Below are 57671 nucleotides of genomic sequence, written 5' to 3'. Positions count from 1 at the left end.
TGAAATACAACAAGACCACAAACGCCAACAGAAACATCGCGCCCCGCAATCGAAAATCGGGATAGCGTAAGTTTTGAATGGCAATATAGAGCAGATAGAAATTACCTAAGAACGCCACCACGGTGAAAACCTGGCCTTTGGGGCGATCTTGAATATTAAAATACCCTAGCATTCGATTTAAAATATCTAGAAAACTAAGCATTGGCTATTCCCCCGAACTGGAATCCACAGCACTGGATTCACTACTTGAACTACTACTTTCAGGTTCTGAGCTACTCGATTTAGATTCAGCGGTGCTGCTACTGCTGCTGGCCGGTTTGGTACTGCTGGAACTCTCCGGTGTGCTTGTGCTTTCCTCTGAGGTCGAACTTGATGAAACACTTGAACTTGAAGGCTGTTCACTTGAACTGCTACTTGGTTGGGATTCATTTTTACTATTGGATTGTTTATTAATAGAAGAAACCAGTGAACTTTGATCCTCGGAGGACTTAGGTTGGTTGACTGGATTCAAGGTGTTAATGACGTTATAGGCACTAATAAAGATAATCAATGAAACAATTGCTGCTGGTGGCAACAATGGTGGTGTCCGATAAGCCATGTTGGCCCTCCTTTCGTAACACATATGAATATTGTACCGCAGTTAGGGCTGTGGCGTCGTGCTAAGCCACGCAAAAACAGCCGGACTGATTCTGCCTAGAATCAGTCACGACTGTTTTTGTACGAGTTTATTTAGTTTGCGTTAACTTTTCGGTGCATTCCGCGCATAACCCGTAGAGTTCAAATCGATGGCCGGTGATGGTAGCACCAGGCAACTGTTCCTCGAAGAAATCTAGCGGACACATCTCGAGCTCTTGAACGCGATGGCAGTTTGAACAAATAAAGTGATGATGATGGGGATGTTGAAAATCACATTGGAATTTGACCGTTGTTTGGTCATTTTCTTGATGGGCTTCTACAATACCCAGTTCTTCAAATGATTTGATGTTGCGGTAGATGGTATCATGTGACAAACCCGGATAGAGATCACGCATATAGCGATCAATCTGTGTAATTGGCACATATTCATCTTGGTACTGACTCAAGTAGTGCACCAAATCTGAGCGCTGCTTAGTCAAGCGCATGCCCTGCTGTTTCAACTTATCTAATGCAATTGCTGTGTCAGTCATTTAAGCCTCCTGAGCGCTTGACGCTTACTCAAAGTAAGTATATAATAAAACGTATTGATTACGATTAATACTTGTAGTCTAGCATATCTAAAATCTAAAAACAATTTACCTAAGGAGATCTGATTATGGCTGAAAAGACTGATTACGCAAGTGCATTACGCCGGTTAAAGAGCAAGAATGGTCGGACCCGTTCTCGGGCATTACGCATCATTAAAGCGAATAAAAAGGTAACTAAGTAGTGTTACAATCAAGATATCGACTTGGTCGGTATCTTTTTTATTTTATAAGGGAGTGAAGTCATGTACAAGCTTGTCGGCATTGTGGGGAATAACTGGTCAGGCTCGCGCAATCGCTTGTTGCTGCAATATATGCAAACGCGATATGCCAATCAATTTGAATTAAATCTTTTAGAAACAGGCACCTTGCCAATGTATTCGCAAGATGACGAAAATAATCCAACGCCAGCAGTAGTCGCCTTTCGCGCAGCCATTGCCGAGGCCGATGGCGTCATTATTGCCACTGCGGAGCATAATCACAGTGTGCCCACAGCATTGAAGAATGCCCTCGACTGGTGCTCACGCGTTGAACACCCAATGGTCGGCAAACCGGTGATGATTGTTGGCGCATCATTAGGCCCGATGGGAACTGTCCGGGCGCAAGGCCATCTGCGCCAGATTCTGGATTCACCTGGGATTGGCGCACATATCCTGCCCGGCAATGAATTCCTCATTACCGATAGCTCCCATCAATTTGATGAGACCGGCCAACTGAATCAACCAGCAACAATTGCATTTCTCGATCAAAGTGTCACTGCCTTTGCCGATTTTCTCGGCCATGAAATACCCTAGAGATAACAAAGCCTCATCAGCCAAGCCGGCCGATGAGGCTTTTTGCGTTATAAGGGTTTCTGATAACTGATGACGCTCACTTGCGATGAACCTGCTTGCGCGACAGCAGCCCCAGTCGCTGTGAAACCCTGTTGTGTCCAAAAATGTTGAGCGCGGGGATTATTACGGAGGACTGCCAGGCCAATTTGCTGATAACCGCTGGCTTTGAGTCGCGTTTCAAGTTCTACCAAAATCCGGCCACCGATCCCCCGCCCTTTATCAGCAACCAATAAGAGCCCGATGTAGGCCGTCTCTGCGCCGGGGTAACCGGTTACCACATCTAACACTGCCAGTGGCCGGCCTTGCTGGGCAATCACCCCGAAATGCTTCTGCGAAATTTGGACACCCGCAGGCAAAGCCACTAAGTCATCTTCAATGGTCTTGACGCTCACTGCGGTTTCTAGCAAATCATAATAAGCTCGATTGGCCTCATAAATAGGTAAAGCTAAGCTCAAATTTCTGACAGTTAAGGGAATGAATTCAATGTCATCCATAGTTTCCTCCACAAAAAAAGACTGCAACGAAACGATAAGGTTAGGTTACAGTCCATGATTATTGATGCGTCTTAACGCAATTGATCAGTCGAATTGAGTTGATTAACGGTGGATGTAAGTAAATGCCTTAGCATTACCGATAGTCTGGGTGTTTGGACCCGTTGGGTTACTGAAGCCCATGCCACCTTGGGTAATGGTAATGGTGTTGTTCCAAGCGTTGTATGACTTGACATAAGCCACGTGACCGTATGTGTAATCGGCACGCCAGTTACCAACTAATTGACCAGCTGCGAAACTAACAACGGCGCCAGCTGCTGGTGTGTTGTTAACAGTGTAACCTTCGCGCTTAGCTGAAGCACCCCATTGGTTACCATTACCCCAATATGAGCCAACCCATGGTGCAACCATTTTGACATAGTAAGTGCATTGGCCCCAAGGATAAGCGTTAGCTTGGTTTGAGTGATCAGGTGCACTAGGTGCTTGAGACACTTGGCCATCAACGGTGTACTTGCCGTCGATCCATTGATCGCCGCCCAAGTTGTACCATGTGTTACCGTTAACTGTCTTAACATCGAATACTTTCCAGGCAGTCCCGTGACCTAATGTCCGGCCTAAGAAGGTGTGGTCTGCTTGTGGTGAGTTCCACAAGGCAATCCCATAACCAGGCACATAGTTAACTGTCACCACTTCACCTGCTTGTGCAGCTGAAACTGATTGACTCTGTGTGCTGAAACCTAAACCTGCTAAACCAAGTAATGCTGCGGCCAAAATGGCACTTAAATGTTTTTTTGATTGCTTCAAGATCCGAATCCTCCGAATGTTTTTTGATTAGTGGTGAGGTAACTTAACTCACGAGAATCATCATACCGCTTACTTGTTACGAAAACGTTACAAACAGAGCATAGAATGATTACGATTTCAACGCAGTCATATTGCAACGTTAAAGCCGTTAACAATTAAATTGCCCGCAATGATAACGGCTATTGCCGCGATCAAGGCAACCATAGGTCATTATTATCGAAAAATAAGGTCTAATGATGCCAGGCAACTTGTAACAATTGCCAACCAATGACACAGAAAAAGGCCTCCGAATTTTCGGAGGCCTTCATTAATTGACGTTAAATTACAGAACGCGAACACCAAATGATGGTGTGAAACTGGAGAGGCTTTGAATCTTAACACCTTGACCAGGAGCTGGAGCGTGTAAGTATTGGCCATTACCAATGTACAAGCCAACGTGGTAGGTTGCACCACGGCTACCCCAGAATACTAAGTCACCAGGCTTCAAGCTGTTAATTGACACTTGCTTGCCGGCACTTTCTTGAGGCACGGTGTAACCACCAATATTCTTACCAGTCGCATTCTTAAAGACGTAGTACATCAAACCTGAGCAATCAAAAGCGCTAGGACCCTTGCCGCCCCAAACATAAGGCTTGCCCAATTGTTGCTTAGCTAACTTGATGACAGAGTCAACAGCTGAAGGGGCTTGGGAAACTTGACCATCAACGGTATAAGTAGCGTCGATCCATTGGTTCCCGCCCAAGTTGTACCATGTCTTACCATTGACAACTTGCTTGCCAAAGACCTTCCAAGCAGTACCATGATTGAGCTTACGGCCCAAGTAATTATGGTTAGCTTGTGGAGAATCCCAAATCGCAATCCCATAACCTGGGGTGTAGTTGACAGTGATTACGCCACCAACTTCGGCAGCAGAAACGGTGTTATTGCTTTGTGAACCCAATGCAATCCCGGTTAACCCAATGAAACCAACTGTAGCAGCTGCAACAAAATGCTTTTTCAGATTCTTCAAAATATGTCTCCTCCAACGTCTTACTTCAAATTTTTTTAAGGTTTATTTATCGATTTCTTAACTTACGAGAATCATCATACCCAACGACTGTTACAGCCATGTTACACAACGACCATATAAACATTACGAATGATGACAAAAAAAGACACAAACGCACATTTTATCACTGTGTGTTCGTGTCTTCTGGTTCTGGGCCTAGTGTTCAGGCATCGTTTCGTTTGCAACATTAGAATCAAGTCCAGCTGCCTTCAGCGCCAAATGCTTCATAAAAGCATCAATTTGGACTTGAGCTGCCGGCCAGGAATCGTTATTAATGACTGTGGCGAATGGTTTGAGTTCATCTGGCAAGCTAAGATCGCGTGTATACTCGGGGCTTTGGAGCCGGGCTTCAACCATTTTTGGCTCGTCCCCTCGCCCTAAAAGCCGCTGGCGGAGCACGTTGGGATCGTCAATAGTCAGATACAAGACCACGATGTCGCTAGGAATATTACGGGCGTATGTAATCGCACCAGCTGTATCCAGCACGATACTCACAAATGGGGCCTTAGCCCACGCTTTATTGAGTGATTCATGAGAACTGCCATACTGATAGCCAGCGTAAGTGACAGCTTCAATGTAGTGTTTGGTGGCAAATGATTCTGGCGTCTCAAAATAATAGTCCACGCCGTTCTCTTCACCAACGCGCATTGGGCGAGTCGTGTGTGTCATCACCCGCTTAATGTGATAGTTCTCCGTTAAATACCGGCTGACCGTGGTCTTCCCAGTGCCCGTTGCGCCAGTAATAATGATTAATTTATGCGCTGTTTCCATGCTGTTCCGCCTTCAATTTAATCGTGTTCTGCGTCCAACGTTGGTAACACTTCCAGATGCAATTGATATGATTCTTTGCTGTTCATGACCGCTAAAACAAAATGTTCATCATCAAACCAACTCACTGATAACAAATCGTCAGTGGCATTGTCCAAGTCATTCAAATCGTCGACCGTGCTGACTTTGACGGCCTGCACTTGGGTCAACAAGTCTTTGATTTCAGGTAACGTACTCGTGCCTAATTCAGCTTCTAACATGGCAATCGCTTCACTCAATGCTGCTTCGTAGGTGTCTAGCACCTGACCATCCAGGCCCGCATAGAAAACTGATAATGACTTTTGATGATATGACGCGCCGATGACGGTGTACCGCATAACTTGTCCCTCCCGTGTCAGGAGCTTAACGAAAAGTTAACTGCATCCCTGACTTTTCTTCATAATTGGTCGTTACTATGAGTATAGCATCTCAAATCAATAGCGCGATATGTGAACTTGAAGGTTCTGATATTCGCCGTGACAGATGCCACAACAATTGAATATAAACTTACTTAACTTCTTGCTTCACAGCATACTAAAAAAGGCAGTCCATGTACAATATGGACTGCCTTTTTTGCTTGGTAAAAACTACCCTTGAACGCGCGCTAAGAAATACTTTTTCTTCCCGCGGCGGACGATGACGAACTTGCCGTCAAAATGGGCACTTGGGTCAATTTCAAAATCCAAATCAGTTTGTTTGGTCCCATTAATGGTGATGGCACCATTTTGAATGTCTTCACGAGCTTGCCGGCGAGAAGATTCAATCTTGGCAGTGTCGACCAACCAGGTGACAATGTTTTCTGGGGTGTTTGGCACCTCCACACTTGGGAATTGCTTGAAGCCTTGTTCAATGGCGTCAGCTGACAAATCGGCCACATCGCCAGAGAACAGGGCCGCTGAAATGGCTTCGGCTTGGTCAACGGCAGCTTGGCTGTGAACAAAACGAGTCACTTCTTGGGCCAAGCGGCGTTGGGCTTCCCGCTTTTCAGGATGGGTCTTAGTGGATTCCACGAGCTCAGCGATTTCTTCTTGAGACAAGAAGGTAAAGAACTTCAAGAACTTCTCCACATCGGCGTCATCTTGATTAAACCAGAATTGATAGAACTCATATGGTGAGGTCTTTTCTGGGTCCAACCAGATGGCGCCCCCAGCGGACTTCCCGAACTTGGTACCGTCAGACTTCAGCATCAATGGATTGGTCAGGCCATAGGCTTTGGCTTCTTGGCCCTTAAGGCGATGAATCAAGTCAATCCCAGCGGTGATATTCCCCCACTGATCAGCCCCGCCCAATTGGACTTGCACGTCTTCTTGGGTGAACAAGGTCAAGAAATCCACTGCCTGCAGAATTTGGTAGGTAAATTCGGTGTACGAAATACCAGCCTCTAAACGACTGGCCACCACGTCTTTTGCCAACATCGTATTTACACTGAATAACTTCCCATAATCACGTAAGAAATCAAGCAAGGAAATCTTACTCAACCAATCATAGTTGTTCACAATCCGGAAATCTTTGGTTCCAAACAAATGCACCATCTGGTCGGTCAGCTTCTTCTGATTGGCTTGGACCTGATCCATACTTTGCAGCACCCGTTCTGAATTACGCCCAGAAGGATCACCAATGGAGCCAGTCCCACCGCCAATCACGATGACAGGATGGTGGCCCATCAGTTGGAATCGTTTGAGCATCATGAACGGAATCAAATGTCCAACGTGCAAACTGTCCCCGGTGGGATCGGTACCGACGTATATGCCGACGGACTTTTCGCTCACGAGTGCGCGTAAGCCTTCTTCATCGGTTAATTGGTTCAATGCCCCGCGCCAAGCGAGTTCGTCAATAATATTATCTGCCATGTTATCCTCCTATTTTTGACCAAAAAAATACCCCAATCACAAATAAATGTGATTAGGGACGAAATCTTCCGCGGTACCACCCATATTATGGCCGTGCAGCCATCTGCTCTTCGTGGATAAAGGCACGACCCAGCCAGGGTGTAATTCGTCGTATGGCCAAGCTTGGTTTGCAGCAACCACCAAGTTTCTTCATCTTGTCCATACCACTACTGCGATTCTCTGGTCTTATTGTGCATTCAGTGTAGCATATCTGCATATTGACCTCAACGGCTAATCAGTTGCATTGTGCACAATTTTTCGCTACAGTACCCAAAAAGGAGGTCGAAATCATGCAAACAGAAACTTGGTACCAATTACCTAGCGGTGACTATCGTTATGTCGTGACGACCACACCCGAAACAGTGACCTTCCTGACGACGACTAATTTCCAAAATAACGATCACATCCACACACAAACGGCTCCCCAGGAAGCCTTTGCCAAGGCGCAACCCGTCACTTTCGATCAGGTAAAACGCCAACTCATTGAATCTTGTGTCTTCATCCCTAATCAAGACTAAGCCGATGGATTGGCTTTTTTTGTTGTGGCTGGCTTGATTAGCAAGTACGCCGCATACAGTAATACCACTAGAATAATCCAATTAATGACGGTCAGTTGAAGTTGGCCAACGATGAAAATAGCGACCAGTACCCCCACTACACCAAAAATTGACGTCCAAGCCACGACGCTGCGGTTGTATTGCCCAGCTTTGATGAATACCATACTGCCAACGGGAATAGAGAATACAGCCGCCCCCATCATAATGGGAAACGCCAATAACGGGCTTAATCCCATTAATGAAACGGTGATTAACGTTGGCGCAAACGAACCAATCCCAACATTATTCAATGCACCGTAGATAAACAGCAGCGTCGCTAGCAAGCCGGTTTTGGCTGGAGACAAGCTGGTGGCGGTGCCGGTGGTATGGAGCCAATGTACTTGCCCGCTAAACAACAAAAGCGCCGAAATCAACAAGCCAATACCCACGACCCGCCGAATTAACGCATCCGGCAAGCGCATCACCAGCCGTGGTCCCACAAACGCCCCCAGCACTTGAGCGGCAATACACAAGGTCAGCAGCCACCAACTCATTTGAATGCGGCTAATATACGCGACAGCCATGACCACCAAGGGAATGACACACTGCGCGTTCACCGTCCCCGGCAGATTGCGGATATCAACCCACTTGAGCCGGGTGTAGATAGCCGTACTAATCGCAAAATCTGACGCCCCAAAGGTCGACAAGAAAAAGATCAGCATGGCAGTCAACGGCAAGAGCCGGCGATTCGCTGGTTCTGCTTGCATCTCGGGTCGATGGCGCATTAAATCCTTACCCAATACCCACAGATAACTGATTGTCATCAGGCCTATCAACCCGAACAAAATGCCAACCACAGTCTTCACCAGCCTTTTTCATAATTTATCCAGTGTACATCCAAGAAGCATCAACAACAATATCAACCATCGCATCAGCAGTTATAGCAATCAAAAGGAGTCAAACCATGACGTTAAATTATCAAGCCATTCAAGCAGCGGTGAACCAAGAGGGTAATGCCAGTGGATTTGCCCGCTTAATGCAGGCGTTCAAAGCCCTCGGCGTCACCCACTATGATTACTTAGTCGCTGAAGGCGTTTATCGCTATTATGACGTTAACTCGTCAATTGACTTGCCGATGAACGGTGTGCCAAAACCAGTTACGGCGGTCAGTGATGCGGCAAAAATTAAAGCTGCCGTCCGTGGCGCCCAAGCCGGGCAATTTGACTTTGAACGTTTCTGTGAACTAGCCGGCGAAGCGGGGGTGCCAATGTGGGAAACCAACTTAGTTAACAAGACCGTCACCTATTTTGATGGGTTGCATCAACCTTTATTGGTCGAGCCCATCCCTGGGCTGTAACCAGCCCCCAAAAAGCCCCACCGCAAACTGAAGTGAGTTTGTGGTGGGGCTTTTGCGTTATGTTCCCAATTTAAATTAGCCTTGGAATTCGTTTAGACAGTGCCGGCATTTATTCGTTTAAGGTGTCAGCATACTTCTTCACAGCCATGGCAATCCCGCCGCTAACTGTGCCTAATAGCAAGGTCCACTTGAGTACTTTTTTAAATACTTTCATCGCATAGTCCTCCTTAGACTTAACGGAACATCGTCTTTGCGGCTTTGAGCATCACTTTTGGATCTTTGTCATAGTGATGCATTGGGGTCATTTCAGTCAGTGGGATGCCTAAGAACGTGTAGACAGCCCGTTGTGCCGCCCGAATTGAGTACTGTTCCGTAAAGACCATGTCGTAAGGTTGTTCCGCAAATTGGCTAATGAAAGCCAAGTTGTGGCTGTGTTCAGGGACAACTTGTGGCCGATCTCCCAATGCCCGTTGATTAAACAGTGCCGAAGCATAGGGCATGAACGCTGGGATAACATTAACCACACTCTGCATAATTTCTTCATGATGATTAGCCAGATTGTCGTTGCTCTTATCAGCCTTAGCCAAGTGACCGAGTAACTCTTCGAGCATTTCTTCCCCTGTCATTTCCATCACGGGCTTTTGTACGAAGTCACCGTTGCGGCGTGGGTACAGGAAGTACCCCCAGAAGACAGTTTCGTTTGGTTTTTGTGCCTTAAAATGCGGTTGATGATGAACCACAATGGATAACAGGGCTGAGCTATCAATGAATGTATTCAATGCATTGCCTGGTTGTTGTTGGGTAATGCGCGTAATTTGATCCAACAAATAATGATTATCTGTCGTCACTGTGAAACTCATCCATTCGCTTTGCGTCCGATCACCAAAGAACTTATCTGGATGGCCCAAGCTATAGAAGTGTTCGGCCGCTTGCTTCCAGAGCAAGGCACTCGGTGCATATTCCATGTTTTCTTTGACTGGCGTGGTGAAGTCCCCTAGTGAAGAGGAGTCAGTGATAGCCCCGTTCGTATCGAAGACCAGATCATCTTCCTTGACCGGGATTTCGCCGACTTCACCAGTTTCAACATTCTCAAATTGCAGGCCTGTCACAATGATGTCGTCTTGGAGCGGTGTATCTTTGAAATTAAACGCGGTGATTTTCCTGTCATTAATAAATTCTGCTCCGCGGTCTTCCAAATACTTTCGCATTGGCAGAATCAAGCTTTCATATTGATTGTATGGTGTCCGGGTTACGCCTTCAAGCGTGTTAATCCGGGTGAATTCTAGAATCATACGAATCATATAACGCCGCAATTCCATCGCACTGCTTGTCGTCTTAAAAGCAAAAGTGGTTTCCCACATATACCAGAAATTGGTCTCGAAAATGTGAGGACTGTTCTTAAACCACTCAGTGATACTAATGTCGTTGAGCGTCTGTTCGTCCTTCTCTGGCAGCATAATCAGTTTGGTCAGCAAGGCTCGATCCTTATTATTAAATTGCATGTGGTTGTAATTGTTCTTATTTGGTCCAATTCGCAGGCCATCACGGTCAATCAAGCGTGCAACATCATGAGTTGGGTGTGCGTGATCAAAGTTCAAAATATCGTCGGTGACACTTTGGCCAGGATGGTCAAGCGATGGGACCGAGGCCATCAAATCCCAAAGATTTTCATACGTCTCTTCGTTCAGCATCCGGCCACCTTTGGCTAAGAAACCTTTGCTGTTCTTCAGGGCATTGTTGCCATATTCGGCTTGATAGTCGGCAGCCAAAGCACCGTCGTTAGCGCCGTGTTTCTCCAGACCCATTAGCGTGATTTGATTACCTTGCCAGCCACCATCGCGAATCAGATAAATCGCGGCAGCTAAATTACCGATACCTGTACCAATCATATAAGCATGTTGCGTCATGTAATCGCCCTCCTATATTCGCACAATTCGATATTACAAATTAAGCCTACCGCCTTGCCATTACATTTGCAAGCGCTTTAAGAAAATTCATAAACTCTTACCATTTCCGCAACAACTCATTTTCAGACAATTATTTTTACATAGACCAAACTTGTCGGCAGACGCAAAAACGTCTTCGGCTCTGCTCGCCGAAGACGTTTTTTATTGGATTTCTGCCACGAGGGTTGCCCAAGGCTCAAGGCCGCGATTCAAAGGAATATACTGGCGCAAATGAACCGGTACCAGGGTTAAATCCGGATTGACGATGTGTTGCGCCTGTGGCGTCGTATTGACCACTATCAGGAGCCTCTGGTCTTCGCTGCTACGCAAATACCCAACACCACCAACGAAACTAAACGGGAACCAGCTCGCCGCGTTATCTAAAGCCGGCTGGGTATAACGCCGCTGAATAGCTTGCTGGTACATCGCTAAGACCGCTTGGTTCTCATGGCCCCAAGGATAAAATGCCCGATTGTCAGGATCGGGTCCCCCAACTAGGCCCACTTCATCCCCATAATAGATCACTGGGTTTCCCGGCAGCGTGAACAGCAAGGTAATAATGGCTTGGAGCTGCTGAAGATTGCCGTTCAAAGTCGTCAACACGCGGGGGGTGTCATGACTGTCCAGCAAATTGAAGTTGTGATCAAAAATCACCGCGGGATAGTTTTCTTTCAATGTCATCAATTGGCGAATAAACGCTTCAGGCATGAGGCGTTGCCCGATTAAGTCCAGCAACAACTGGCGGAGTGGGTAATTCATCGTGGCCTGCAGCTGATTGTCTTGGAAGTATGTGCGACGCTTGCCATAAGCGATTTTATGCGAGGCGTCTTCCCAAACTTCGCCAATCAGCAAACGGTTGGGAAATTGATTGAGCCGCTGGCGAATTGCGCTGACGAAATCATCCGCCAGCTCATCGACGACATCCAAGCGCCAGCCATCAACACCAAGGGCTGTCCAGTCGTTAACGACACCCTCTGAACCAGCAATAAAATGATGGAAATCTTGATTTTCCTTATTGACTGCCGGCAAATCGCGCACGCCCCACCAACTCGCGTAATCATCAGGAAAATGTTTAAACGTAAACCAGTCTGCGTAGGGGCTATCACGACGATTGGCTGCCCCAATGTTAGGATAGTCGCCAACTGCATTGAAGTAGCGCGAATCCGCTCCCACGTGATTAAAGACCCCATCCAAGATGAGATGCATGCCAGCGTGATGCACGGCCTGAACAAATGCTTTGAACTGGTCCAAATCGCCCAACATGGCGTCGATTTTCTCGTAATCACCTGTATCATACCGGTGATTGCTACGGGCTTCAAAGATTGGGCTTAGATACAGCACAGTCACCCCGCGGGCTTGGAGTAAGGGTAACGCCTGCTGAATTCCCAGCAGATTGCCACCATAAAAGTCCCAGCGCACAATCTCTCCCTGACTGTCACGAATGTAATAAGGGCGGTCCGTCTTTTGTCCATAGATAAAGCTATTTGGTTTCGGCGCTAAAACATGCCCATCAGCATTACCATTGCTAAAACGGTCCACAAAGATGTGGTAAACCAGCGCATTGTGCCACCAATCAGGGATTGTTTCAGTTTGGGCCATCACGGTTATTTGATAACGCTGTAACTGGTTAAAGTCAGCATAGTTCTGGCCTAATCCGCCAAATCCACCATCCACACAGCCATACCAAGTTGTCTGATCGGTTCGACGACTTTCGAATCCGTAGTACCAGAGGCCGGCGTCTGGTAAGGTCGCGCTTGCCTGCCAACCACTTGCTTGGTGGACAAAAGCAATTCTATCGGGCTTATCCCAATAGCCATCACGATACAGAAGCAACCAAATCGCGTCTTCCTCACTGGGCTTTAAGTTCCACGTAATAGTTGTCCCAACTAGGACCGCCCCAAACGGTTGGCGATCGGTAAACGAGTTATAATTCATGCCGATTCACCTGGTTTTCAGGGGTAACATGCCAAATATCGCGCGCATAACCGGCGACCGTCAAATCCGAAGAGAAACGGCCACTAGCGGCGAGATTGGCCACCACCATTTTACCCCAGGCCTCTGGACGTAAGTACAGTTCATCAAGTCGTGCCCCCGCATCCAGATAGGCTTTCAAATCAGCCAAGACAAAGTATTCATCATTATATTGAATCAATGACTGATAAATATCTTGACCTTCAACCTCAATACCTGGAATCGTACCGTCAATCAAAGCTGACACAATGCGATGGATGCGAGGATCGCGTTCAAATAAATCACGCGCGGAGTAATCGAAATTTCGTTGATGCTGCAGGACTTGTTCACTCGAAAGCCCGAAGGTCATCATGTTAGCTGCCCCAACAGCGTCATAAATTTCAATATTGGCGCCATCCATCGTGGCCAAAGTCACTGCGCCTGTGGCCATTAACTTCATGTTGCTGGTCCCGCTGGCTTCTTTACCTGCCAACGAAATCTGTTCAGACACATCGGCTGCCGCAATAATGCGTTCCGCCAAAGACACACTGTAGTTCGGTAGGAAGGCGACCTGTAATTGTTGATTGACCTCTGGATCATGATTAATCAAGTCAGCCGTCGCATTGATAGCTTTAATAATCTCCTTGGCATAGTAATAGCCTGGCGCCGCCTTGGCCGCAAAGATATGCACATACTTCGGGCCACCGGCTAAGCCTGCCTTGAGCGTTTGATACTGGTCGATAATGCGCAACAAGTGAAGCAACTGCCGCTTATACGCATGTAGGCGCTTGATTTGGACATCAAACATGGCATCGGTGGCAATGGACAAACCCACGGTCCGTTTGACGTACGCTGCCAATGATCGCTTATTCTTCAACTTTGCTGCCGCCAATTTATGCAGAAACTTCGGTTGGTCGGCAAAAGGCTGCAATGCTTCAATGGCTAGTGGAGAGCGCCGCCAATCGGAGCCGATTGTTTTATCCAGTAACTTAGCTAATGGACGATTAGCCAACTGAACCCAGCGCCGCAAAGTAATGCCATTTGTTTGATTGCTGAAGCGCTCAGGCACCAATTGGTACCAACCGCTCAAGACACTCTCTTCAAGCAGGCGCGTGTGTAGGGCCGCCACACCGTTTACGGCATGACTCCCCCAAACCGCGAGATAGGCCATCCGCACCATATTGTGGCCCAACGGTGCAATACTGTCGATTAGTGCTGGGTCGGCATCGTGATACGCGCTGCGGAATCGGTGATCGATTTCTTGAATGATTTGATAAATTCGTGGCAAGAGTGGCGCAAACAAATCAATGGACCAGGTTTCCAAGGCCTCCTGCAATAACGTATGGTTGGTGTAACTCATCACCTGCACCGTGATGGCCCAGGCGCTATCCCAATCAAGGCGCACTTCATCGAGCAAGAGGCGCATCAATTCCGGAATCGCCATGGCAGGATGAGTGTCATTGATATGCACTGCCACCGTCTGCGCGAACTGAGTAAAATCTTGATGTGTTTTACGATAATGGCGCACGATACTTTGCAGACCCGCCGAAACCAAAAAGTATTCCTGGCGCAATCGCAACCGCCGCCCAGCTTCAGTCGAGTCATCTGGATAGAGGCTTTGCGAAATGGCACTAATTTCTTCACGTTGTGCCACCGTTAACGGTTGGCCCATAGCTGGCGGCTCCGCTTGCCACAGCCGCATCGTATTGACGTGGCCATTGCGATACCCAATTTGAGGGATGTCGTATGGCACTGCCAGTACATTTTCCGTATGCCGATATTGGGCTAATAAGCGGCCATCCGCGCTAGGCAGCAAATTAACCTCACCGCCAAAGCGCACAACTACCGCTCGTTCAATCTTGCGTGTTTCCCAGACGTAGCCGTTTCGGAGCCAGTCGTCAGGCAGCTCAACTTGGTAGCCATTAAGAAAATCTTGTTTGAATAGCCCAGTCTGATAGCGCAGGCCATTACCATTACCGTTAATCCCAATGGACGCCATCGCATCAAGAAATGATGAAGCCAACCGGCCCAGGCCACCATTGCCCAGACCAGGATCAACCTCCATTCCGAGCACACGTTTGAAGTTCAGCCCCATTTCTTTGAAGGCGCGTTCGACGGTCGTTAGAATTCCCAGATTCAACAAGTTCGTCGCTAACATACGCCCGGGCAAGAACTCAATCGAAAAATAATAGATTTGTTTCTCATTGTTATGGTCAACGGCTTGTTTGGTTTGCGACCAGTCACTGGCGCTATAGCGCTTGACCAGACTTGCGAGCGCCGCAAACTGTTGGTCTAAACTAGCTGTCTGCCACGATTCCGCAAACAACTGCAAGACTTCTTCTTTATAGGCGCGTTCAAATTCACTGACTGTTAAAGCCACCCTACTTCACCTCATATCAACGCGGTATATCCTGCTAAATACTGCTGAGCAGCATGAGTCCAACTGAAATCCTCAGCCATTGCTTGACTTTGCATGCTCAGATACTTGGCTTGATTCTGCGTATAATCTACTGTTGCTTGGTTCATCAATTGACCCAAGACCTCAGGCCGAAAATCCCAAAAAATGTAGCCAGTCCCAATACCAGTCGTCTCATCATAAGCTTTGACGGAATCACGCAGGCCACCCGTCTCGTGGACAATCGGAATAGTGCCATAACGCATTGCCATCATCTGAGACAGCCCACTGGGCTCAAAAGCACTCGGCATCAAGAAAAAGTCTGCGCCGGCATAGATCTTCCGGGCAACATTTTCGTCAAAAGCCAATCGAATTCGCAGCTGGTCCGGAAATTGCGGCTGCAAAGCCAATAACTGGTTCTCTAAATCAGGATCACCGGTCCCCAAAATGATCACTTGTGCATCTAATTGGTGTAACTGACTTTGCAACGCGGCAATGACCAAATCGACCCCTTTTTGGCGGGTGAGCCGGGTTACCATGCCAAAGACTGGCCGGTTGCCCTCCGGCAATTGGAAGAGCCGCTGTAAATCGTGCTTATCAATAACTTTGCCCTGCAAATCCGTTGCAGAATATGACCCAGCCAGGGCTTGATCAGTGGCCGGGTTGTAGAGCGCCGTATCAATTCCATTCAGAATTCCTTGTAACTGCACGCCGCGACTGCGTAACGCCGCATCCAGGCCCTCGCCCCAATAGGGTTGCTGAATTTCTCGAGCGTAACTTGGACTGACTGTTGAGACCACGTCGGCGAAATCAATCCCACCCTTGAGATAATTGACCGCACCATCTTTAGCAAAACCAGTTTCGTTAAAGTAACGTCTCCCAATACCAAAGACCGTATCAAGGACGCTTTCCGGGAACACACCCTGAAACTGCAAATTGTGGATCGTCAGCTGGGTTTTGATTTTGGCATAGGGCGCAATCCAAGCGTATTTCTCTTCCAACAAAACCGGAATCATCGCTGTGTGCCAGTCGTTGGCGTGGATGATATCAGGAATCCAATCAATCACCTGCAGCATCTCAATGAGTGCCAGTTGGAAGAAACCAAATCGCCCGCCATCGTCCCACTCACCATAAAGCTGATCTCGGCCAAAAAATTCTTCATTGTCAATGAAATAGACAGGGACGGCCCCCAATTTCATGGTTTTAATCCCGACATAGACTGCTCGGCCGCCAAAATCGACACTGAAATGGCCCAAGTCGGACACATCGGCGATTAAATGGTCAGGGAAAAGGTGTGAATAGTAGGGCAAAACCACTCGAATATCGACACCCAGTTGTTGCAATGCTTTTGGCAGCGCATAGGCAACATCCCCCAGCCCACCGACCTTGTAGAATGGCGCACCTTCTGCCGCGGCAAAGAGTACTTTCATGCGCGTACCCCCTGGGCTTGGAAGACCCGTTGGTTTTTACTGAAGATTAACGGTTTCTCCGGCGTGCCTTCTAAGGTGAGATTGGGACCGATAACAACACCTTTGTCCAAAATGGCATATCGGACCGTTGACCCAGCGCTAACCTTGCTACCTTGCATGATGATGCTGTGGGACACGACTGCATCGCGATGCACCACAACATTTCGGAAAATCACGCTATGATCAATCTCACCTTCAATATAGCCACCAGTTCCTAACAAGCTCGATTCAATTCGCGAATCACCTGCTAGAAAGGTCGGCACTTCATTCTTGCTCTTCGTTTGGATTGGGCGCGAACTGAACAGGAGTGCCTGATAGTTATTCTCATCAAGCATGGCCATATTCGCGGCAAAGTAGCGCGGAATTGAAGTGATTGGTGACAGGTACCCTGTATATTCAAAAGCATTCGCATTATTTTCCAACACTGCTTCGCGGAGCAACTGTGACAGATGGCGGAAGTTAGGCGCCTCACTGGCACTAACCAACATGTCAATCAAATCTTGGGTTTCTAAGAAGTAGACATCCATAAACAGCGGTAACTTCTCGGTATTAGGATCGCCATGATGATTCTTCGCCAAAACCACGCTACTGGTCGTGCCCAATTCAGACAGTTCCAAGGTCCAGTCATTGGCCTCCACCAGGTTCCGGTTAACCTGCTTATAGACGGTGGTGATGCGACTGTTGCCCAGCCGGTGGTAGGCCATAACGGCATTAATATCAATGTTGGCAACATTGCTTGTGCCCATAATAACCGTGTACTGGGTATCAGATTTGCGCAAGAATTGAATATAGTCATCGTAGTAGCGACTGCGAACAATAGGGCTATCGTAATCTTTCTCGGCAATATACGGAAAAGTGAATACCCCACCTTGTAAGGCATCGAGATTCCAAGCTGCTCCGCTTCGCAAGTGATCTTGAACTGAACGGCCAGAGCGCGGCAGAAACAGGCCGACACTTTTGATACTGGCATTGTCGATTGCTGAAAGTGGAAAATCAATTAGCCGATAGCGCCCGGCAAAAGGCAAAGTGCCAATCGGCCGAAACTCAGTCAACGGCCGCAGTGCTTCGTCAGGTTCATTGAGGTCAATGACCGCTGTAACTACCCCAGTTTTCATTCTTTTTCCTTCCTTCCCAGAATCTCCCCGTAACCAACCACCGCAATGTCATCGGGCTTGCCGATGACTTCTCCGCCGTCACCAACAATTGCATTCTCACCAATGATGGCATGATCAACCACGACATTCTTGCCAATGACCACATTGGGCATTAGCATGCTGTCTTTAATCACTGCACCCTCGCCGATTTTGACGTTTTGACTCAAGATACTGTGCGTTACCGTGCCAGCAATATAGTCGCCATCGACCACCATCGCGCGCCGCACGTGGGCGCTGGCTGTTAGAAACATCGGTGGCAGAGCTGAGACTTGCGAATAAATCCGCCAATTGCGATCCCCAATGTTCAAAGGATTATGGGGTGATAGAAATTCCATATTGGCTTCCCATAAACTTTGAATCGTCCCAACATCTTTCCAATAGCCGTTGAAGGCATACGCAAACGTGGCTTCGTTGTGAGCCAAATAGGTTGGGATGACGTCTTTACCGAAATCCTCCAACTGACTGTCGGTGGCATAGCTAGCAATCAAATACTGGCGCAGGATTTGCCAATCAAAGATATAAATCCCCATCGAGGCCAGATTGCTTTTGGGGGCTTTAGGTTTCTCTTCAAACTGGATAATCCGGTCGGTATCATCGGTATTCATAATCCCAAACCGGCTCGCCTCAGACTTAGCCACCGGCATAACCCCAACGGTCAACGCAGCTTTCTTCTGCTTATGAAAGGCCAACATCCGCCGATAATCCATCTTGTAGATATGGTCGCCAGAGAGCACCAATAGGTAACGTGGCGCGTACGAATCAATATAGGCGATATTTTGGTAAATCGCGTGGGCCGTGCCCTCGAAGAATTTCTCACCTTCGCTTGAAGCGTATGGCTGCAGAATGGTGACCCCGGCATCTTTATCATTAAGGCCCCAGCTAGCACCATTTTGAATGTGGCGATTGAGTTCCAACGGTTGATACTGCGTAATCACCCCAACGGTATTGACTTCAGAGTTGGCTAGATTACTCAAGGTAAAATCAATAATGCGGTAGCGCCCGCCGAAAGGGACTGACGGTTTAGCCGTATTCTTGGTTAACTTTCCCAAACGTGTGCCCTGTCCTCCTGCCAAAATCATCCCTAACATTTCAGTTGCCATAATTCTCCCCCTTGGCCTGCGCCAACTCCAAATCCACATCATCAGTGACATACCCCAAAATCAAAGCGCCTAATGCTGGCAAAAGTACCTCTATTTCATTTTCCGACGCAACATAAGTGGCCTCAGTCTTAGTCCAAGTCCCACCAAACTGGGCACTTTCGGTGTTCACTAAAACCCGGTACCGCCCCGGATATGGGACCTGAATCTTAAAGTGCTGGTGCTCGCCTGGTAGAAAATTGAAGACCACAACCACAGTAGTTGCCGGATCCCGTCCGCGGATAAAACTCAAGCCCACCGGCGAATCCGCCTGCGTAATCGTCATCGCCTCATCGGCGGCCCAGAGACTTGATTCTGTCAAATACAGATGATTTAACGTCCGCGTAAAGTGCTGCATGCCGCGATTCAACAGATCGTCTAAGTCCACCCACTCCAGTCCGCTGTAATCCCGCCATTCTAAGAACTGTCCCCATTCACTACCCATGAAGAGCAGCTTCTTACCAGGAAAAGTCATTAACCACACCATCAGTACCCGCAAGTTGGCAAATTGGTTATAGCGATCCCCAGGCATTTTGTGCATCAATGACTTCTTACCGTGCACCACCTCGTCATGCGACAGCGGTAAGACAAAATGCTCATTAAACATATAGACAAATGAAAACGTCAATTGCTGCAAATGGGCGGCCCTTTCAGCAGGATCCCGCTCAAAAAAGGCTAAGGTATCATTCATCCAACCCATGTTCCACTTATAGTCAAACCCTAAACCGCCTGCTGAGACCGGTGCGGTCACTTGGGGATACGCGGAACTTTCTTCAGCAATCATGAGGCGGTGCTCCGGTAATTGCCCGACAATCGTATTGAGGCGTTTCAAAAATTCCGTGCCTTCTAAGTTTTCGTTCCCCCCGAAAACATTGACATCATTTTCCTTGCCCGCATCGTAATTCATATACAGCATATTCGAGACTGCATCGACGCGTAAGCCATCCAAGTGTGCAACTTTGAGCCAGAACATCGCGCTGCTAATCAAATAGCTTTGGACTTGATTCTTCCCCAAATCAAAGTTCCACGTCCCCCAGCGCACATTCTCTGCCCGATGTGGGTCTTGATACTCAAATGTTGGTGTGCCGTCAAACTGATACAGCACATCAGTATTCTTGATAAAATGCCCCGGCACCCAATCCATAATCACACCTAAACCGGCCACATGCGCCGCGTCCACAAACCGCAGAAAATCTTCCGGTGTCCCAAACCGGCTTGTTGGCGCAAAATAACCAAAGCTTTGATAGCCCCATGACGCATCCAGCAAGTGCTCGGTCAGTGGTAATAACTCAATATGCGTATAGCCCTGACTCACCGCATAGTCGATTAAACTATGCTGCATCTGAGCGTACGTTTGATATTGGCCATCTGTCTGGCGCATAAATGAGCCCAAGTGGACCTCATAGATGTTCATCGGGCGCTGACTAGTATCGGCCTGCTGCCACCAACTTTGGTCATGCCACGCAATCACGGGCACGTCCGCCAGTAGGGCCGCATCCCCTGGCTTGGGCTCAAAAGCAAAGCCGAACGGATCCACTTTGAGTTGCGTTTGACCATCTGGACCAGTCACGGCGAACTTGTAATGTTGACCGCGCTTACCGTTAAACGTGCCCAAAAACATGCCCGTTTGCGGCAAAGCCTTCAACGACTGGCCCTGCCAATCATTAAAGTCACCCACGATACTGACCGTAAGTGCATGTGGTGCCCAGACCACGGCTTGCCAGTCCCCTGGGGCCAGTTCATGCACGCCTAACCACGTATAACTTTCGAACAGCTCCCCTTTATTAAACAAATACAGCCAATCATCAATCTGTGACATTTGATCATCTCCCCCAAAAGCAGCACACCGGTATTGGGTTCATTATATCGCTAAAGCGCTTACAATAAAGTAAATTTTTTTCACTTTATTTATTCTATTATTATAATTTTACTATTCGTGTAATCAAACAAAGCACTTTAACTTTTGTTGTTGTTCCTTCGAGCGAACAATTTATCTAACATCAGGTTGGATAAGCCTCAGTTTCGGCTTGGCGCTCCTGCAATAATTGGTTCAGAACCTTGAGTTGGGCTCGCAGTGACCGGCCAATATCGGTTCCGGCGACGGTCCGCCGTTGCGCCACTTTTGCCACGACCTGGCGGGTGGAGACAATATCTGTCAGGTGGGCGATGGCCGCTGCCCGAGTGATAAATGGTTGATGTGTGACAAGTTGTAACCCATAAGAATTATCCAGCAGCGTATACCCGCCAATTCCGGTAGTTTTCTGATAGGGCTTGGAGAAGCCACCATCAATCACAATCATATGATTGTCTGCCATTGTCGGTGAAGTTCCCTTCTTCACCGGTGTGTGACCGTTAATGACACGACCACTCGCTTCCAGACCAAAGGCCACCAGTACTTTCTCGATGAACTGTAAGTCATGGCGTAGCTGATAGTACGGATTCTGAACTTCAACGTGTGTCGCCGGATCTGCCACATAATAACGCTCAAACGTAGTCATCTCCTGCTTGCCAAACAACGGCGAATAAGGTCCAGTCCAGAGATACCACAACAAGTCTGTCCCCAACGATGTCGCCCCTTGTGGGTTTGCGTAGGCAGCTCGAAGATTCTCTTCTAACGCCGTGAACAACGCTGGTCCAGCATATCTGTGACCATTGATGGTTAAGGCCGCAAACTCACCTTTAGCATCTACTGGCACACACCCGTGCAGCAGCAGGTTGCCATTGTTGCGCTTGTACATTGAACCGTGCGCCAGTAGAAAGTCCATATGGCGCCGCAACCGTTCTGAATGACGAAACGCTTGAATCAATTGGTTAACAACCGCCGCCTCTTCTGGCAGTAGCCGATACGGATCATCAATAGCAACCGTTTGAAAGTTCCCATTGGTCACGGGGTAGTCCTGATTGTTCAAATGAATAGTTTTATGGTCGGCGCTTAACCGAGACAACATCAAGCGATGCGCCATGTTAAATTCTGGACGCCGGTTAATTGCTGGACCTTCTAATTTAAACTGAATAATACTGATTACTTGGTGAATCTTGGCAATCTGCAGACGTTCCTCATCGCTGATGACCTGCTCGGGGGTAATTTGCGGCTGAAAAGCTGGATTATCCTGATAATAATGCTCGGCCAAACTAGCCAAATGCCGCAGATTAATCCCGTACGCATCCTCCAGAATCGATAAATTATTGTAGCGGGCCGAGATTCGAATCAAATTGGCAATACATAGCGGCGACCCAGCTGCACCACCCAGCCACAAAATGTCATGATTCCCCCATTGAATGTCGACGTAATCCTGGCGCCGAATGAGCGCCTCCATCACTTTGTCTGGCGCTGGCCCCCGATCATAAATATCCCCGACAATGTGATAGCGATCGACTGTCAGTCGCTGAATGCTGCGACAGGTTGCTTCTATCCAAGCATCAGCCTGACCCAAGTCAATCAAGTTCTTGATGATCTGCCCATAATACGCCAACTTATCAGGCGTCGTAGCATCGTTATAGAGTAACTCTTCAGTGATGTAGGCATATTCTGGTGCTAAAGCCTTGCGCAATTTGGATCGGGTGTACTTCGTGGCCGTATAAGCCAGTAAAGCAATCAGACGCTGAAATGTACTGAGATACCATTGCTGAAGATCATCCGCATCCAGTCTGGCTTTGATTGCAGCCAACCGTTCGCTGGGATAATAAACCAAAAAGGCAAACTCCTTGCGTGTCACCGGGGTCATTTCATCTTGAAATCTTTCGTTAATTTTCAGACTAATATTGCCGCTGCCATTACGCAGCACGTGCTGAAACGCATCATATTCGCCATGAATGTCACTCATAAAGCCCTCAGTCGGCTTGGGTAAATTCAAAATCGCACTCAAATTAATCATTTCAGTGGTAATCGCTGGTATCGTTCGATATTTCTGGCGCAATGCCGACTCCTCCATCAGTTATCCCGCTCCCTTTCATGTAGACCAATCTCATGAATTGAGTTCATTTTACCACCTTACTGACTAAAACTTATCTTTTTCTAAGTTATCCTTCTGGCTGTTTATTCAGTTGGTCCCTGTCATAACCGCAAAAGCCGTCCTGATTGATTGCCACAACAAAAAAACCACAGACCAATTTGGCCTGTGGCAGTAATTTGTACAAAGATAACCTAATATTTTTCTCTCGATAACCTGTGGTTCAAAAAAATTCTCACAAAATGACTTTTTTAATCTTTCTTTTGATATTGAGTTTTTAAGGCATCCAACAATCGACCCAACCGATTGATTGTGTCATCCAACGTCAGATAGTAATAGACAATATTACCAACCTGCCGCGAATCAACCATGCCGATATCCTTCAAAATCTTCAAATGATGTGACGTCGCAGGTTGAGATAGTCCAATCCGCTCAGCCAGTTCATTCACCATGATCCCTTGTTTATCAGTAACTGTTCCCAAGATAATGATGAGTTGTTGCCTGCTGGCGTTCGCCAAAGCATTCAAATGACCAATGTCTTGTTTGAATTCTGCTAAGGCTTCTTTTTGCGCCTCCAAATAACGCTTATCTTCCATACACAAGTCCCCTCAAATTTCTTTATACAAAACTACAAGGATATTGTAACCGAAATTTGAGATAAGGGTTGAATAAAGACTTAACGAAGTTTACTAAGGTTATAGAATTGTTCCATATTCAGAAAATATATTTTTTAAATCTGATACCGAAAGATTTTGCTTGTCTGTCCCGGCTGCCGCATAGACCACTTTGCCAGCCATCATCACAATTAGCCGATTACCATATTTGACAGCATCCTCTAAATTATGCGTAATCATTAATGTCGTTAGATGCTGGGACTGCACCAAATGATCTGTCAATGCCATCACGGTTTGGCTGGTTGCGGGATCTAAGGCCGCTGTGTGCTCGTCCAACAACAACAAATCCGGTTGCTTCAATGTCGCCATCAACAGTGTGATGGCCTGGCGTTGACCACCTGAGAGCCGGCCAATTTCGGTATTCAAGCGATTATCAAGGCCTAACCCCAATCCGGCCAGTTGGTTCTTAAAGAAATCCCGATCGCGCTTTTTGACGCCGCGGGCCCAGAAGTTGCGCCACTGGCCGCGCTGGTAAGCAACGGCCAGATTCTCTTCCACACTCAACAAGCCGGCAGTGCCTTGTCTTGGGTCTTGGAACACGCGACTCATATATGCCGCCCGTTTTGCCACATCATCATTCGTAATATCGTGATCTCGGACTTTAATTTGACCTGACACCACTGGCAGTGTGCCAGCAATACTGTTCAAAAGTGTGGTCTTCCCGGCCCCATTTCCACCTAAGATGACAAGAAAGTCGCCTTCGTCAAGCGTGAGATTAATGTCGTCTAACGCTTGGTAGGCGTTTGGCGTATGGGCATCAAAGACTTGGTTGAGTCGATTCACTTCTAAAACTGTCATTTTGCATCACCTCCAAATGAACGTTTATTCTGACGTTGCTGTTGTTTCAACCGAATTTGACGCTGAATCTTTGGTAAGGCCAAGAAGAGGGCCAACATTCCGGCGTAGAACAGCCGCAGACTGTTGGGATCAACCCCTAGATCAAGCACAAAAGCGATGATTAAGCGATAAATAATCGCGCCAATGATGATGGTCACCAACCGCATCCCAAACGTGAGATGGCGGAATAAAATTTCAGCGATAATGATGGCCGCCAGGGCAATCACAATTGTCCCAATCCCCATACTGATGTCGGCAAATCCGTTCATCTGCGCCATCAAGCTACCGGATAACGCAATCAAACCATTAGAAATCATGTAGACGAGAATCTGCATATTAGCTGGCTTGACCCCATTAGCCGCGCTCATGGCCGGATTATTCCCGACAGCCCGCGCTGCTAGACCCATTTCGGTATTGAAGAAGAAAATCAACAGCACAATCACAATGAGCACAAGACCGCCATTAATGACCAAAGCACTCGTCGTGGGATCAGGAATCACACTGTACACGGTCTTGATATCCCCCACTAAGGGAATATTAGCCTTGCCCATAATGAATAAGTTGACGGAGTATAAGCCAGTCATCGTTAAAATCCCAGTTAATAAATCAGGAATGTCTAATTTGTTTTTGAGTAGTCCCGACACCAAACCGGCAATCAATCCCCCCAGGAAACCGTACAGTGTTGCTAACACCGGACTGACGCCAGAGGTGAGCGCATGAGCGGTTAAAGCGCCGCCTAAAGGCAGGCTTCCTTCGGCAGTCATGTCCGCAATATCAAGAATTCGGAAGGTCAGGTAGACGCCGATGGCCATGACTGTCCACAGCAATCCCAGCGTAATACTCGTAATTAACATTATTTCACCGCCGCTTTCACATCGACATTAAAGACTTTGGCCAACTTATCATTCACAATAATCTTGGTCTTAGCTGGCTTCTCGACAGCCATCTCATTGACCTTTTTCCCTTTGAGAATTTTGACAGCCATTTTCGCCGTCTGGACGCCAAGATCTTTGTAATCAATCCCGTTAGTGGCCACACCACCTAATTGCACCATAGGACCGGTTGCCGGAATAACAGGGACTTTAATCTGTTCAGAGACTTTACCAACCGTCGCCATCGCAGCAGTCAATACATTGTCAGCTGGCATGTAGATGGCATCCACCTTGCCCTTCATACTGGTCATCACTTGTTGAACGTCATTGGTTGTCGCGACAGTTTTCTCAACTGCGGTCAAGTTGTGAGCTTTCAAGTATTTGCGGGCCAGTTTGATTTGGAACACGGAGTTTGGTTCTGCCGCGTTGAAAACTAACCCAATACGTTTCGCTTTAGGAAATAGTTGCTGCAACAGTTTCAACTGCCCGTTCACATCGACCATATCAGTCACGCCAGTCGCACCTTTATCTGGCTGATTTAAATTATTCACCAAGCCCGCAGACTTCGGGTCGGTAATGGCAGTAAACAGTAACGGCGTCTTGGGATCTGCCTTTTGTAAGGCTTGGGCAGCAGGCGTCGCGATGGCTAAATTGACATCATTGCCTTGTCCAGCCAGGCGTTGACTCATCGTACTGAGATTGCTCTGATCACCTTGGGCATTGACGTAATTAATCGTCAGGTTCTTGCCAGTTTTGTAGCCTTCCTTAGATAATTCTTGTTCAAATCCCTTGCGCGCCGCATCGAGCGCTGATTGATCAATCAACTGCAAAATACCAACTTTTGCCTGACCTGAGCCATTCTTGGTGTTCTTACCACATGCTGCTAATCCAATTGCTAAGGTGGCCACCGCGGCCGCCATGACTAAATGTTTCAACTTCATCATTCATTCCTCCATTTTTTTCGCGAGATACAAAAAAGCCAGCCACGAGAATCTTCCTGTGGCTGGCCATTTATTTTCCGGAAAAAAAGGGCCACATGGAAAGATTCTCTCCATGTGGCGTTTAATTGCATCGTTAAATGCTACGACCATCATGGATACAAGCGAGTGGCTTGCATCCAAGACGCAAACCGCTATCCGTAATAGCCGTAGTAATACGCGTTATTTAGTTGTGTGAATGTACTTGTCATCATATTCAACACTCCTATCGCCCATCTGGTGGGTATGTTAGCTAGTTTGGCAGAACAACATCGCCTTGTCAATAATTTTATTCATTTAATTCTCATCAAAAATTAAACGAAACTACCCCCATGCACTTCAGTCGCCTCTGTTACCAGCATGAACGCCTCTGGGTCAGCCGCGTGGACAGTGTCCACTAATCGTTTGAAATCGGTCTGTTCGACCACCACCATCAGCATCTCGCGCTGGTCATTTGAGAAGCCACCAGTCACATGCTGAATGGTCATACCATGGGCCAAGTCAGCCTGAATATTTTGCTTGACGGCGTCGCCACGCGCTGTACTCATGATATAGACAGCCTTTTTGCGATCCAAGCCAGTTTCGACATAATTCATGACAATGCTGGTTAAGACAATTGAGAAAATCGCTAAAATGAAGGCTTCAGTGCCCGCAACAGGTAAGTTGAACGATGCGACAATTAAATCAATTCCCAATAAGCCAATAGCAGGTTTGAGCCCGAAATATTTCTTGAAAATCAGTGGTGGAACAGTGGTCCCACCACTGGAAGCATCAATCCGATAGAGCATCGCTACCCCAATGGCAAACACCACACTCCCGACAATAATCGCGAGCAGGCGATCTTGCACAATCATGATTTGTGGGGTTACTGCCAACAAAATCGGCAAGGTCACGCTGCCCAGCAGAATCCGTTTCGTGGTCGCACGGTCGAGCAAGAACCATGCCAACACTAACATCACTGCATTCACCGCTAAAGTAGTCAGGCCCACCGGCACATTGGCCAGTTCTTGTACCAGAATCGCAATCCCGGTCGCACCGCCCGCAGCCACCCCATGAGGTGCAAAAAACAGATTAATACTCAAGGCAATTATTTCTAACGCCACCAACATAATTACTGGCTTCATTTCTGATCGATTTAAAAATTGACGCATCCGGTCACTTCCTTCATTTAATTTTTTCGTATTATAATCATACCATAAATCTAATGGATGACGCAAGAAAACGGTATGGTAGCAGAATTTAGCCACCATACCGTTGTTTGAGAACCCTAATTATTGTGCCACTTCATTCATGTCTAAGCCAATCGCCTTAGCCACGCGTTCACCATAATCGTGGTCAGCCAAGTAGAACTGACGCGTCTCGAGAACCTTATCTTCATGACTATTAATACTGCCTAAGCCAGCGGCGATAGTCTTAATTAACCGATCTTGTTCATCTGGTGTCATAAGGCGATAAAGCTTACCCGCGGCAGAATAGTAGTCCGTGTCGTAAGGCTTATAGTTGCCAATTTCGCCTTCAACTTGATCTTGATGAATCCGCGCACTGTGGTCTTCCACTGGGCCATCTTGACCATTTGGCTCGTAGTTGACCGAACCATCTTGGCCTTGAGCCATGAACCCATCGCGGGCGTAATTGTGAACCGGGTTGACCGGCCGATTAACTGGCAACTGTTCATAATTTGCCCCCAGACGGTAACGTTCAGCATCCTTGTAACCAAAGAGCCGGCCTTGCAATAACTTATCTGGTGAAGCCTCAATCCCAGGCACAAAGTTTGCTGGTGAGAAGGCTGCTTCTTCAATGTCATCAAAGAAGTTAGTTGGGTTTTCATTGAGTGTGAATCGGCCGACTTCAATCAATGGATAGTCTTTATGGGAAACCACCTTAGTCACGTCAAAAATGTCCGCTGGATAATCCAGGCCTTCTTGGTATGGCAAGATTTGCACATAAACTGTCCATGATGGGAAGTTGCCAGATTCAATGGCATCAAATAATTCATCTTGCAAATAGTCGGTATTTTCGCCGGCGACTTTAGCCGCCACTTCATCCGTCATATTCTGAACGCCCTGGTCACTGATAAAGTGATACTTCACCCAGAAAGCTTCACCCTCGGCATTGACCCACTTGAAGGTGTGGCTACCATACCCGTTCATCGTCCGATAACTGGCCGGATTACCGCGGTCGCCCATCAGGTAAGTCACTTGATGCACGGACTCTGGTGAATGAGCCCAGAAATCCCATTGCATATTCTGATCCCGCCGGTGGGTCCGAGGGTCCCGCTTCTGCGAGTGGATGAAGTCTGGAAACTTCAGAGGATCGTTCACGAAGAAGACTGGGGTGTTATTCCCCACAATGTCATAGTTACCTTCTTGAGTATAAAAGCGCAGGGCGAATCCACGGACATCACGAATCGTGTCCGGATAACCCGCTTCACCAGCCACTTGAGAGAACCGCAACAGAATTGGTGTTTCTTTGCCAACCCCGTTGAAGACATCGGCTTTGGTGTAAGCACTCATGTCATGGGTGAGCTTGAAGACACCCTTTGCACCAGCACCCTTTGCATGCACAACCCGTTCAGGAATACGTTCCCGATTAAAGTGCGCTAACTTTTCAAGTAAAGTGTAATCCTGAATCAAGACTGGACCACGCCGGCCTGCCGTCAATGAGTGATTGTTGTCTGCCCATGGTTGGCCTTCGCCAGTGGTTAATTTCTCTGCCATAATTTATCTCCAGCTTTCCTTAAAATTGACAAGCGCACCTGTCGATTGTCATACTATACCGCCAAGAAAAATATGACAAATTTTTTATCTTTGAATTCTGGAATCAGGAATATTCGTCAATAATTTCACAAATTTTTGCACAAATAAAAATCACCGTCCGCAATCTATTGGGTCGGTGATTCAAAAACTTTGTGTACTTTTGGGCAAAAATGAAACCATGGCACAATGTGAATCATTTCTTTATAGACCGATTCTGGGCCAACACGCGCCGTAACTCAGTCACAGAGTTCTGGCGACCGGTTAATTTCATGCTCGAAAAGTTATTCAACAAGCGGCGCTGAACATAATTCATCTTGGGTAAGGCATCAGTTTCGACCTGGTTCTGCCAATCATCAGCTTTTGCCTTGGCGGCCTGGACTGCATCATCCAGTTTCTTAGTTGCTGCTCGAAAGGCCGGCATGTTGGCCAACGTGAACCCGAAGTCGAACATGAAAGCGGCAATCAGAAGAATAGCGGCAAACACCCCATAGTCTGATGCGGTGTGGCTCACCCAGCCGGCGATAACCGGCTGCACAAACTTGACGAGCAGGATGCCGCCAATCCCCCAAAACAAGGAGATTGGTAGTGCGACTCGGCCATGGATGTTACCAGGAATGCTAGAGTAGTCCCACCAACGCGCATGAAACAGCTTTTCCATCCCCCAACTGGTCACGTATTCCAACACGGTGATGTACACCACCGCAATCAGATAGATAGCTAGCCAATTGTCTTGGACTGGTTGAATCAGCAATAAGACCCCAATAATCGCGAATCCATATAAAGGCTGCCATGGCCCATTCAAGAACCCCGTGTTAACCCACCGGTGCTCCTTAATCCCTTCAAACAAGGTCTCCCAAACCCAACCAATGAACGAATAGGCAAAGAAATACAGAATAAAAAGCGTAAATTGTTGCACCATTGCTTCCACTAAACAGTCGCCTGCCATTCCATCGTATATTCTTCCGCATCAGTCTCTGGATCAACTGCCGTCTTAACGACTTCGAACCCCAATCGTTGATACAAGGCAAAAGCGCGAATGTTGTCGACGTATACTTCCAAAATCAGATGATCCCGGATTGTTTGCGCGTAATGTAATAAAGACTGACCTAAGCCCTGAGACCGCACGTCAGCCGCGACAAAAATACCTGCGATCAAGTCATCCACCAGGCCCAAAAAGCCCTGAATTTCATCAGTGAGACTATCCTTGGTGACCACCAAAGTGGCGGTCTCAAAAGCTTTGAGAACACCAGGCAAGTGTGCTCGCCAATAGGCGGCTGAAATAAACGGGTGGGCGCTCATGTTACCAGCCAGCCAAATCTCACCCAATCGCGTTAATTGCGCTGGCGTGGGATGCTTGAGTACCTCAATCATCTGGTTCTCCTCCAAAGCGGGTTATCCGCTAATCTTGCTTAACGATCGTGTTGCTTCTGTTGTTGCCAATAGGTCTTATCGGCCTCGGTAATTGGTCGCAACACGTGCGCTGGATTGCCGACCGCAACCACATTGTCAGGGATATCTTTCGTCACAACTGACCCCGAACCAATCACCACATTACTCCCAATCGTGACACCCGGATTGACGACAACATTGCCGCCCAGCCACACATTGTTACCAATCACGATTGGATAACCATATTCTAATTGCTCATTTCGAATAGCCGCATCAATCGGATGCCCAGCCGTGTACAAGCCAGCTCTTGGACCAAACATCACATTATCCCCAATTGTGATTGGGGCTGTATCAATGAAGATGGCATCATAATTGGCATAGAAATTCTTGCCGATTGTGGTGTGCGCGCCATAGTCGGTATGAAAAGGCGGCTCAATGTAGCTCCCTTCCCCAACGGATTTAAACAACTGTTTCATGATTGCGAAACGAATCTCACCATCTTCTTCCGTTGTTTGACTGAGCAGTCGGGCAAGGCGTTTACCTTTATGGCTCACTCGGCGCAATTCTTCGTCATCCGCGATGTATAGCTTTCCAGCTAACATATTGTCACGTTCTGTCATGGTTTCCTCCTGTAAACGGTGTCATCATTTAGTTTATCACACCCCTATTCCTGTCGCTAGCATCGTCCCACGGCTCGGCACTGTTACACTGCTGGATAATATCTGTTACTCATTTTTCTGACCCATAATAACGTGGCTTCCCCTGATTCCACGTGACAAAGCTTACAAAATAAATTGTGACCTAAATCACAATTTTTAACTGTTGTAATCGTTTTCTAAACATGTTATTTTAGTGGCATAGATAAGTTGTTCGCAATCGAATTTTGACAGACTTATCTGAATACAGACTAAGTGAGGTTATTGTAATGGCAGATACACAAAAGACAGTTCCAGCAAGCGTCGCAATGCTCAAAGTTATTGAAGCCTGGGGTGTTGATCATGTTTATGGTTACCCTGGTGGTTCTTTCAACTCAACCATGAACGCGCTTGATCTCGAAAAAGACAACATTAAATATGTTCAGATTCGGCATGAACAAGTCGGTGCGCTGGCTGCTGCAGCTGACGCTAAACTCACTGGTAAAATTGGGGTTGCCTTTGGTTCTGCCGGCCCTGGTGCCACCAACCTTCTGACTGGGCTTTATGATGCCCGGGAAGATCATGCCCCTGTATTGGCGCTGATCGGTCAAGTTCCAAGTACCAACATGAACTATAACTACTTCCAAGAATTCAATGAAAATCCAATTTTCGATGACGTTTCTGTTTATAACCGGACCGTTATGACCCCTGAAAGCTTGCCATATATTGTGGATAAGGCAATTCGTGAAGCTTACAAGTATCAAGGTGTCGCTGTGGTCATCATTCCAAATGATTTTGGTTATGTTCAAATTCCTGACACCCCATACTCCTCTGTTTCACCAACAGATAACAAGACTCGGCCATTGCCAGAAGCAACAGATGAAGAAGTCGATAAGTTCCTAGCAATGGTTAAAGCAGCTAAGCGCCCAGTATTCCACATCGGTCGTGGGATTAAAGACGGCGGGGCTAAGATTGCTGAACTTTCCAAGAAATTGCAGATTCCAATCACAATTACTGGTTTAGCTAAAGGTTTAGTGCCTGACGATTACGAAGGGAATTTAGGCTTCTTGAACCGGGCTGCTTCTAAAGCCGCTGATGAAATCTTTGCGGTTTCTGACTTGGTCATTGCTGTTGGAGCCGACTTCCCATTTGCTAATGCGATTTATCGGACCCATCCATTTAACTTTATTCAAGTGGACACCGACGAAGCGCAATTTGGCCGTCACCATTTCTTAGACTTAGGAATTTGGTCAGATGCAACTAGCTTCGTTGAAAAGGCGCTCGATCGCAGTACCGCGGTTGAACCTACCCCATTCTTCCAAGCTGCTGTTGCTGATATGGCTAACTGGAAAGAATATCTGACCATGTTAACCAATCGCGACACCGATCCATTGGAATTCGAACCACTCTACAAAGCTATTAACGAGGCCGCTGACCCAGATGCCATCTTCTCAATTGATGTTGGTGACAATATTATCAACAGCTTCCGGTTCTTGAACCTGACACCAAAGAACAAGTGGGTCATCTCTGCCCTCTTCGCTTCCATGGGTGCTGGCGTTCCTGGGGCCTTAGCTGCACAACTGAGCTATCCAAAGCGCCAAGTGTTCAACATTTCCGGTGATGGTGCCTTCTCAATGGTCATGCAAGACCTCTTAACTGAGAAGAAGTACAATCTGCCAATCATCAACATCATCACATCGAACCAATCATTGAACTTCATCAAGAGTGAACAAGACGATATCGCCATGAATGAACACTCTGGGATTTTCATTGATGATCAAGATTTCGCCATGATTGCTAATGCAATGGGAATTGAATCAGTCACCGTTACAAAGTCCAGTGAATTGAAGGCTGCCTTTGATCAAGCCTTGGCTGTCACAAAAGATGGGAAGCCATTCTTGATTGACGCTAAGATTACTGATAAGCGTGGGATCCCAGTTGAAGAGCTTGAACTCAAGGTTGTTGACGGCAAGTTTGTTGAAAGCATCAATCCAAGCTACAACGCCAACAAGACATTGGTTCACACTGACTCTGTCCGCGACTTCTTCAACAGTTACGAAGGTCAATCACTGAAGTCTTTACCTGAATTCTTTGATGACTACGGCGTTACCGTTGACTAAATGCTTTAATTAGGCCAATGAAAAAGGGTTGCGACAAAACTAAGTTTTGTCACAACCCTTTTTTGTATGCTATTTATTTAACGGTACTACCGTTAATCCATTGGTTCCCACCAAGGTTATACCAGGTGCCGCCGTTCCATTGTGCAGCACCATGGACAGCCCAGGAAGTACCTGCGCCTAATTGGCGAGTTGCCACTGGCTTGCTCAGGCCATTGTACAACTGAGTTGAAGCGGTAGCTGTCACTGTGCCTGGTTGCGTCAAGCCAAATTGACCATTTGGTTGGCTCGTATAACTAGCTTGCATCCACTGATTGCCACCCAAGTTATACCAATAAGCGTGATCAATCACGGCTTCACCAAATGTCTTCCAACTGGTCCCATCTTGCAGACGCCGGCCAGAGAATTCACGTTCAGCGCCAAGGCCGAGCCACAAGGCGATACCATAGCCAGGGACATATTTTACTGTCACTGTTTTGCTGCTTGGTGCCTGTTGAACAGGCGGTGTACTTGGATTAGCTGAAGTACTCTTTTCCGTGAAGATCCCGGTAAAGTCGTAACTCATGTCAATCGACTTACCTTCGTAGTTGCTGGTATATTGCCATGCAGCAGCATTATCAACTTGTGGCATTGAAGCCCCATAGTTAGCGACCCAGATTGGGTAGTTTAATGGCAACTTATTCGCCCAGAACCATGACGCCATTGAGTAGGTCACTTGATTGTGATAACCCAAGCGTGCTAATTCAGCTTGGAAAGTTGTCGTATCAGCCTTAGGCGATGTCAATGAGGCATCTTCGACATCATCCACCATAACGGTGTCAGTTCCCAGACCATATTTCTTAGCTGCACTGGCAAAGAAATCAGCTTCGTCTTTAGCATCTTTACTGCCACTGTACTTGGCAAAGTGATAGAGGCTCACCTTGAGGCCAGCTGTTTTAGCTGACTTGATTTGGTTAGCCGCCTTAGGGTTAATGTAGTTATCCCCATCGCTGCTCCCCTGGGTCAGTTTGACCACGACGCCAGCCACCTGGTCTGTGGCTAAACTCTTAAAGAACACCACATCATCTGGTTGATAACTGGCAACGTCGGCAAACTTGGTTGCCGCAAAAACTTGTGTCACGCCACCTAAAGTTAACGTGAGCACACTAATAAGTCCGAACCAAAAACTTTTATGAAATTTCAATCTGCGCGCCTCCTAGTAAGCCTGAATCAAGACAACGTTACCGTTAGGGAGAACCCCATAACTTGCAACGGTGCTTCGACCATTGTTGGCGCCGATATCAACCCGAAAAGCCTGTTGGCCTTTGACGGTCACCATGTTCACGTAGCCAAAGACCAATGGACCATTAACCTTGGCAGTCCATTCGCTCGTTTCAGCTGCTTTGACTGCAGCAACCGCTTGGTCAGGGGTTGTGATGGTCACTGCCTGACTACTGCTTGAAGCGCTGACACTGGATTCACTAGTGCTACTGCTACTAGTGCTTGATGAGTCGCTGCTTTCGCTAGACGATGAAGAACTTGCTTTAGAAACTTGTGATGAGCGTTCAGAAGACGAATGTGATGCCTTTGCGCTGTTGCTCTTCCCCGCACAGCCGCTCAGAATTGCCAGGAGTAAACCGGCAGCAATCGCCAACTTGAATTTTCGATTTTTCATTGATGTCCCTCCAGATCGATTTAAAAACATTCATGAGTAGCGTACCACTTTTTTTCAAGATTTCAGACGTCACGTCCTGAAATTAATATTTCATTTTAATGACAAAAAAACACGATTGCCGTCGTAGCAGTCGTGTTTTCGCTTTCTAAACCCAGTGATCTTTGTCAGCCACATCGCGCTTACGCTGATGCTTCTGGCGATCTAAATCATCATAGCGGTACCAAATAGCCGCTAAAATGAAAATCAAAATACCGACGCCCACAATCAACCACGTGAAGTTTGTCAGTAGATAGGCTGAGGTGAGTAACCCCAGAATTGGGATCGTCAGGCCACCTGGTAAGTCAAACCCTTTTGGCAGGCGAGTGTCTTTCCGGAACTTGATTGACGCCAACACGGTCGGCACATATTGCAGGAATGATGTGAAGACCATGCAGGAGATCAAGAAGAAGTAATCCCCACTCATTAAGAGTAACGCACATAAAATGCCAGTGAAAATCAAGGCCACAGTGGGCGCCCCAAAGCGGTTTGTTTTGCCCAACAGCTGCGGCAATAAGTTGTGTTCACTAGCTAAAGAGCTTGCCACTACCGGCGTTGAATAGGAGACAGAGACGGCCACGCCAAGGATAGAAGCTGCCATGCCGACCAGCATGACGTCATACCCCCACTGCCCAAATAATTGCTTAAAGGCGGTCGCAATTGGCACCGTTTGGCCGGCTAAGTGACTGCCTAAAACACCAATCGCTACTGCTTGTGCAGCCATGTACAACAGGCTACATGTCACGAGGACACTAATCAGCGCAATCGGCACGTTTTTGGCTGGATTCTTCATCCGGGCAGCTGTAATTGGCAAGAAAGCGAAGCCACTGAACATGTAGAAGACTTGATTATATGAAGCACTGAAATTATTAGCTAAATGGTTAGAGGCTGGAAAGAGCGGCGAAAAGTTGGCGCCGTGAACGAAAAATACGCCAATGCCAATGAATAATGCCAGAGCTGCAACTTTGGCGCCGGCTGATAAATTGTCGGCTAAAGTGGTCAGCCGCGGGCCAAAGAAGTTGATCGCGATCAGGACGAATAGCAGCCCCAGAGCGACCGTTAAGTACATGCCTTGCTGCTTTAAAGCTGGAAACGACGGCGTCAACATCGTGAGAAACGCTGAAATTTCAGCCGCCAGTGTCACGATGCCCAATAGCCAGGTAAAGATGCCCACTTCAAACCCGGCGAAGCGGCCAAAAGCATTATATGTATACAGCCAAGCGGCCCCATTACCAGTAATCTTAGATGCCATGTTTGCATAACAGAGTACGATAGTTAGAATTGAAACGGCAACGGCTAACATCACCAAGATACTGCCAACGCCCATACTTTGATACAAGTGCCCGGGCAACAAGAAAATCCCCGACCCAATAATACCGTTTACCCCAAGGAAAAATACGGTCGGTAACCGCATTTCGGTTTGCGTTTGTGCTTGTTTTTGCATACCCTTCCCTCCTCACACAATAAGTATAACCAGTTGTAAAAATAGAACATATTGATTTGACTCAGAGCGCGAAACAATCCGGGACAGTGCCGGAGGATAAGGCATAATCAGGTTGGTGGCGCCTCCATGCCCTGACTGAGAATGACTTAACCCGAGGCCTGTGGATTGTTGAGCGCGTTTAGAGCGCGAGAACTACCGGGAGACACTGAGCACTAGCAAGCTTTCGACAATGGGCGACTTGTCCCATTGAGAAAGTGGACTAGGCGCAAGTGTCTGGGAGGTTGAGTGCGTTTAGAGCGCGAAGACTCATAGGTACAAATAGAGAAAAAATGCACCACTGCGGAAGCCAACGCGATGGTACCAATAAAGCACTGAATAATTTATCAATCATTTGAGAAGCTAATTGGCAGAAAATGCTGCCCGTTTTTGTCAGCTACTGTTAAAACCCAGGGTTCTCCTCTGCTGGATGATTCCCCCTGGTCTCACCTATTGAAGAAAAACTTCTTCACTTCAAAGCTTCTTTGACGTATTTGATGAAGATATAAATCAGCAGGCCATCAGCAATTAATCCTAGCAAGACTGATGGAAATATCAGCAAATTTGAAAGATACTTAGACCCAACACCCAAAACCAATGCCCCTAAGAAGACAGAAATTTGGAAAATCCAGAGTTTTTTCACTTCATCGTCACCTCATCTCAATTTTTAAAACCCATTAGTATACCGATAGATTCAAATTCTTGAGGCTATACTAATCCAATGACAGCGTTTTATCAAAAGTTTGCGACCTAATCGCTAGTCAAACCTTTTAGTATTTGTTAGCTCTGAATTAAGGTCATATGTTTCGAATAAATTCCAACTTTGTCCAACAAAAAAGGCCGCCGATTAGGCGGTCTTTTGCTTGGTACTCGGTTTTAAGCCAAACGTAATCAGATACGAAACTGCCATGAAGCCAGCCACAACCATGTATGGATATTGGTGATTAATATCCAGGAGCGCGCCTGACATCAGTGGTCCAATGATATTGCCAACGCTCGTCAGTGACATGTTGAGCCCATTAATCAGGCCTTGATTACGATCACTTGCCTTTGTCAGCAAGGTCGTAATAGCCGGCCGCAAAATATCGATGGCACAAAAGACCACCAATGTCGCCAAAATCACTTCGATTTTGGTGTGCGCGACTAAATTCCAGATAGTCCCGGCAAAAGTCAGGGCCACACAATAGCGAATCAATCGGCGTTCACCCAACATTTGCACCAAGCGATCAAAGAAGATGACCTGCAAGATCAATGACCCCACCCCATTGAGGACTAAAACTAGCGCAATGTTGGCCAGGGTGAAATTGAATACTTCATTCACATAAAGACTATAAACACTTTCAAAGCCGGCCAAGCCAAAGGCCGAAGTCAAAATCAAGATGAACAAGATAATGACCGGCCGCGTCAGTAAGTCATGCCAGTCACCAGACTGCTTGTCGACCCCGCTCTCAGCCGACTCAACGCCCAACTGTTGCTCGGACGGCAACAGAATAAATAGAAAGATTGTACTAATTAACCCAAGGCCCGCCGCCACCCAAAATGGGGTTTTGTAACTGATTTGGGCTAACAATCCGCCAATCCCAGGGCCCAGAATCAAGCCGCCACTAAAGGCCGCTGATAACCAGCCAATCACTTTTGCCCGGTCGCGTTTAGACGTAATGTCTGCGGCCATGGCCATCGCAGTTGGGCCGACCATCGCAGCTGATAAGCCACCAATGAGCCGCGATAGATCAAACATCGCGAGCCGATTGGTCAGCGCAAACACGAATTCGGACACCATAAACAAACTCAAGCCGGCGACCAAGATTGGTTTACGGCCGACGCGGTCAGAAATTCGACCGACAATTGGCGAAGCAATGAACTGCGCAAAGGCAAACAACGCTGTCATTGTCCCCATGTCTAATGCGGTAAAATGCAACTGATTTTTCAGGAACGGAGTCACAGGGATCACCATGCTATGTCCGAGAAAAATCAAAAATTCACTAAAGATCAAAATACCGATCGCGCATCTGACTTGTTTGCTCATCATTTCGCCTCCTCAAAAATAATCGTATCAACCAGTATAACAGTTGTTTTGTTAAAAGACGACCGCAAAAAAGCCTGCCACAAAACGATTGCTTGCGGCAGGCTCTTTAATTGAAATCGCTTAGTTTTCAGCGCGACGTTGGTAGGTCCCGTTCTGAGTCCCAATAACCAGAGTTTCGCCTTCCTTAATGAAGTCAGGCACGTTGACAACTAAGCCTGTTTCCATCGTTGCCGGCTTACCAGAACCCGTAACTGAAGCCCCTTTGATTGAAGGAGAGGTTTCGGTTACTTTCAGTTCAACTGTACTTGGCAAGGTAATCCCAATAACCTCATCACCATAGAATTCAATTTTTACTGGGGTGTTCTCCAGTAAGTATTTCAATTCTTCTTCGATGCTGGTCGTAGGAAGTTCGTATTGTTCATAGCTTTCCATGTCCATGAAATAAGCCGTGTCATCTTGGGTGTACAAGTATTGCGCATCCTTGGTTTCAAGAATGGCTTGTTCAACCTTTTCTGTTGGCCGCATTGTGGTTTGAACTGTGGAACCAGAACGAATATCGTATAACTTCATCTGCATCACCGTGTTACCCTTACCAGGCTTGTGATGGTTTGTTTCCATAACTTTGATTAATTTGCCGTTCTTATCGATGAACGCCATCCCTGCTTTTAAATCGATTGCTTCAACCATGAATGATTTCTCCTTATGTCGTTTGTCGTGTCAGCACCAGTTAAGCCGCATCAATCGGCGGCGGTAGCGGCACAACCAGCGATCTCATTTGGGCATTGAAAAAAATAAACATGTCCTCACCTAATGTCTACTGACATACTTCCGCTTAGTCTTCAATCCAGTATACCATAGAGGCATTTTTTCTGAGCACCATTCTTGCCTTCTTGGCTTCAAGCTACTTTCTTCGTTCTTTAGCGTCATTGCCGGAATTTTGCGGTATCAATTTCGGCGGTGAGTCTGCTATACTTATTTTCAGAAAATGAAGACGGAGGACGATTAAATGTCTGAAGAACGTACCTTAGTGTTAGTTAAGCCCGATGGGGTTTTACATGGCCATGTCGGGGATGTGATTACCCGCTTTGAGCACCGCAGCTACAAGCTCGTTGCCTTGAAAATGGTCCAAGCCACCAGTGATCAGTTGCGCCAACATTATGCCCAACTTGTGGACAAACCCTATTTCCCGCGGATTGAAAAGTTCATGACTTCCGGCATTATGGTAGCCATGATCGTTGAAGGCACCAATGTCATCGAAGGTGTCCGGAAAATTTCCGGCGCTACCGTGCCAACGGAGGCAGCCGCCGGAACCATTCGGGGCGACTATGGCCGCGAATGGCAAGACGGCGTGATTCGTAATGTCGTCCACAGCTCCGATAGTGTCGACAGTGCTGAACGCGAAATCAAAATCTGGTTTCCAGAAGTCTAAAAGAAAAAATAGCGGCCAACCTCAGTTGACCGCTATTTTTTATTCGCCTGTTGTCACTTTAATCCCAATAATACTAATCAGCAGCAGGACCACGAACACCCAAGTAATCGGTGAAAGCTTATCCCCAAAGACAATTACCCCAACTAAAATGGCCCCAACGGCACCGATCCCCGTCCAGACCGGATAGGCAATACTCAGCGACAACGTTTTGGTCGCCTTGGCCAGTAATAAGAAACTCGCCAGCATCCCTAGAAGCGTTAATAAGGTGAAGCCTAACTTCGTGAACCCAGCACTCAACTTCATCGTCGACGCCCACACAACTTCAAACAAACCTGCAATCACTAACCATAACCAATCCATGGTAATTCCTCCTTATTCGCACAAAAAAAGACAGCTACCCATTCGATTCCACATTGGCCTACGGAATCGGATGAATGCTGTCTATCCGGCGATAGTTATTAAAAGCATCATAGCAAGAATGCCCCAGCTTGTCTAGTCAGCATGCTACACTAAAGCCAGCGCCATACTTTGAGGAGGTTCTGACGATGCAGATTGAACATATTGGCCTGTGGGTCAATGACTTAGATACCATCAGTGCGTTTTATATGCAATACTTCGATGCCACCCGCAATGAACGGTATCACAACGCGACAACTGGCTTTAGCTCTTATTTCCTGAGTTTCAGTGATGGAGCGCGGTTGGAAATCATGACCAACGACGCCGGCATCACCACAGCCATCCCGAATACGGGCTATGCACATCTGGCGTTTGCTGTAGGCACCGCCGCCGATGTCGACCAACTCGTCCAACGGTTAACAGCCGATGGCATCACATTAGTCAATGGCCCTCGCACCACGGGGGATAGTTATTATGAGGCCGTCATTGAAGATCCCGAAGGTAATCTTATCGAACTAACGACAAACTAATGTATTGTCCGTAAGCCCTGTATTCCCAAGGCTTACGGGCTTTTTTTATACCAAAAAAAAGATTTATCGTTGACGAAACCGAACATGTGTTCGTATAATGATGGCAGACATTCCTAGCCATTATACGAGGTGAAAGCTATGGATTATTCCAATGAGCCAAAAGGGCTCTTCTTTCTGATCGACAATAAGTCGTTTTATGCCAGTGTTGAAGCGACAATGCGTGGGCTCAACCCCTTGCACACATTAATGGTCGTTATGAGCGAACAAGAGAATACAAACGGTGGTTTAATCTTAGCCACCTCACCATTAGCCAAGAAGCATTACCATCTTCAGGCCAATGTCTCGCGGCAACGCGACTTGCCTCAAGATGAAAACCTCATGGTGGTCCCGCCAAGAATGAATCTATATATTCAACGTAACTTGCAGATTAACAATATCTTCCGTCGCTTTGTGGCGGATGAAGATCTGCTCCCATATTCTATTGATGAGTCAATTCTTGATTTAACTCATTCGTGGCATCTATTCGGCAATACCCCGCGAGAAGTGGCTGTACGCATACAAAAGACTGTGCATCAAGAATTAGGTTTGTATACCACAATCGGTATCGGAGACAACCCAGTCCAAGCCAAACTTGCTCTAGATCTTTATGCCAAGCATGCCGATGATTTAATCGGTGAGATACATTACGAAACTGTCCCTGAAAAAATTTGGTCCGTGGACAATCTCACCGAAATTTGGGGTATTGGAACTCGGATGGCCAAGCGACTCAACCGTCTGGGCATTCATACTATGAATGAACTCGCTCACGCTAACCCTTATTTAATTAAAGAAAGACTTGGCGAGATTGGTTCGCAATTATTTGCAACCGCTTGGGGAATTGACCGGACGGTTCTCCGCCAGACCTACAAGGTTAAATCGAGTAGCTTAGGAAATTCTCAAGTTCTTCCTCGAGATTATCGAAATCAAGATGAAATCGAAACAGTCATTAAAGAAATTGGAGAGCAAGTTGCATCACGTCTTCGCCATCACCACTTACTTGCAAGTAAGTTTTTGCTCAGTATTGGTTTTGCTTATGCTTCTTCTGAAGATGGCGGCAGTAGCGGATTTAGTATCGGCATCCGTATTGATCCAACCGCTGATGATATTCTAGTTACTTCCGCCCTAATTAAGGCTTTTCGCAAGCACTGGCATCACGAGATTATCCGAAATATTGCAGTTTTTAGTGGGAATTTTAGCGATGACTCCTCGTATCAGCTAGATCTTTTCACATCTCCTTCCACACAAGAGCGACGTTTACGGACAGAACATGCTTTAGATTTAATACATGACCGATTTGGTTTTACTGCTCTTGTATACGCTCGCAGTCTCACTGAAGGCGGCACAGCCATTAATCGAGCTACGCTGGTAGGCGGACATAACGGGGGTAATGCTTATGAATGATGACTTGAAGATACTCCTGAAACACATCAAAAAAATGTTTAATTTACAATATCACACACGCTATTGGTTAATGCTTGTTGATGATCGCTTTGATAAGACTTACAATTTTTTCTTCCACTATCAACGTAAGCGTCAACGAGAACGTTCAATTCCACTGCACGCTGTGAAAACTTACAATCTGGAGTATTTAGAAAAACTAATAAAAGATTTACAAGTGGTTTATCACTTTAGCATTATCTACGTTGGTTTTGAAGATGAGTACTGGCCATCAAACCACCAACTTATTCAAAGGCGGCGACTCTGGGATGAATAAATTTGATTCCAATCTTGTGGATCGTTTTTTTGCTCATGATTATCACGATCGCGGCGTTATGAAATGGCAAGGTTATTACCTATCTGATCATACAAGTGCTCTAAATCAAGAATCTAAGAACAACAATATGCGAATTAAACAAATAACTCCTGCAAAGATGTCCAGGTCCGATATTACCGCAGCTATTAACTACGCCATTATCAAATCACTACCAGTTACTATCTATTTAAATGTACGTGATATTGATTTCCAATTTCATCGGCCTCTCACTGGCAAAATCCTAGGCTATGAAGACAACAATCTGTATATCGGCGACGAAGGGTTTGTCGAATTGGACCAGATTCGCGCTTTGATTGTGTCTTTACCTGAATGAAGGGAGCTTACATGACTGAAACGGCCTTTTATATTTTGTTATCCTTACTGACACCCATGCACGGCTATGCCATTATGAAACACGTCGCGACCATCACCAATCAGCGCGTCATCCTCAGTGCCGGCACCATGTACGGCACACTTCAAAAGCTTGAACGCACGGAATTGATTCGATTTGTCACGGCCGAAGACCAGCGCAAAATCTACCAAATCACCCCTGCTGGTCGCCGCCAATTAACGGCAGAGCGAGCGCGACTAGGTGAATTAATGGCCAATTCCCGCATGTTAGAGCAGTAACAGCAAAAGGCATCATGACCAATGAGTCATGATGCCTTTTTGTCTTAATCGATGCTCTTGTCAATGACCGCCCGCAAGACGCGCTCACGTAAAGCGACGGCATCAACTTGATTCTTATTTTCGTAGTTCCGGGTAATCACGTCACAAATGTACAGCTGGGACACGCGGCCGGCAACAGAGCCGCCATTAAATAATTCCTGCATCGCACTTTGTAAGACCACATCGGCCATTTTACCGATTGGCGTCGTAAGATAGTTCGTCACCGCAATGATGGTGGCGCCGTTTTCCTTAGCAACTCGAAGCGCATCAAATGTGTCTTTGGTGCGACCCGACAGTGAAAAGCCAAAGACCACGTCATCAGCGGTGAGCAATGAAGCCACTTGCGCTTGAAAATGCGGATCACTCACGGCTGTCGCCTGGACGCCAACCCGTAGAAGAATGCCAGCGAAACTCGTTGCCACTTCCCCACTGCTGCCAACCCCAAAAAGATAAATATGTTTGGCTTGCTGCATCAAGCTAACAGTCTGATCGATTTTGGTTGGTTCAATTAACTGAGCCGTCGCGTCTAGGGCAGTGGAGATGTAGTTGGCGATTTCATCATAATACGCACTTGGGCGTTTCGTTGCTTGTTGTGTGTAATCTTCTTTAGCAAGCTCAATTTTAAAATCAGAGAAGCCATTAAATCCCAACTTCTGACAGAATCGAATAATGGTGGCATCCCCCACCCCAGTGGCTTCTTTAATTTCAGTCATGGTCGCATAGATAATTTTATTACCCTGGGAAAGCACAAAGTCGGCAACCTTCCGTTCTGACTTTGTGAGGTTATCATATTGTGCCTGAATCAAATGATCTGGTTTCATCACCGCATCCTCCTTGATAGGTCCATTATAACTAAAATTTGGAGTTTTACTCCAAAATAGTCAAAGAAAGGGTTTACACACGCCGTCTACCCAGTTATATTGAATGTGGAGTTAAAATCCAATTATATTTAACAATGGAGGATTTTGGATAATGGACAAGTCACAATTTCTGAAGCAAATTAACGGCGGGCTCATCGTCTCATGTCAGGCGTTACCGGGTGAGCCCTTGTACACCCCAAATGGCGGCGTCATGCCATTGCTCGCTAAAGCCGCAGCTCAGGCCGGCGCAGTCGGCATCCGAGCCAATTCCGTTCGCGACATCAGGGAAATTCAAGCAGCGGTTGATTTGCCAGTGATTGGGATTATCAAGCGCGATTATCCGCCAGAACAACCCTTCATCACCGCGACAATGCAAGAAGTCGATGAATTAGTCCAAACGGGATGTGCTGTCATCGCCTTTGATGCTACTCAACGCCCCCGCCATGACGGCCTGAGCCTGCCTGAATTTATTGCGGCTATTAAGCAGAAATATCCCAACCAATTATTGATGGCTGACACCGCGACTTTTGCAGAAGGGCAACAGGCTTGGCAAGCTGGAGTTGATTTTGTTGGGACGACATTGTCTGGCTACACCGCAGAAAGCCCCCAGCAAGTCGACCCAGACTATGCCTTAATCCAAGCGCTGGTAACGGCCGGGATTGACACCATTGCTGAAGGTCGAATTCACACCCCTGAGCAAGCAGCCCGTATCCAAGAAATGGGTGTCGCCGGCATGGTGGTTGGTGGTGCTATTACGCGGCCATTGGAAATCGCGCAACGCTTCATAGCCGCCATCGAAAAAGTGCCAACAACGCCTCATCACAAAAATGACTAAGCCTTGTTGGCACGCAATAATTAATTCAATTTGTCAAACGCGTTAGTTGTCCTCGTGCATCTGACCATCCATAATTTCAAAACTATGATCAGCAAATTCTTGCAAGCGCAAGTCATGGGTAACGACAACAATAGCTTTGTTCTGGGTTTTGGCGAGGTCATGTAAGAGGCCGCCAACCACCTTCACCCGGTCACTATCTAAAGCAGCCGTTGGTTCATCAGCTAGGACGATATCGGGGTTGGCATACAACGCCCGCGCAATGGCAACACGTTGCGTCTGCCCACCTGAGAGCTCACTTGGATATTTCTTTACTAGATCTGAAATTCCCAACTGGTCAAGCAACGTGTCTAATTCAGTTGCATTCATATTGTTTGCTGGTTTAATCCGATCGACGAGTTGAAATTGTTCGGCCACAGTCAGATATGGAATAAGACTGTACGCCTGGAGGATAAACCCAATATGGTCCAAGCGCAGCGCATCACGTTGCTTCGCCGAAAGCGTTGCTAGCTCTGTCCCTTCAACTTGAACGCTACCACTCGTGGGGCTTTGAATCCCGCCGGCAATCGTCAAGAAAGTACTTTTACCTGAGCCAGATGGGCCCAAGACCAGGCTCAGTTCACCTTTTTGCGCGGAAAAATTGATATCCTTGAGGACATCGATTTGGCTAGTGCCATGACCAAAAGACTTATTAATATGGGAAAGTTCAATAGTCGCCATGATTAACCTCCTATCACTGTCATTGGATCAACATTTGCAATTACTTTGACTGGAATTAAGGCCCCAATGAGGCCAGTAATAATGATGCCGACGGTCACACCGGCTAGAATTGGCAGATTGAAACTCATTGGAACAGCCGCTGGAATTGCCAGGGCCGTGACCCATGTCAGCAGAGCACCGAGCACCAAGCCACTGAGAACTAAGATGAGGGCCTGACTCAAAGTGGTGCGAACGAGTACTTTGGCTGGCACCCCTTGAGCCCGCAAGACTGCGTAGTTTTGTACTTTTTGAATGGTCAGAATATATAAGAAGACCGCAATCACAATCAAAGCAATCAACATTAAGAAGACAATCATGAATGTGAAGGTCGTATTTTGGGCGGAGTATCCAGGTAATTTGTTAATGAAAGCTGCCACTGTGTATGTCTGAAGGGCATCGACATTAGTTGTATACTTGGCAGTCTTTGAGACCAAAGCCCCCGCTTTAAAACTCGCAGGCAAATTCTTCAATGTCCGCCAGGTTGTCATTTCACCATAAACCACTGGAGCAACAGACATCTTGGCACTGTGCGTGAAGCCAACGATTTCAAATTGTTGCTTCAATGAATTCAGTTTGACCTTATCGCCCAGCTTATAGCCATCTTCTTTGAACTGGTCATCGGCAATCACTTGATTAGCGGTGGTGATTTTATGGCCACTGGTCAACACTAGGTCTTTAGCAATAAACTGATTGGTTTCTAACCCAATAAATTGGGCAGAATCTTTCTTCCGATCACTCGCGTTCACGACGATTGGTGCTTGCCCCACGTAGGCCTCTTTACTGGTCACCTTGAGCTTGGCGGCATCGGCGGTCGTAATCATGGACTGATTCAAGTTCACATTGGCATCCTTATTCAAGACCACACTATTAATCTGCCAAGAATCAATTGCTTGTGTATTCTGCTGCGCCAGGCCAAATGCCAAACCGCTGAGGAAGTAGACAAGATAACTAATCAGCAGAATCATGCCAATAATGAGCCCGTAGCGTAACTTTTCGTGCTTAATTTCTTTCAGCGCTAAAAACATATCATCACTCCTTATCCATTAAGGCCAACGCGTGTTGCAATTGACCAAGTAACTGCACCTTTAACTCGGGATACAGCATAATCTGTTTAATCGTTTCATGACTCAAGATACTGGCGGCCCACACATTGGGCGCCAAAGCGGTCATCTGTGTGGCGCGGGCTTGATCTGGTTGTTCCAAGACATCCGCATTGTCTGTAAAATGGCGCTGAATTAAACCAAAATACTGGCTGTTCTGGGCTTGATCAACGAACTGCTCAACTTGATCAAGATAAACAGCCGCGTCATACGCTGCTGTGGATCGCAACTGGGCGTGAATATCTTGTAGGGCCAAGCGATAGCTATACTGGTAGGCATCCGTCAAGTCATCAAAGTACTTGTAGAACGCCCCCCGGGCAATATCAGCTTGCTTCACAATTCGAGCTACCTGCGCATCGACCAAGGGATGCTCGGAAAATTCAGTTAATAATGCCGCGGTAATCCGCGCTTTTTTTTCGTCGTTTAAGCTTTCAAACGTCTTTGAAACCATGTATTGTTCCTCCTTTAAAAAGGTGACACCGTGTCAACGTCGAATAGCATATCGCGAAAGTGACACCGTGTCAACTTTTAAATTAAAAAAAACTGTGACCCCCATCAACCGGGTGATCACAGCCTTATTTGTTCAATGAATTAAGATTAATGTTGGTTTAGTCGCCAGTAGGCGCCGGCCATGACAGCAATCACCACCACCATAAAGATGGGCAATTGAGTAATCGCGCCAGTATGCAACAGGCTCATCAAGTAAGTCAGACCGCTAATGAGCAGATAATAGCCGAAGCTAAATAGTCCACTCGCCCGTCCCATAACCTGTTCATAGCCAATCAAAGCTCGATTAAGGGCAATCGGTAAGGTTACATTGAGCCCTAAAAAGACCCAAAAGATGCCAATAATCATGCCCCAAAGGCTATCAATGACACCCATTGCCAGGAAAAATCCGCTGCTCACAAGGGCCACACCTAATCCCAACCGCGCCACCTGCACAGGGGAACAATGCAGAACCAAGAAATCCACTGCCAAGGCTCCGCCTAAACTTGCACCAGCTAACACAAGCCCCAATGCGCCGTACAGCAGTGGGGACAGCTGAAAATGCTCAATAAAGATGAATGGGGCTTCCGCATAATAACTAAATAAAATCCCATTGATCCCCGCAATCAAGATTCCGTACACCCAAACCGTTCGATCCGTCAGCAGCCGCTTAAGCAATGGTCCAAGGCTTGACGATGGCACGGATAGATTCGCAGGTCGGGTTTCGGGCAAGCGCGCCCCGGCATACAGTAAAATCACCGTCGCCATACCAATCAAAGTGCCAAAGACACCACGCACGCCAAAGTATGTTTGCGCCAAGCCGCCGATGAATGGCCCTAAAGCTGGCGATAAAGCCATGGCGGCACTGACTTTCGCAAAAACTTGAGTCCCAGCGACGCCTTCAAACGATTCACGCATCATCGTTTGGGTGACGACAGAACCCGTACTGGCACCAAATGCTTGCACCAGCCGTGCTGCCAGCAACCAGTGGAAATTTGGCGCCAGGAATAGACCGATGTTGCCAAGTAAATACACGCCGATACCCGCGAGCATGGCCCAGCGTCGACCCAGTCGATCAGCCCAATAGCCCCAGAACACCACGCCAAACGCAAAGGCAACAAAATAACTACTCATTGTCAGTTGCACCGTGGCGGGGCTGACCTGCATCCCCAGGCTCAAAGCGGGAAGAACTGGGGTAAAGATGGATTCACTGATTTGTGGAAACCCAACAAGTACAATAATTAAAATTAATGATGGAACTTTTTTATGGACGTTTTTCATTGTTTACTCCTAAATTTTAATCTGATGAAAAACGTCCTTTGCCACTTACCGTCACACTGGCAATGTACTGCACATAAGCCATCACCGGCACCTCCCTGTGTTCATAAATTAATTTATCCAGTATAACAACTTCCCTTGGCCTTGCCAAATCAAAAAAGTGCTTGGACCAACCTCATGCTGGTTCAAGCACTTTAAGCTTAGGTAAATTGATACTTCTCAATCCCGGGCAATGGTAAGAGGGCCTTCTTCAATAACCGTTCAAGCTCGCGAGCTTCATCAGGCTCAAGACCCGTCGTCGCAAAAACATTGGCTTGTTGGGCAATAGCCTTGAGCTGAGGATACAACGCCTTGCCCTGCTCTGTCGCAGAAACAACGGTGCGCCGATGATCATTAGCATCCTTTGCCACCTGCAACCAGCCTTTTTGGACGAGGTTTCGGACGGCCTTGGTCACAATGCTCTGCTCACGATAGATATATCGAATCAACTCCGATTGCGAGATTCCAGGATGTTCGGTGACAATCAAAATATAATAGTAATTGCTTTCCGTTAAATCAGGAAATGGGCGTAATTGCTGATTAAGCCATTCACGAATCTCCCGGTTATACATCGAAATCCATTTCTCAACTCTGTCAGTTACGGCTTCCATCGACTTTCCTTCCATATTTTGCGACATAGATGACAATAATTACGGTTAATAATAACACGCCAATAAAGATGAAGCCCATGCTCAAGCGGAAGCCAACAATCAACTGTGCTGGAATTAAGCTCGCCATAATCAGCAACGTGTTGGCCGCTGAACCACTGATTTGGCGCAAGGTATTGTTCAGCGCAGTCCCATACCCGATCGAGCGTGCAGGTAAGTCACTCAATGACTCAGTCGTCGTTGTGGAAAGAATCATAGAGACACCAATCATCCGAACCACATAAACTAACCCAAGCCACCATAATGAAGTGTGCGCCGTCATCCAAAAGAACGGCAATGACGAAATAATCAACAAACCGGCACCAGAGAGTAATGGCCACTTCACCCCATGCTGGTCATAGAAACGCCCGACAATTGGGGCGGCGATTGCATTAGCAAACGCCCCAGGCAACATCACGAGTCCGGCAATCAAACTGCTTTGGTGCAAGACGTTTTCAACATACACTGGAATGAGGGCTTCCGTCCCCATCAGAATCGCAAACGTCAGCATCAAGGAAACAATCATCATACTGAAGCTCGATTGCTTAAAAAGATTCAGGTCTAGAAGTGGGGTTTCAAGTGTAAACTGGCGGCGAATAAAGAAGACGGTTACCAGTAAGCCAATCACTAACATGGCTGTCGCAATCCAAACGTTTTGCGCGAAAATCGTGATGGAACTCATCATCAAACCGATCCCAACAACGACGCTAGCAACAGATTGCCCATCAATTCGGGTCGTCTGCTTCTCTGTATAATTCGGCAACCAGAACCAGCCGGCCAGCCAGGCCAGAGTCATAATTGGCAGAATGAAGTAGAACAAGGCTTGCCAAGGAAATTGATTCATAATCAACCCTGACAAGGTCGGCCCAATCGCCGGCCCAGCAGAAATAACTAAGGACACATAGCCCATGACTAGGCCAGGTTTTTCAGGTGGGTACAACGAAATCATGCTGACCATGACAAAAGTCGTTAAAATACCACCCGCGACCGCTTGCAGTAAGCGACCGAGCAGAATAATGGCAAAATTCGTTGTCAGCGGCCCGATAATCGTCCCAACGATAAAGAGCGCCACGACCCCAAGGAATAGTTGGCGACTGGTAAATTTATCAATCAAATTAGCGGATATGGGTGTCACTAAGCCAATGGTTAGCACATACCCGGCCGTCAACCATTGGGCCACATTCAAGGACACGTGCAGCGTTTCTGCCATAACTGGCAGGGCCGTAATCATGAGTGTTTGGTTCAATAAAGCAACAAATGCGGTAATGAGCAGAATGACTGCAATCAAGGTTCGTTTATTTGTATTCATTCAAATCCTCTTTTCATTTACATGCAAGTGCATTGTTCATAATAAATGCAATTGCATTAAATGTCAACGATTTTCTGAAAACGAACCACACACGGCTGCAACCAGGTGAAAATTTTACCCGCCAATTTTGACAACTGTCCGGCCAACATGGTGGCCTGCTTTGAGCGCAGCCACCTGCTCACCAACATTTGGCAGTGCAATCTCATTTGTCACCAAAGTATCGACGACACGCCAATCGGTCGCCAAGTGTTGCCAAATCATGCGGCGCTGGTCGGCGGTCGCCGTGACAGAGTCGATGCCAATCACACTAATGCCGCGCAGAATAAATGGCAACACTGTGGTATTCAGCGTGACGCCCCCAGCATTGCCACAGAGCGTCATTGCGCCATGCAGCGCGACTTGGGGGATCAAGGCCGCAGCCAAGGGCCCACCGACAGTATCCAAAACAAAATCAAATCGCTGTTTCGCAAGGGGTTTGTCAGGGAGTGTTAAATCATCAGCCATCAACACGTGCTTGGCACCAAGGTCTTGCACGAACGCGACTTGTTCGGGTTTGCGGACGACCGCAGTAAGATCTTGGACACCCAATTGCGCCAATAATCGGAGAGCCACAGTGCCAACACCTCCACTCGCGCCCGTCACCAACACGCGAGATGTGACTTGCAAGCCAGCTTGAAGCAACGCGGTCAACGACAAAGCAGCTGTGAACCCGGCAGTCCCATAAACCATCGCCTCGCGCAGACTAAGACCGGCCGGCAACGGCACAATCCAGTCGCCGGGTACCCGCGCGTATTCGGCCAAACCGCCATTGTGCTGAGTCCCCAATTGATAACCAGTCACTAGAACCGCTTGGCCGACCGCAAACCGCGGGTCACTGGACTCCACCACCGTACCGCTCAAATCAATCCCGGGAATCAACGGGTATTGGCGGATGACGCCGCCATTTGGCTGCATTGCTAACATGTCCTTATAATTCAGCGAAGAGTATGCAATTTTAATCCGAACGTCGCCGTCTTTTGCGCGATCTTCGACTGCTTGCAACGTCCTCTCGACTGAATTATCTGCCGCTTCAACCACCCATGCTTGATATGTCATGATCATCAGCCTCCATTTTGTTAAACCCATTATCTCATGGTTGTGACCTTTAAAGAATTGCCCCCACTAAAAAAGCTGTGCCCATCCCACGTGGGGATTGACACAGCAATTGGTGCAGTTAATCAGGGACAATTTGCATGGCAGCAATTTTGCCCGCTGGTGATAAAGTAAAGCGAAATGGACTAGTCCCGTTGAATCCGAGTCCGGCTACTTTGATGTGTAACAGCCATTGGCCAGGTGCTTCTTCAACGGCATCAACCAACGTAAATTGCGATTGGCGGCCGATATTGTCCGTCTGATTCCAGCGGCCAATGCGGTCGCGGCCCACATATTTTGTGCCCCAATCGTCGATTAAGCCCTCATTCTCGAACAAATTAACAAAACCGACAGAATCACCGGTATTGGTGGTTTGAATCACAGCTTGTAAAACTTCGGGTACAGTAGCCATTGTGCTCCCTCGCTTTCTTAAACTTCTTGAGCAGACTGACGACGTTGGGCATTATAGCGATCATGTTCTGCTGGATCAACTTGCGTCGTGCCCGGAATAAAATGAATACTTTCAGTACCAGCTTCAGCGGCCGTTTGGTAGTACCATTTCTTCCACCGCAGAAACGCAAGATTAGCTTCTAATGCCTGAATTTTTCGTTCCAGTTGAATTTCATGGTCTTCCATAAAACTCAAGCGTTGATCGAGGGTTTCATCACCGACCATGCACCAGTCAATGAATTGGCCAATTTCTTTAATCGGAATCCCAGACATCTTGAGGCAGTCGATAACTTCAATATAGCCTAAGTCATCATCTGAAAATTCGCGCCGGCCCGCACTATTGCGCTTGGCAAAAGGCAGTAGCCCTTCTTTATCATAATAACGGATAGCATCCGCTGAAACGTTCATACGTTTGGCAATATCGCCAACAGAATATTTTTTCATCATTTCTCCTTGACCTGGAGTTAACTCCAACTGTTAAACTCAGTGTATCATATCAAAGGAGTGTTATATATGTCTAAACCATTAATCGTGATCACCGGTGCTAGTTCAGGCTTCGGTGCCGAAATCGCTAAATTATTCAACGCTGCCGGGTATCCAGAACTGCTTCTAGGTCGGCGGACAGAAAAAATTGCCGCTCTACCTTTAAACTTCGATCAAGTGATGATTGAATCAGTCGATGTCACTGACTACGCACAATTCCAAACTGCCATCCAAAAGGCCGAAGCTCAATATGGCCCCACTGACTTATTAGTCAATAACGCGGGTGTGATGTTGTTAGGCAATGTTCAAACCCAATCGCCAAGTGAATGGCAACAAATGCTCGACACTAATGTCATGGGTGTGCTCAACGGGACGCAGATTGTCTTGTCGGCCATGGTTGCGCGTGAACATGGGACCATCATTAATATGTCATCTTTGGCTGGGAAGAAAACTTTCGTCAATCATGCTGCTTATGTGGCTTCCAAGTTTGGCGTCCACGGTCTCAGCGAAACCATTCGCGAAGAAGTCTCAAGCAAGAACGTCCGGATTTCGATGGTCGCACCTGGGGCTGCTGAAACAGAATTGTTAACCCACGTCACCGATCAACATGCCCTAACGGATTACAGTGCCTGGAAAGAAACTATGGGTGGCATTACCCTTGACCCTGTCCACGTGGCTGAAACCGTCAAGTTCATTTATGACATGCCACAAGAAGTGAATATCCGCGAAATCGATATTGCGGCCACACGCCAAGATTCATAGCCAATTAAAAATACCCCTGACTGCTCTGGCAGCGAGGGGTATTTTTGTGATTAAATTTTGTCACCCAAGGCATCCATTTGCCGCCGCACAGCCTGCTCTTTTTGACGCATGGCCATGGTGGCACTGTGGATGGTACTGCCAGGACGATTAATCTTGTCGTATAAGACAGCAGGATTGAACCAGAAACCATCGCCAGCGACGACAGCCTCAGTGGTGAAAAGTAAATCTTCTGCTAAAGTCAGTGACTCGTCATACCGAATGTGCTTGTCGCGCAACACCGAGACCCGAAAGGCTTTATTCCAAACGTAACCGCCAATTTCATCCCCACGTGCGCGAACTGCATCAAACATGGCCCGCTTTGACACAGCCTGCCAACCTTGCTTGGCACCGTGCGATTCAAACCAACGCCCCCAAGTATAACCAACCGTAACCACATCGGCAGGCCCTTGGGCAAAGCCTTCAACCAACATCCGCAAGAATGCCGGTTTCACCTGATCATCGCCATCCACAAAAGTCACGAACTCACCCGATGCGTGATCAATGCCATAATTACGGGCAACCGAGACCCCTTCATGCTTTGGAAAATGGACGGCGTGGAATCGCTCATCTTGGGCGGCCACAGCATCCACTGCCTTGCCCGTGCCATCGGTCGAGGCATCATCAATTAAGAACACTTCAAAGTTTGGATAATCTTGTTTCAATAAACTCTCAGCACTATCTTTAAAAAACTGACCGAGATTATATGTCGGCACAACGACCGTAATCATTGGTTCATCAGCCATTTCAACGCCTCCAACTGAATTAATTAACGGTCAGTTAACCACCAAATGGCATATTCGTCAAAGATTACGCTTATCTGAAAATCAACTTACTGAATAAGTAGTTGGCGACAATCACAATGACCTGACTGACTAACTTCACCAGTAACACAGAAAGACCCATGACGGTGATGCCCAGATACATAATGCCATTGTCGAGCACCAGGGAGGCCGCTCGCAAAGCGAAAAACGAGCCTAGTTCAATAAGGAACCGGCGCCGGTTGGTGTACTGGGATTGGAACACAACGCTCTTGTTGGTAAAAAAAGCAAAAATAACACTGACTAACCAGGCAACTGTGTTGGCCCAGAGTAACGGGACTGACATGGCATTAAGCACAAAGAAAACCACAATGTTCACCAATGTGGTTAAGCCGCCAATAAATAAATAGCGAATCAAAGTTTCATATTTTCTGAATAAGGCACGCATGAGTTTCTCCTTTTAATTGTCAATATTATAGCATAAGTCCCTGACTCCTCTGACAGTGATGGGCAAATAGCGTATAATATTGCCTAGACCACTTATATTATCATTATTTGGAGGAAACATTCGTGAAGCAAGTCGCCATTATTATTCCGAGCCACAATGAGGCTGAGAATGTCCCGCTCATTTATCAGGCGGTGCAAACGGCCTTTGCGGACATCGATGGATATGCGCCCCTGTTCTGGTACATCAACGACGGGTCCACCGACACCACGCTCAGCGCCGTGCAGACGCTGCAAACCACTGATCCTGACGTTCACTATATTGATTTCTCGCGTAGCTTTGGGAAAGAAGCCGGCATGTATGCGGGGCTGAGTACTGCCAAAGCCGATCTCTACGTCATTATGGACGCGGATTTACAAGACCCCCCAAGCATGCTGCCTGAGATGATTCAAAATATTGAATCAGGCTACGAAATGGTGGGAGCAGCTCGAGTTGATCGCACTGGAGAACCCTGGCTACGCTCTTTCTTCTCTAACATGTTCTATAAGTTAATTAATCGAATCTCCCAAACTCAGATTGTCCCAGGTGCACGGGATTTCCGGGTGATGACGCCAAAAGTCGTGGCCGCCATTCTCGACATGAGTGAGCGCAACCGTTTCTCTAAAGGAATATTTGGTTGGGTGGGCTTTAAAACTAAATATCTTCCTTATGCTAATGTTGAACGCCAACATGGTGAAACATCCTGGTCCTTCACCAGCTTGTTTAGATATTCCATTGATGGCATTATCGACTTCTCCGACGCGCCACTGACATTTGTCTCATGGCTCGGTGGCATTAGCGCTGTACTTTCGCTCTTTGCCTTGATTTTCATCATCATTCGGGCTGCAATCTTTGGCGACCCGACCGCTGGCTGGCCTTCCATGGTTTCAATTTTTCTGTTCATCGGTGGCTTGCAGCTGTTAGCCATTGGGGTGTTGGGTCGGTACATTGGGCGGATCTACTTGGAAGTTAAGCATCGCCCAATTTATATTGCCCGGGAAATAAAATAGGAGGCCCTACTACTTTTGAATGATGCAACTGTTTATTTTAATGATCGCAAACTCATGCGGCGAATTGTCCGCCATTACTACCACCTGAAACCTGGTCGCTTCTTGACCATCTTTCTTCTCTGGTGGTTCAAGCTGGGGCGCGCCCTTCATCTCATGAGTGAAGCCAGTTATCAAACTCACTTCTGGCAAACATTACTTAAGCGCCCACTGACGACTGAACAATGGGCGACCATCAAGCCCCGCCATCTTGGCACTGGCACCTTAGTCGCCCAGATCCCCAACGCGATTCTTGAGGCCTGGGGTGTGACCGGGCTAGGCTTACCCATAGACTTACAGGGGCAAGCGACCGCCACCATGCCGAGTGTTCTCGACCGAGTCGCACAAACTGATGGTCCATTGACTGTCGCACCAAAGTTCTATCGGCGTTACCTGCGTTCTATCCGTCGGCGCGAAATTGGTTTACGCGTGGGTCGACGGACGCTGACATTGAAGCAATATCAACGACGCGCCTGGTTATGGCGCTTACGTGATCTCATCACCTTGTTGATTGCCGCATATGGCATTACGATTGGGGCGCTCATTATTGCCACCAATCGCTATAACTTCCAAATGGTTACTGATATTATTCGTCGGCCTGACGTTCTGACTATGAACAGCTTGATGGCCATTGCCCTCATGTTGATTCTTTATCTGTTGTTCAATAATGTCGGTGTGGGCATTCTGCTTGGGAGCTTGCCCACATTAGCGATTGGGATCACTAATTTCCTGATGCTGAAATACCGTGGCTCACCATTACGTTACATCGACTTGTCCTTAGCTTCAGAAGCCAAAAACATGGGGACGCGCTACAATTACATGCTGCCTTTGAAGTATTTACTGATCATTGGGACATTTATCGTGCTCGCGTTGATTGTCGCCTTCCTCTTCCGGGCGCCTGCAGGCCATTTCGGCTTGCGCGCCTTGTTGGCTGTGGCGGTCGTCATTGTCTCAGCATTGAGCTTCAAGCCGTTATTTCTCAATGACGTGCGTTACACCAACATTATGGCAGTTACTCGGGCCAATCAATGGAGTGGCACGAACCGCTATTTAACCAAAGGGGTCGTGTATTCATTCTTGAATACTACCAACAAGGATCAACTGTTGCCACCAGCAAATTATTCTGAGGCCGCAGCAAAAGCCCAATTGGCTAAATACAAGAATGTTAATATTCCAAAGAACAAAAAGGTCAATATCATCACCATTCAACTGGAAGCCTTTAACGACTTCAGCAAATGGTCGCAAATTAAAATCGATCCATCCGTCTATGCTGGCTTACATACGATTCAGCAAGAAGGTGTCAGTGGTGAGTTAACCACGAACATTTTCGGTGGTGGGACCATTGATACCGAGCGCAAAGTCTTGACTGGCTACAGCAAAACGCCGCCAATCACGCACCCAATGTTGTCCTTTGTTGACTACTTTAATCAGCAAGGTTACCTGACCGAGAAACGCCATCCTGGTTATGGTTGGTTCTATAATCGGCAAAACATTGAACGCTATCTTGGCTTCCAGCACTTCTATTACAAAGAGAATTACTATGATGATCATGTCAGCAAGGACTTCATTGTCAAAGACTCACTCGTATTTGATAATCTGGAAGCTAGCCTGAAAAGGGCTAACAAAAACGGGCAGTATCTGTTCAACCAGACTGTCACCTATCAAAACCATGGCCCTTACGACACGACCTTCAGTGGAACGCCATTAGTCACTTGGCAAGATGGCTATAATAAATCTGACTATGCCATCATTAACAACTACTTAACTGGTGTGCGTGAAACTTCCAATGCATTGCTCAAACTGGTCAATTCACTCAAGTCCTATAAAGAACCCGTTGTCTTGGCCTTCTGGGGTGACCATAATCCTTGGGGTGGTGCAGAAAACAGTACCTACAAGATGCTTGGAATTGATTTAGATCAAAGTACAACCACCGGCTATAAGAACTACTTCGATA

Annotated in this window: 60 protein-coding genes and 1 pseudogene (2 of these 61 cut by a window edge); 15 read left to right on the top strand and 46 right to left on the bottom strand. The window is 47.1% G+C overall.

Annotated features, from left to right (window positions below):
* The 3 genes from FC34_RS05865 to FC34_RS05855 form a co-directional block, all read right to left on the bottom strand.
* Positions 1 to 202: the 5' portion of a DUF6681 family protein gene (locus FC34_RS05865; RefSeq protein WP_057894464.1), read on the bottom strand. 611 nt of this gene lie to the left of the window's left edge; only the first 202 of its 813 coding nucleotides appear in the window; the start codon lies at positions 200 to 202; its stop codon lies off the left edge, out of view.
* 3 nt (positions 203 to 205) lie between these two features.
* Positions 206 to 598 carry a hypothetical protein gene (locus tag FC34_RS05860; RefSeq protein WP_057894463.1) on the bottom strand — a complete coding sequence of 131 codons (393 nt, stop codon included), beginning with the start codon at positions 596 to 598 and terminating at the stop codon, positions 206 to 208.
* 127 nt (positions 599 to 725) lie between these two features.
* Entirely contained in the window at positions 726 to 1166 is a 441-nt protein-coding gene (locus FC34_RS05855) for a Fur family transcriptional regulator (protein WP_057894462.1), read from the bottom strand.
* Positions 1167 to 1291: 125 nt separating this feature from the next.
* Between FC34_RS05855 and FC34_RS09675 the strand changes: the two genes are divergently transcribed.
* Together FC34_RS09675 and FC34_RS05850 are read left to right on the top strand one after the other, a co-directional pair.
* A complete protein-coding gene (locus FC34_RS09675; RefSeq protein WP_157052249.1) occupies positions 1292 to 1405 on the top strand; it encodes a putative metal homeostasis protein in 114 nt (37 codons plus the stop codon).
* Between the two features lie 60 nt (positions 1406 to 1465).
* Complete coding sequence (locus tag FC34_RS05850; protein WP_057894461.1) at positions 1466 to 2014, top strand: NADPH-dependent FMN reductase; 549 nt, start codon at positions 1466 to 1468, stop codon at positions 2012 to 2014.
* Positions 2015 to 2061: 47 nt separating this feature from the next.
* Here FC34_RS05850 and FC34_RS05845 read toward each other — a convergent pair whose 3' ends face one another.
* The 6 genes and pseudogenes from FC34_RS05845 to tyrS all read right to left on the bottom strand — a co-directional run bounded on the left by FC34_RS05845 (position 2062) and on the right by tyrS (position 7053).
* Positions 2062 to 2547: a GNAT family N-acetyltransferase gene (locus FC34_RS05845; RefSeq protein ID WP_057894460.1), complete on the bottom strand. Its 486-nt coding sequence runs from the start codon at positions 2545 to 2547 to the stop codon at positions 2062 to 2064.
* A 102-nt stretch (positions 2548 to 2649) separates the two neighbouring features.
* Positions 2650 to 3012 (bottom strand): annotated as a pseudogene (locus tag FC34_RS09670) (CHAP domain-containing protein); the annotation flags it as partial.
* A gap of 658 nt (positions 3013 to 3670) precedes the next feature.
* Entirely contained in the window at positions 3671 to 4357 is a 687-nt protein-coding gene (locus tag FC34_RS09895) for a C40 family peptidase (RefSeq protein ID WP_057894458.1), read from the bottom strand.
* Positions 4358 to 4552: 195 nt separating this feature from the next.
* Positions 4553 to 5167 carry an AAA family ATPase gene (locus FC34_RS05830; RefSeq protein WP_057894457.1) on the bottom strand — a complete coding sequence of 205 codons (615 nt, stop codon included), beginning with the start codon at positions 5165 to 5167 and terminating at the stop codon, positions 4553 to 4555.
* 17 nt (positions 5168 to 5184) lie between these two features.
* Positions 5185 to 5541, bottom strand: a complete 357-nt coding sequence (locus tag FC34_RS05825) for a hypothetical protein (protein ID WP_057894456.1) — start codon at positions 5539 to 5541, stop codon at positions 5185 to 5187.
* A 249-nt stretch (positions 5542 to 5790) separates the two neighbouring features.
* Entirely contained in the window at positions 5791 to 7053 is a 1263-nt protein-coding gene (gene tyrS / locus FC34_RS05820; RefSeq protein WP_057894455.1) for a tyrosine--tRNA ligase, read from the bottom strand.
* A gap of 329 nt (positions 7054 to 7382) precedes the next feature.
* On the opposite strand from tyrS, the gene FC34_RS05815 reads away from it, so the two are divergent.
* Positions 7383 to 7610 (top strand): hypothetical protein, encoded by a 228-nt coding sequence (locus FC34_RS05815; protein ID WP_057894454.1) that lies wholly within the window; start codon positions 7383 to 7385, stop codon positions 7608 to 7610.
* Here the strand turns inward: FC34_RS05815 and FC34_RS05810 are convergent.
* Positions 7607 to 8494 (bottom strand): sulfite exporter TauE/SafE family protein, encoded by an 888-nt coding sequence (locus tag FC34_RS05810; RefSeq protein ID WP_235803406.1) that lies wholly within the window; start codon positions 8492 to 8494, stop codon positions 7607 to 7609. The genes FC34_RS05815 and FC34_RS05810 overlap by 4 nt on opposite strands.
* Positions 8495 to 8592: 98 nt before the next feature.
* On the opposite strand from FC34_RS05810, the gene FC34_RS05805 reads away from it, so the two are divergent.
* On the top strand, positions 8593 to 8985 hold the full coding sequence (locus FC34_RS05805) for a DUF1398 family protein (protein WP_057894453.1): 393 nt from the start codon (positions 8593 to 8595) through the stop codon (positions 8983 to 8985).
* 233 nt (positions 8986 to 9218) lie between these two features.
* Here FC34_RS05805 and FC34_RS05800 read toward each other — a convergent pair whose 3' ends face one another.
* The 17 genes from FC34_RS05800 to FC34_RS05720 form a co-directional block, all read right to left on the bottom strand.
* Positions 9219 to 10892 carry an oleate hydratase gene (locus FC34_RS05800; protein ID WP_057894452.1) on the bottom strand — a complete coding sequence of 558 codons (1674 nt, stop codon included), beginning with the start codon at positions 10890 to 10892 and terminating at the stop codon, positions 9219 to 9221.
* 201 nt (positions 10893 to 11093) lie between these two features.
* Positions 11094 to 12866 (bottom strand): glycoside hydrolase family 13 protein, encoded by a 1773-nt coding sequence (locus tag FC34_RS05795; protein WP_057894451.1) that lies wholly within the window; start codon positions 12864 to 12866, stop codon positions 11094 to 11096.
* Positions 12856 to 15261: a glycogen/starch/alpha-glucan phosphorylase gene (locus FC34_RS05790; RefSeq protein WP_057894450.1), complete on the bottom strand. Its 2406-nt coding sequence runs from the start codon at positions 15259 to 15261 to the stop codon at positions 12856 to 12858. The genes FC34_RS05795 and FC34_RS05790 overlap by 11 nt, the downstream gene beginning before the upstream one ends.
* 11 nt (positions 15262 to 15272) lie before the next feature.
* Positions 15273 to 16706, bottom strand: a complete 1434-nt coding sequence (gene glgA / locus FC34_RS05785; RefSeq protein ID WP_057894449.1) for a glycogen synthase GlgA — start codon at positions 16704 to 16706, stop codon at positions 15273 to 15275.
* Positions 16703 to 17860 (bottom strand): glucose-1-phosphate adenylyltransferase subunit GlgD, encoded by a 1158-nt coding sequence (gene glgD / locus FC34_RS05780; RefSeq protein WP_057894448.1) that lies wholly within the window; start codon positions 17858 to 17860, stop codon positions 16703 to 16705. Before glgD ends, glgA begins: the two co-directional genes overlap by 4 nt.
* Positions 17857 to 18999, bottom strand: coding sequence for a glucose-1-phosphate adenylyltransferase (locus FC34_RS05775; protein WP_057894447.1), 1143 nt, complete (start codon positions 18997 to 18999; stop codon positions 17857 to 17859). Before FC34_RS05775 ends, glgD begins: the two co-directional genes overlap by 4 nt.
* Positions 18989 to 20854 (bottom strand): 1,4-alpha-glucan branching protein GlgB, encoded by a 1866-nt coding sequence (glgB, locus tag FC34_RS05770; protein WP_057894446.1) that lies wholly within the window; start codon positions 20852 to 20854, stop codon positions 18989 to 18991. Before glgB ends, FC34_RS05775 begins: the two co-directional genes overlap by 11 nt.
* Before the next feature lie 181 nt (positions 20855 to 21035).
* A complete protein-coding gene (locus tag FC34_RS05765; protein WP_057894445.1) occupies positions 21036 to 22967 on the bottom strand; it encodes a fructose-bisphosphatase class III in 1932 nt (643 codons plus the stop codon).
* A 269-nt stretch (positions 22968 to 23236) separates the two neighbouring features.
* Positions 23237 to 23581: an ArsR/SmtB family transcription factor gene (locus FC34_RS05760; RefSeq protein WP_057894444.1), complete on the bottom strand. Its 345-nt coding sequence runs from the start codon at positions 23579 to 23581 to the stop codon at positions 23237 to 23239.
* Between the two features lie 99 nt (positions 23582 to 23680).
* On the bottom strand, positions 23681 to 24457 hold the full coding sequence (locus tag FC34_RS05755) for an ABC transporter ATP-binding protein (protein ID WP_057894443.1): 777 nt from the start codon (positions 24455 to 24457) through the stop codon (positions 23681 to 23683).
* Positions 24454 to 25350, bottom strand: a complete 897-nt coding sequence (locus FC34_RS05750) for an ABC transporter permease (protein ID WP_057894442.1) — start codon at positions 25348 to 25350, stop codon at positions 24454 to 24456. Before FC34_RS05750 ends, FC34_RS05755 begins: the two co-directional genes overlap by 4 nt.
* Positions 25350 to 26309 (bottom strand): ABC transporter substrate-binding protein, encoded by a 960-nt coding sequence (locus FC34_RS05745; RefSeq protein WP_057894441.1) that lies wholly within the window; start codon positions 26307 to 26309, stop codon positions 25350 to 25352. Before FC34_RS05745 ends, FC34_RS05750 begins: the two co-directional genes overlap by 1 nt.
* Before the next feature lie 350 nt (positions 26310 to 26659).
* Entirely contained in the window at positions 26660 to 27496 is an 837-nt protein-coding gene (locus tag FC34_RS05740; RefSeq protein ID WP_057894440.1) for a YitT family protein, read from the bottom strand.
* 120 nt (positions 27497 to 27616) lie between these two features.
* On the bottom strand, positions 27617 to 29062 hold the full coding sequence (locus tag FC34_RS05735) for a catalase (protein WP_057894439.1): 1446 nt from the start codon (positions 29060 to 29062) through the stop codon (positions 27617 to 27619).
* Positions 29063 to 29294: 232 nt separating this feature from the next.
* A complete protein-coding gene (locus tag FC34_RS05730; RefSeq protein ID WP_157052259.1) occupies positions 29295 to 30020 on the bottom strand; it encodes a putative ABC transporter permease in 726 nt (241 codons plus the stop codon).
* Positions 30021 to 30028: 8 nt separating this feature from the next.
* Positions 30029 to 30472 carry a GNAT family N-acetyltransferase gene (locus tag FC34_RS05725; protein ID WP_057894437.1) on the bottom strand — a complete coding sequence of 148 codons (444 nt, stop codon included), beginning with the start codon at positions 30470 to 30472 and terminating at the stop codon, positions 30029 to 30031.
* Between the two features lie 38 nt (positions 30473 to 30510).
* Positions 30511 to 31110, bottom strand: a complete 600-nt coding sequence (locus FC34_RS05720) for a sugar O-acetyltransferase (RefSeq protein ID WP_057894436.1) — start codon at positions 31108 to 31110, stop codon at positions 30511 to 30513.
* Positions 31111 to 31415: 305 nt separating this feature from the next.
* Here FC34_RS05720 and spxB point away from each other — a divergent pair, with 305 nt between their 5' ends.
* The gene (gene spxB / locus FC34_RS05715) at positions 31416 to 33245 is read left to right on the top strand and encodes a pyruvate oxidase (protein WP_057894435.1); all 1830 of its coding nucleotides are present in this window, start codon (positions 31416 to 31418) and stop codon (positions 33243 to 33245) included.
* 73 nt (positions 33246 to 33318) lie between these two features.
* Here spxB and FC34_RS05710 read toward each other — a convergent pair whose 3' ends face one another.
* The 6 genes from FC34_RS05710 to efp all read right to left on the bottom strand — a co-directional run bounded on the left by FC34_RS05710 (position 33319) and on the right by efp (position 39125).
* Complete coding sequence (locus FC34_RS05710) at positions 33319 to 34425, bottom strand: GH25 family lysozyme (protein ID WP_057894434.1); 1107 nt, start codon at positions 34423 to 34425, stop codon at positions 33319 to 33321.
* Positions 34426 to 34437: 12 nt separating this feature from the next.
* Positions 34438 to 34896 (bottom strand): hypothetical protein, encoded by a 459-nt coding sequence (locus FC34_RS05705; protein WP_057894433.1) that lies wholly within the window; start codon positions 34894 to 34896, stop codon positions 34438 to 34440.
* Positions 34897 to 35041: 145 nt separating this feature from the next.
* Positions 35042 to 36376 (bottom strand): APC family permease, encoded by a 1335-nt coding sequence (locus FC34_RS05700; RefSeq protein WP_057894432.1) that lies wholly within the window; start codon positions 36374 to 36376, stop codon positions 35042 to 35044.
* Between the two features lie 505 nt (positions 36377 to 36881).
* Positions 36882 to 37055, bottom strand: coding sequence for a hypothetical protein (locus FC34_RS09665; RefSeq protein WP_157052247.1), 174 nt, complete (start codon positions 37053 to 37055; stop codon positions 36882 to 36884).
* A 204-nt stretch (positions 37056 to 37259) separates the two neighbouring features.
* Positions 37260 to 38438 carry an MFS transporter gene (locus tag FC34_RS05695; protein WP_057894431.1) on the bottom strand — a complete coding sequence of 393 codons (1179 nt, stop codon included), beginning with the start codon at positions 38436 to 38438 and terminating at the stop codon, positions 37260 to 37262.
* A gap of 120 nt (positions 38439 to 38558) precedes the next feature.
* Positions 38559 to 39125 carry an elongation factor P gene (gene efp, locus FC34_RS05690; RefSeq protein ID WP_057894430.1) on the bottom strand — a complete coding sequence of 189 codons (567 nt, stop codon included), beginning with the start codon at positions 39123 to 39125 and terminating at the stop codon, positions 38559 to 38561.
* Between the two features lie 319 nt (positions 39126 to 39444).
* Here efp and ndk point away from each other — a divergent pair, with 319 nt between their 5' ends.
* Positions 39445 to 39867: a nucleoside-diphosphate kinase gene (ndk, locus tag FC34_RS05685; protein ID WP_057894429.1), complete on the top strand. Its 423-nt coding sequence runs from the start codon at positions 39445 to 39447 to the stop codon at positions 39865 to 39867.
* Between the two features lie 39 nt (positions 39868 to 39906).
* On the opposite strand, the gene FC34_RS05680 is transcribed toward ndk, so the two are convergent.
* The gene (locus tag FC34_RS05680; RefSeq protein ID WP_057894428.1) at positions 39907 to 40227 is read right to left on the bottom strand and encodes a DMT family transporter; all 321 of its coding nucleotides are present in this window, start codon (positions 40225 to 40227) and stop codon (positions 39907 to 39909) included.
* Positions 40228 to 40412: 185 nt separating this feature from the next.
* On the opposite strand from FC34_RS05680, the gene FC34_RS05675 reads away from it, so the two are divergent.
* From FC34_RS05675 to FC34_RS05655, 5 genes are all read left to right on the top strand, one after another.
* Entirely contained in the window at positions 40413 to 40793 is a 381-nt protein-coding gene (locus tag FC34_RS05675) for a VOC family protein (protein WP_057894427.1), read from the top strand.
* Between the two features lie 138 nt (positions 40794 to 40931).
* Complete coding sequence (locus FC34_RS05670) at positions 40932 to 42233, top strand: Y-family DNA polymerase (protein WP_057894426.1); 1302 nt, start codon at positions 40932 to 40934, stop codon at positions 42231 to 42233.
* A complete protein-coding gene (locus FC34_RS05665; RefSeq protein WP_057894425.1) occupies positions 42226 to 42546 on the top strand; it encodes a hypothetical protein in 321 nt (106 codons plus the stop codon). The genes FC34_RS05670 and FC34_RS05665 overlap by 8 nt, the downstream gene beginning before the upstream one ends.
* On the top strand, positions 42539 to 42919 hold the full coding sequence (locus FC34_RS05660) for a hypothetical protein (RefSeq protein WP_057894424.1): 381 nt from the start codon (positions 42539 to 42541) through the stop codon (positions 42917 to 42919). The genes FC34_RS05665 and FC34_RS05660 overlap by 8 nt, the downstream gene beginning before the upstream one ends.
* Positions 42920 to 42930: 11 nt before the next feature.
* A complete protein-coding gene (locus tag FC34_RS05655; RefSeq protein ID WP_268872376.1) occupies positions 42931 to 43215 on the top strand; it encodes a PadR family transcriptional regulator in 285 nt (94 codons plus the stop codon).
* Positions 43216 to 43259: 44 nt separating this feature from the next.
* On the opposite strand, the gene FC34_RS05650 is transcribed toward FC34_RS05655, so the two are convergent.
* Positions 43260 to 44075 carry a MurR/RpiR family transcriptional regulator gene (locus FC34_RS05650; protein ID WP_057894422.1) on the bottom strand — a complete coding sequence of 272 codons (816 nt, stop codon included), beginning with the start codon at positions 44073 to 44075 and terminating at the stop codon, positions 43260 to 43262.
* A gap of 151 nt (positions 44076 to 44226) precedes the next feature.
* Here FC34_RS05650 and FC34_RS05645 point away from each other — a divergent pair, with 151 nt between their 5' ends.
* The gene (locus tag FC34_RS05645; RefSeq protein ID WP_057894421.1) at positions 44227 to 44949 is read left to right on the top strand and encodes an N-acetylmannosamine-6-phosphate 2-epimerase; all 723 of its coding nucleotides are present in this window, start codon (positions 44227 to 44229) and stop codon (positions 44947 to 44949) included.
* A gap of 42 nt (positions 44950 to 44991) precedes the next feature.
* On the opposite strand, the gene FC34_RS05640 is transcribed toward FC34_RS05645, so the two are convergent.
* The 9 genes from FC34_RS05640 to FC34_RS05600 form a co-directional block, all read right to left on the bottom strand.
* Entirely contained in the window at positions 44992 to 45666 is a 675-nt protein-coding gene (locus tag FC34_RS05640) for an ABC transporter ATP-binding protein (RefSeq protein WP_057894420.1), read from the bottom strand.
* 2 nt (positions 45667 to 45668) lie between these two features.
* Positions 45669 to 46730, bottom strand: a complete 1062-nt coding sequence (locus FC34_RS05635) for an ABC transporter permease (protein WP_057894419.1) — start codon at positions 46728 to 46730, stop codon at positions 45669 to 45671.
* A 4-nt stretch (positions 46731 to 46734) separates the two neighbouring features.
* Positions 46735 to 47256: a TetR/AcrR family transcriptional regulator gene (locus FC34_RS05630; RefSeq protein WP_057894418.1), complete on the bottom strand. Its 522-nt coding sequence runs from the start codon at positions 47254 to 47256 to the stop codon at positions 46735 to 46737.
* A gap of 146 nt (positions 47257 to 47402) precedes the next feature.
* Positions 47403 to 48572, bottom strand: coding sequence for a multidrug effflux MFS transporter (locus tag FC34_RS05625; RefSeq protein WP_057894417.1), 1170 nt, complete (start codon positions 48570 to 48572; stop codon positions 47403 to 47405).
* Between the two features lie 197 nt (positions 48573 to 48769).
* Positions 48770 to 49219 carry a MarR family winged helix-turn-helix transcriptional regulator gene (locus FC34_RS05620; RefSeq protein ID WP_057894416.1) on the bottom strand — a complete coding sequence of 150 codons (450 nt, stop codon included), beginning with the start codon at positions 49217 to 49219 and terminating at the stop codon, positions 48770 to 48772.
* Positions 49203 to 50564, bottom strand: a complete 1362-nt coding sequence (locus FC34_RS05615) for an MFS transporter (RefSeq protein ID WP_057894415.1) — start codon at positions 50562 to 50564, stop codon at positions 49203 to 49205. Before FC34_RS05615 ends, FC34_RS05620 begins: the two co-directional genes overlap by 17 nt.
* A 114-nt stretch (positions 50565 to 50678) precedes the next feature.
* Positions 50679 to 51662, bottom strand: coding sequence for a YhdH/YhfP family quinone oxidoreductase (locus FC34_RS05610; RefSeq protein WP_057894539.1), 984 nt, complete (start codon positions 51660 to 51662; stop codon positions 50679 to 50681).
* A 115-nt stretch (positions 51663 to 51777) separates the two neighbouring features.
* Complete coding sequence (locus tag FC34_RS05605) at positions 51778 to 52107, bottom strand: hypothetical protein (protein WP_057894414.1); 330 nt, start codon at positions 52105 to 52107, stop codon at positions 51778 to 51780.
* A gap of 17 nt (positions 52108 to 52124) precedes the next feature.
* Positions 52125 to 52589, bottom strand: coding sequence for a MerR family transcriptional regulator (locus FC34_RS05600; protein WP_057894413.1), 465 nt, complete (start codon positions 52587 to 52589; stop codon positions 52125 to 52127).
* Between the two features lie 69 nt (positions 52590 to 52658).
* Here FC34_RS05600 and FC34_RS05595 point away from each other — a divergent pair, with 69 nt between their 5' ends.
* Positions 52659 to 53390 carry an SDR family oxidoreductase gene (locus tag FC34_RS05595; protein ID WP_057894412.1) on the top strand — a complete coding sequence of 244 codons (732 nt, stop codon included), beginning with the start codon at positions 52659 to 52661 and terminating at the stop codon, positions 53388 to 53390.
* 50 nt (positions 53391 to 53440) lie between these two features.
* Here FC34_RS05595 and FC34_RS05590 read toward each other — a convergent pair whose 3' ends face one another.
* Both FC34_RS05590 and FC34_RS05585 read right to left on the bottom strand, forming a co-directional pair.
* A complete protein-coding gene (locus FC34_RS05590; protein ID WP_057894411.1) occupies positions 53441 to 54172 on the bottom strand; it encodes a glycosyltransferase family 2 protein in 732 nt (243 codons plus the stop codon).
* 70 nt (positions 54173 to 54242) lie between these two features.
* The gene (locus tag FC34_RS05585) at positions 54243 to 54635 is read right to left on the bottom strand and encodes a GtrA family protein (RefSeq protein WP_057894410.1); all 393 of its coding nucleotides are present in this window, start codon (positions 54633 to 54635) and stop codon (positions 54243 to 54245) included.
* 122 nt (positions 54636 to 54757) lie between these two features.
* Between FC34_RS05585 and FC34_RS05580 the strand changes: the two genes are divergently transcribed.
* Positions 54758 to 55681: a glycosyltransferase family 2 protein gene (locus FC34_RS05580; protein WP_057894409.1), complete on the top strand. Its 924-nt coding sequence runs from the start codon at positions 54758 to 54760 to the stop codon at positions 55679 to 55681.
* Positions 55682 to 55696: 15 nt separating this feature from the next.
* On the top strand, positions 55697 to 57671 hold the 5' portion of the coding sequence (locus tag FC34_RS05575) for an LTA synthase family protein (protein WP_057894408.1). Its footprint extends 308 nt past the window's final position; only the first 1975 of its 2283 coding nucleotides appear in the window; the start codon lies at positions 55697 to 55699; its stop codon lies off the right edge, out of view.

Source organism: Lacticaseibacillus brantae DSM 23927, from assembly GCF_001436115.1.
Lineage (GTDB): Bacteria > Bacillota > Bacilli > Lactobacillales > Lactobacillaceae > Lacticaseibacillus > Lacticaseibacillus brantae.
This window is presented reverse-complemented; position numbering and strand designations above follow the sequence as displayed.

Bases quoted from the DNA above. Each gene is read 5' to 3' on its own strand.
- FC34_RS05680 (WP_057894428.1), bottom strand. From the start codon at position 40,227: ATGGATTGGTTATGGTTAGTGATTGCAGGTTTGTTTGAAGTTGTGTGG.
- FC34_RS05720 (WP_057894436.1), bottom strand. From the start codon at position 31,110: ATGACAGAACGTGACAATATGTTAGCTGGAAAGCTATACATCGCGGAT.
- FC34_RS05665 (WP_057894425.1), top strand. From the start codon at position 42,226: ATGAATGATGACTTGAAGATACTCCTGAAACACATCAAAAAAATGTTT.
- FC34_RS05645 (WP_057894421.1), top strand. From the start codon at position 44,227: ATGGACAAGTCACAATTTCTGAAGCAAATTAACGGCGGGCTCATCGTC.
- FC34_RS05855 (WP_057894462.1), bottom strand. From the start codon at position 1,166: ATGACTGACACAGCAATTGCATTAGATAAGTTGAAACAGCAGGGCATG.
- FC34_RS05745 (WP_057894441.1), bottom strand. From the start codon at position 26,309: ATGAAGTTGAAACATTTAGTCATGGCGGCCGCGGTGGCCACCTTAGCA.
- FC34_RS05800 (WP_057894452.1), bottom strand. From the start codon at position 10,892: ATGACGCAACATGCTTATATGATTGGTACAGGTATCGGTAATTTAGCT.
- FC34_RS05735 (WP_057894439.1), bottom strand. From the start codon at position 29,062: ATGGCAGAGAAATTAACCACTGGCGAAGGCCAACCATGGGCAGACAAC.
- tyrS (WP_057894455.1), bottom strand. From the start codon at position 7,053: ATGGCAGATAATATTATTGACGAACTCGCTTGGCGCGGGGCATTGAAC.
- FC34_RS05760 (WP_057894444.1), bottom strand. From the start codon at position 23,581: ATGGAAGATAAGCGTTATTTGGAGGCGCAAAAAGAAGCCTTAGCAGAA.
- FC34_RS05755 (WP_057894443.1), bottom strand. From the start codon at position 24,457: ATGACAGTTTTAGAAGTGAATCGACTCAACCAAGTCTTTGATGCCCAT.
- ndk (WP_057894429.1), top strand. From the start codon at position 39,445: ATGTCTGAAGAACGTACCTTAGTGTTAGTTAAGCCCGATGGGGTTTTA.
- efp (WP_057894430.1), bottom strand. From the start codon at position 39,125: ATGGTTGAAGCAATCGATTTAAAAGCAGGGATGGCGTTCATCGATAAG.
- glgD (WP_057894448.1), bottom strand. From the start codon at position 17,860: ATGAAAACTGGGGTAGTTACAGCGGTCATTGACCTCAATGAACCTGAC.
- FC34_RS05620 (WP_057894416.1), bottom strand. From the start codon at position 49,219: ATGGAAGCCGTAACTGACAGAGTTGAGAAATGGATTTCGATGTATAAC.
- FC34_RS05750 (WP_057894442.1), bottom strand. From the start codon at position 25,350: ATGTTAATTACGAGTATTACGCTGGGATTGCTGTGGACAGTCATGGCC.
- FC34_RS05825 (WP_057894456.1), bottom strand. From the start codon at position 5,541: ATGCGGTACACCGTCATCGGCGCGTCATATCATCAAAAGTCATTATCA.
- FC34_RS05850 (WP_057894461.1), top strand. From the start codon at position 1,466: ATGTACAAGCTTGTCGGCATTGTGGGGAATAACTGGTCAGGCTCGCGC.
- FC34_RS05725 (WP_057894437.1), bottom strand. From the start codon at position 30,472: ATGATTGAGGTACTCAAGCATCCCACGCCAGCGCAATTAACGCGATTG.
- FC34_RS05860 (WP_057894463.1), bottom strand. From the start codon at position 598: ATGGCTTATCGGACACCACCATTGTTGCCACCAGCAGCAATTGTTTCA.
- FC34_RS05775 (WP_057894447.1), bottom strand. From the start codon at position 18,999: ATGGCAACTGAAATGTTAGGGATGATTTTGGCAGGAGGACAGGGCACA.
- spxB (WP_057894435.1), top strand. From the start codon at position 31,416: ATGGCAGATACACAAAAGACAGTTCCAGCAAGCGTCGCAATGCTCAAA.
- FC34_RS05765 (WP_057894445.1), bottom strand. From the start codon at position 22,967: ATGGAGGAGTCGGCATTGCGCCAGAAATATCGAACGATACCAGCGATT.
- glgA (WP_057894449.1), bottom strand. From the start codon at position 16,706: ATGAAAGTACTCTTTGCCGCGGCAGAAGGTGCGCCATTCTACAAGGTC.
- FC34_RS05595 (WP_057894412.1), top strand. From the start codon at position 52,659: ATGTCTAAACCATTAATCGTGATCACCGGTGCTAGTTCAGGCTTCGGT.
- FC34_RS09675 (WP_157052249.1), top strand. From the start codon at position 1,292: ATGGCTGAAAAGACTGATTACGCAAGTGCATTACGCCGGTTAAAGAGC.
- FC34_RS05625 (WP_057894417.1), bottom strand. From the start codon at position 48,572: ATGAAAAACGTCCATAAAAAAGTTCCATCATTAATTTTAATTATTGTA.
- FC34_RS05830 (WP_057894457.1), bottom strand. From the start codon at position 5,167: ATGGAAACAGCGCATAAATTAATCATTATTACTGGCGCAACGGGCACT.
- FC34_RS05695 (WP_057894431.1), bottom strand. From the start codon at position 38,438: ATGAGCAAACAAGTCAGATGCGCGATCGGTATTTTGATCTTTAGTGAA.
- FC34_RS05635 (WP_057894419.1), bottom strand. From the start codon at position 46,730: ATGTTTTTAGCGCTGAAAGAAATTAAGCACGAAAAGTTACGCTACGGG.
- FC34_RS05630 (WP_057894418.1), bottom strand. From the start codon at position 47,256: ATGGTTTCAAAGACGTTTGAAAGCTTAAACGACGAAAAAAAAGCGCGG.
- FC34_RS05805 (WP_057894453.1), top strand. From the start codon at position 8,593: ATGACGTTAAATTATCAAGCCATTCAAGCAGCGGTGAACCAAGAGGGT.
- FC34_RS05650 (WP_057894422.1), bottom strand. From the start codon at position 44,075: ATGAAACCAGATCATTTGATTCAGGCACAATATGATAACCTCACAAAG.
- FC34_RS05845 (WP_057894460.1), bottom strand. From the start codon at position 2,547: ATGGATGACATTGAATTCATTCCCTTAACTGTCAGAAATTTGAGCTTA.
- FC34_RS05640 (WP_057894420.1), bottom strand. From the start codon at position 45,666: ATGGCGACTATTGAACTTTCCCATATTAATAAGTCTTTTGGTCATGGC.
- FC34_RS05730 (WP_157052259.1), bottom strand. From the start codon at position 30,020: ATGGTGCAACAATTTACGCTTTTTATTCTGTATTTCTTTGCCTATTCG.
- FC34_RS05815 (WP_057894454.1), top strand. From the start codon at position 7,383: ATGCAAACAGAAACTTGGTACCAATTACCTAGCGGTGACTATCGTTAT.
- FC34_RS05660 (WP_057894424.1), top strand. From the start codon at position 42,539: ATGAATAAATTTGATTCCAATCTTGTGGATCGTTTTTTTGCTCATGAT.
- FC34_RS05655 (WP_268872376.1), top strand. From the start codon at position 42,931: ATGACTGAAACGGCCTTTTATATTTTGTTATCCTTACTGACACCCATG.
- FC34_RS05605 (WP_057894414.1), bottom strand. From the start codon at position 52,107: ATGGCTACTGTACCCGAAGTTTTACAAGCTGTGATTCAAACCACCAAT.
- FC34_RS05615 (WP_057894415.1), bottom strand. From the start codon at position 50,564: ATGAATACAAATAAACGAACCTTGATTGCAGTCATTCTGCTCATTACC.
- FC34_RS05670 (WP_057894426.1), top strand. From the start codon at position 40,932: ATGGATTATTCCAATGAGCCAAAAGGGCTCTTCTTTCTGATCGACAAT.
- FC34_RS05675 (WP_057894427.1), top strand. From the start codon at position 40,413: ATGCAGATTGAACATATTGGCCTGTGGGTCAATGACTTAGATACCATC.
- FC34_RS05600 (WP_057894413.1), bottom strand. From the start codon at position 52,589: ATGAAAAAATATTCTGTTGGCGATATTGCCAAACGTATGAACGTTTCA.
- FC34_RS05590 (WP_057894411.1), bottom strand. From the start codon at position 54,172: ATGGCTGATGAACCAATGATTACGGTCGTTGTGCCGACATATAATCTC.
- FC34_RS05795 (WP_057894451.1), bottom strand. From the start codon at position 12,866: ATGAATTATAACTCGTTTACCGATCGCCAACCGTTTGGGGCGGTCCTA.
- FC34_RS05585 (WP_057894410.1), bottom strand. From the start codon at position 54,635: ATGCGTGCCTTATTCAGAAAATATGAAACTTTGATTCGCTATTTATTT.
- glgB (WP_057894446.1), bottom strand. From the start codon at position 20,854: ATGTCACAGATTGATGATTGGCTGTATTTGTTTAATAAAGGGGAGCTG.
- FC34_RS05705 (WP_057894433.1), bottom strand. From the start codon at position 34,896: ATGAAAAATCGAAAATTCAAGTTGGCGATTGCTGCCGGTTTACTCCTG.
- FC34_RS05740 (WP_057894440.1), bottom strand. From the start codon at position 27,496: ATGCGTCAATTTTTAAATCGATCAGAAATGAAGCCAGTAATTATGTTG.
- FC34_RS05700 (WP_057894432.1), bottom strand. From the start codon at position 36,376: ATGCAAAAACAAGCACAAACGCAAACCGAAATGCGGTTACCGACCGTA.